The 56,129-nt window shown below is 61.9% G+C and carries 56 protein-coding genes, 1 tRNA gene and 1 pseudogene (1 of these 58 running past the window's edge); 19 read left to right on the forward strand and 39 right to left on the reverse strand.

The genetic code is table 11. The features are described 5' to 3' along the window. Window positions 1-130: 130 nt before the first annotated feature. Window positions 131-220, reverse strand: a tRNA-Ser gene (locus tag NKH04_RS25355). 460 nt (window positions 221-680) lie between these two features. Here NKH04_RS25355 and NKH04_RS25360 point away from each other — a divergent pair. The 9 genes from NKH04_RS25360 to NKH04_RS25400 all read left to right on the forward strand — a co-directional run bounded on the left by NKH04_RS25360 (window position 681) and on the right by NKH04_RS25400 (window position 10,079). After that, window positions 681-1,412, forward strand: a complete 732-nt coding sequence (locus NKH04_RS25360) for a hypothetical protein (RefSeq protein WP_353045161.1) — start codon at window positions 681-683, stop codon at window positions 1,410-1,412. Between the two features lie 274 nt (window positions 1,413-1,686). Continuing rightward, a complete protein-coding gene (locus tag NKH04_RS25365) occupies window positions 1,687-2,910 on the forward strand; it encodes a septal ring lytic transglycosylase RlpA family protein (RefSeq protein WP_353045162.1) in 1,224 nt (407 codons plus the stop codon). Window positions 2,911-3,011: 101 nt separating this feature from the next. Then, window positions 3,012-4,172: a D-alanyl-D-alanine carboxypeptidase family protein gene (locus NKH04_RS25370; protein WP_352471861.1), complete on the forward strand. Its 1,161-nt coding sequence runs from the start codon at window positions 3,012-3,014 to the stop codon at window positions 4,170-4,172. A 64-nt stretch (window positions 4,173-4,236) separates the two neighbouring features. Then, window positions 4,237-4,911, forward strand: a complete 675-nt coding sequence (tmk, locus tag NKH04_RS25375) for a dTMP kinase (RefSeq protein WP_352542016.1) — start codon at window positions 4,237-4,239, stop codon at window positions 4,909-4,911. Then, complete coding sequence (locus tag NKH04_RS25380) at window positions 4,908-5,963, forward strand: DNA polymerase III subunit delta' (RefSeq protein ID WP_353045163.1); 1,056 nt, start codon at window positions 4,908-4,910, stop codon at window positions 5,961-5,963. Before tmk ends, NKH04_RS25380 begins: the two co-directional genes overlap by 4 nt. A gap of 122 nt (window positions 5,964-6,085) precedes the next feature. Beyond that, window positions 6,086-7,669, forward strand: coding sequence for a methionine--tRNA ligase (gene metG / locus NKH04_RS25385; RefSeq protein WP_352772954.1), 1,584 nt, complete (start codon window positions 6,086-6,088; stop codon window positions 7,667-7,669). Further along, on the forward strand, window positions 7,669-8,463 hold the full coding sequence (locus NKH04_RS25390) for a TatD family hydrolase (protein WP_352919756.1): 795 nt from the start codon (window positions 7,669-7,671) through the stop codon (window positions 8,461-8,463). Before metG ends, NKH04_RS25390 begins: the two co-directional genes overlap by 1 nt. Before the next feature lie 3 nt (window positions 8,464-8,466). Beyond that, the gene (locus NKH04_RS25395) at window positions 8,467-9,285 is read left to right on the forward strand and encodes an MBL fold metallo-hydrolase (RefSeq protein WP_023675062.1); all 819 of its coding nucleotides are present in this window, start codon (window positions 8,467-8,469) and stop codon (window positions 9,283-9,285) included. A 203-nt stretch (window positions 9,286-9,488) separates the two neighbouring features. Further along, window positions 9,489-10,079: a hypothetical protein gene (locus NKH04_RS25400; RefSeq protein ID WP_352778284.1), complete on the forward strand. Its 591-nt coding sequence runs from the start codon at window positions 9,489-9,491 to the stop codon at window positions 10,077-10,079. A 102-nt stretch (window positions 10,080-10,181) separates the two neighbouring features. Here the strand turns inward: NKH04_RS25400 and NKH04_RS25405 are convergent, their stop codons facing one another. From NKH04_RS25405 to NKH04_RS25420, 4 genes are read right to left on the reverse strand one after another with little or no spacing between them, the layout of a single operon-like run. Continuing rightward, entirely contained in the window at window positions 10,182-10,736 is a 555-nt protein-coding gene (locus tag NKH04_RS25405; protein ID WP_352766624.1) for a DUF2076 domain-containing protein, read from the reverse strand. 32 nt (window positions 10,737-10,768) lie between these two features. Further along, a complete protein-coding gene (locus tag NKH04_RS25410; RefSeq protein ID WP_352448927.1) occupies window positions 10,769-11,476 on the reverse strand; it encodes a Bax inhibitor-1/YccA family protein in 708 nt (235 codons plus the stop codon). A 24-nt stretch (window positions 11,477-11,500) separates the two neighbouring features. Beyond that, window positions 11,501-12,274 carry an anti-sigma factor family protein gene (locus NKH04_RS25415; RefSeq protein WP_353045164.1) on the reverse strand — a complete coding sequence of 258 codons (774 nt, stop codon included), beginning with the start codon at window positions 12,272-12,274 and terminating at the stop codon, window positions 11,501-11,503. Continuing rightward, window positions 12,271-12,804 (reverse strand): sigma-70 family RNA polymerase sigma factor, encoded by a 534-nt coding sequence (locus NKH04_RS25420; RefSeq protein ID WP_502896504.1) that lies wholly within the window; start codon window positions 12,802-12,804, stop codon window positions 12,271-12,273. Before NKH04_RS25420 ends, NKH04_RS25415 begins: the two co-directional genes overlap by 4 nt. Window positions 12,805-13,022: 218 nt before the next feature. Here NKH04_RS25420 and NKH04_RS25425 point away from each other — a divergent pair, with 218 nt between their 5' ends. Together NKH04_RS25425 and mazG are read left to right on the forward strand one after the other, a co-directional pair. Continuing rightward, complete coding sequence (locus NKH04_RS25425) at window positions 13,023-14,207, forward strand: amino acid aminotransferase (protein WP_352973658.1); 1,185 nt, start codon at window positions 13,023-13,025, stop codon at window positions 14,205-14,207. 136 nt (window positions 14,208-14,343) lie between these two features. Then, a complete protein-coding gene (mazG, locus tag NKH04_RS25430; RefSeq protein ID WP_352973659.1) occupies window positions 14,344-15,168 on the forward strand; it encodes a nucleoside triphosphate pyrophosphohydrolase in 825 nt (274 codons plus the stop codon). 6 nt (window positions 15,169-15,174) lie between these two features. On the opposite strand, the gene hflX is transcribed toward mazG, so the two are convergent. The 8 genes from hflX to dusB form a co-directional block, all read right to left on the reverse strand. After that, a complete protein-coding gene (hflX, locus tag NKH04_RS25435; protein ID WP_352973660.1) occupies window positions 15,175-16,566 on the reverse strand; it encodes a GTPase HflX in 1,392 nt (463 codons plus the stop codon). Continuing rightward, the gene (gene hfq, locus NKH04_RS25440) at window positions 16,567-16,812 is read right to left on the reverse strand and encodes an RNA chaperone Hfq (protein WP_006202172.1); all 246 of its coding nucleotides are present in this window, start codon (window positions 16,810-16,812) and stop codon (window positions 16,567-16,569) included. A gap of 145 nt (window positions 16,813-16,957) precedes the next feature. Continuing rightward, window positions 16,958-17,821: a D-amino-acid transaminase gene (locus tag NKH04_RS25445; protein WP_352973661.1), complete on the reverse strand. Its 864-nt coding sequence runs from the start codon at window positions 17,819-17,821 to the stop codon at window positions 16,958-16,960. 88 nt (window positions 17,822-17,909) lie between these two features. Beyond that, on the reverse strand, window positions 17,910-19,271 hold the full coding sequence (gene ntrX / locus NKH04_RS25450) for a nitrogen assimilation response regulator NtrX (RefSeq protein WP_352471845.1): 1,362 nt from the start codon (window positions 19,269-19,271) through the stop codon (window positions 17,910-17,912). Then, complete coding sequence (locus NKH04_RS25455; RefSeq protein WP_352928681.1) at window positions 19,261-21,546, reverse strand: sensor histidine kinase NtrY-like; 2,286 nt, start codon at window positions 21,544-21,546, stop codon at window positions 19,261-19,263. Before NKH04_RS25455 ends, ntrX begins: the two co-directional genes overlap by 11 nt. 128 nt (window positions 21,547-21,674) lie before the next feature. Beyond that, window positions 21,675-23,135 (reverse strand): nitrogen regulation protein NR(I), encoded by a 1,461-nt coding sequence (gene ntrC, locus NKH04_RS25460; protein ID WP_254817199.1) that lies wholly within the window; start codon window positions 23,133-23,135, stop codon window positions 21,675-21,677. After that, a complete protein-coding gene (locus NKH04_RS25465) occupies window positions 23,132-24,274 on the reverse strand; it encodes a two-component system sensor histidine kinase NtrB (RefSeq protein ID WP_352747246.1) in 1,143 nt (380 codons plus the stop codon). Before NKH04_RS25465 ends, ntrC begins: the two co-directional genes overlap by 4 nt. Continuing rightward, complete coding sequence (gene dusB / locus NKH04_RS25470) at window positions 24,271-25,296, reverse strand: tRNA dihydrouridine synthase DusB (protein ID WP_352973662.1); 1,026 nt, start codon at window positions 25,294-25,296, stop codon at window positions 24,271-24,273. The genes NKH04_RS25465 and dusB overlap by 4 nt, the downstream gene beginning before the upstream one ends. Before the next feature lie 181 nt (window positions 25,297-25,477). Here dusB and NKH04_RS25475 point away from each other — a divergent pair, with 181 nt between their 5' ends. Continuing rightward, window positions 25,478-26,698, forward strand: coding sequence for a bifunctional 2-C-methyl-D-erythritol 4-phosphate cytidylyltransferase/2-C-methyl-D-erythritol 2,4-cyclodiphosphate synthase (locus tag NKH04_RS25475; protein ID WP_352502929.1), 1,221 nt, complete (start codon window positions 25,478-25,480; stop codon window positions 26,696-26,698). Next, window positions 26,695-27,204, forward strand: a complete 510-nt coding sequence (locus NKH04_RS25480; protein ID WP_352833569.1) for a CinA family protein — start codon at window positions 26,695-26,697, stop codon at window positions 27,202-27,204. The genes NKH04_RS25475 and NKH04_RS25480 overlap by 4 nt, the downstream gene beginning before the upstream one ends. Here NKH04_RS25480 and NKH04_RS25485 read toward each other — a convergent pair. The 11 genes from NKH04_RS25485 to eno form a co-directional block, all read right to left on the reverse strand. Then, the gene (locus tag NKH04_RS25485; RefSeq protein WP_352471840.1) at window positions 27,180-27,641 is read right to left on the reverse strand and encodes a type II toxin-antitoxin system RatA family toxin; all 462 of its coding nucleotides are present in this window, start codon (window positions 27,639-27,641) and stop codon (window positions 27,180-27,182) included. The two genes, NKH04_RS25480 and NKH04_RS25485, sit on opposite strands and share 25 nt — an antisense overlap. A 10-nt stretch (window positions 27,642-27,651) precedes the next feature. Beyond that, entirely contained in the window at window positions 27,652-28,617 is a 966-nt protein-coding gene (lipA, locus tag NKH04_RS25490) for a lipoyl synthase (RefSeq protein ID WP_352471839.1), read from the reverse strand. 137 nt (window positions 28,618-28,754) lie between these two features. Beyond that, a complete protein-coding gene (locus tag NKH04_RS25495) occupies window positions 28,755-29,012 on the reverse strand; it encodes a GlsB/YeaQ/YmgE family stress response membrane protein (protein WP_023675081.1) in 258 nt (85 codons plus the stop codon). Between the two features lie 98 nt (window positions 29,013-29,110). After that, window positions 29,111-30,556, reverse strand: a complete 1,446-nt coding sequence (gene lpdA / locus NKH04_RS25500) for a dihydrolipoyl dehydrogenase (RefSeq protein ID WP_352471838.1) — start codon at window positions 30,554-30,556, stop codon at window positions 29,111-29,113. 11 nt (window positions 30,557-30,567) lie between these two features. Next, on the reverse strand, window positions 30,568-31,206 hold the full coding sequence (locus NKH04_RS25505) for an SGNH/GDSL hydrolase family protein (protein WP_023675083.1): 639 nt from the start codon (window positions 31,204-31,206) through the stop codon (window positions 30,568-30,570). Further along, on the reverse strand, window positions 31,203-31,622 hold the full coding sequence (locus tag NKH04_RS25510) for a hypothetical protein (RefSeq protein WP_352973663.1): 420 nt from the start codon (window positions 31,620-31,622) through the stop codon (window positions 31,203-31,205). Before NKH04_RS25510 ends, NKH04_RS25505 begins: the two co-directional genes overlap by 4 nt. 17 nt (window positions 31,623-31,639) lie before the next feature. Beyond that, a complete protein-coding gene (locus tag NKH04_RS25515; protein WP_353045165.1) occupies window positions 31,640-33,058 on the reverse strand; it encodes a pyruvate dehydrogenase complex dihydrolipoamide acetyltransferase in 1,419 nt (472 codons plus the stop codon). A gap of 18 nt (window positions 33,059-33,076) precedes the next feature. Beyond that, window positions 33,077-34,480 carry a pyruvate dehydrogenase complex E1 component subunit beta gene (locus NKH04_RS25520; protein WP_352542001.1) on the reverse strand — a complete coding sequence of 468 codons (1,404 nt, stop codon included), beginning with the start codon at window positions 34,478-34,480 and terminating at the stop codon, window positions 33,077-33,079. Window positions 34,481-34,495: 15 nt separating this feature from the next. After that, entirely contained in the window at window positions 34,496-35,536 is a 1,041-nt protein-coding gene (gene pdhA, locus NKH04_RS25525; protein WP_352502934.1) for a pyruvate dehydrogenase (acetyl-transferring) E1 component subunit alpha, read from the reverse strand. Window positions 35,537-35,707: 171 nt separating this feature from the next. Beyond that, window positions 35,708-36,028, reverse strand: a complete 321-nt coding sequence (locus tag NKH04_RS25530; RefSeq protein WP_023675088.1) for an FtsB family cell division protein — start codon at window positions 36,026-36,028, stop codon at window positions 35,708-35,710. Window positions 36,029-36,162: 134 nt separating this feature from the next. Continuing rightward, a complete protein-coding gene (gene eno, locus NKH04_RS25535; RefSeq protein ID WP_352471834.1) occupies window positions 36,163-37,437 on the reverse strand; it encodes a phosphopyruvate hydratase in 1,275 nt (424 codons plus the stop codon). A gap of 202 nt (window positions 37,438-37,639) precedes the next feature. Here eno and NKH04_RS25540 point away from each other — a divergent pair, with 202 nt between their 5' ends. Continuing rightward, window positions 37,640-37,762, forward strand: a complete 123-nt coding sequence (locus tag NKH04_RS25540; protein ID WP_084642452.1) for a hypothetical protein — start codon at window positions 37,640-37,642, stop codon at window positions 37,760-37,762. A 77-nt stretch (window positions 37,763-37,839) separates the two neighbouring features. Here the strand turns inward: NKH04_RS25540 and NKH04_RS25545 are convergent, their stop codons facing one another. From NKH04_RS25545 to NKH04_RS25575, 7 genes are all read right to left on the reverse strand, one after another. Continuing rightward, on the reverse strand, window positions 37,840-38,205 hold the full coding sequence (locus tag NKH04_RS25545; RefSeq protein ID WP_023675091.1) for a PRC-barrel domain-containing protein: 366 nt from the start codon (window positions 38,203-38,205) through the stop codon (window positions 37,840-37,842). Window positions 38,206-38,326: 121 nt separating this feature from the next. Continuing rightward, window positions 38,327-39,178 carry a 3-deoxy-8-phosphooctulonate synthase gene (gene kdsA / locus NKH04_RS25550; RefSeq protein ID WP_352874370.1) on the reverse strand — a complete coding sequence of 284 codons (852 nt, stop codon included), beginning with the start codon at window positions 39,176-39,178 and terminating at the stop codon, window positions 38,327-38,329. Continuing rightward, window positions 39,175-40,062 carry a VOC family protein gene (locus tag NKH04_RS25555; protein ID WP_352973664.1) on the reverse strand — a complete coding sequence of 296 codons (888 nt, stop codon included), beginning with the start codon at window positions 40,060-40,062 and terminating at the stop codon, window positions 39,175-39,177. The genes kdsA and NKH04_RS25555 overlap by 4 nt, the downstream gene beginning before the upstream one ends. A gap of 306 nt (window positions 40,063-40,368) precedes the next feature. Beyond that, entirely contained in the window at window positions 40,369-40,656 is a 288-nt protein-coding gene (locus NKH04_RS25560) for a Dabb family protein (RefSeq protein ID WP_254817185.1), read from the reverse strand. Between the two features lie 103 nt (window positions 40,657-40,759). Next, window positions 40,760-40,894 carry a hypothetical protein gene (locus NKH04_RS25565; RefSeq protein WP_292655342.1) on the reverse strand — a complete coding sequence of 45 codons (135 nt, stop codon included), beginning with the start codon at window positions 40,892-40,894 and terminating at the stop codon, window positions 40,760-40,762. A 371-nt stretch (window positions 40,895-41,265) separates the two neighbouring features. Next, the gene (locus NKH04_RS25570; protein WP_352973665.1) at window positions 41,266-43,245 is read right to left on the reverse strand and encodes a bifunctional 2',3'-cyclic-nucleotide 2'-phosphodiesterase/3'-nucleotidase; all 1,980 of its coding nucleotides are present in this window, start codon (window positions 43,243-43,245) and stop codon (window positions 41,266-41,268) included. A 131-nt stretch (window positions 43,246-43,376) separates the two neighbouring features. Then, a complete protein-coding gene (locus NKH04_RS25575; RefSeq protein ID WP_352973666.1) occupies window positions 43,377-44,642 on the reverse strand; it encodes an NAD(P)/FAD-dependent oxidoreductase in 1,266 nt (421 codons plus the stop codon). Between the two features lie 180 nt (window positions 44,643-44,822). On the opposite strand from NKH04_RS25575, the gene NKH04_RS25580 reads away from it, so the two are divergent. Continuing rightward, window positions 44,823-45,479 (forward strand): 5-formyltetrahydrofolate cyclo-ligase, encoded by a 657-nt coding sequence (locus NKH04_RS25580; protein ID WP_352973667.1) that lies wholly within the window; start codon window positions 44,823-44,825, stop codon window positions 45,477-45,479. A gap of 13 nt (window positions 45,480-45,492) precedes the next feature. On the opposite strand, the gene NKH04_RS25585 is transcribed toward NKH04_RS25580, so the two are convergent. Next, a complete protein-coding gene (locus NKH04_RS25585) occupies window positions 45,493-45,966 on the reverse strand; it encodes an Lrp/AsnC family transcriptional regulator (protein WP_023675099.1) in 474 nt (157 codons plus the stop codon). A gap of 157 nt (window positions 45,967-46,123) precedes the next feature. On the opposite strand from NKH04_RS25585, the gene ald reads away from it, so the two are divergent. Then, window positions 46,124-47,239 carry an alanine dehydrogenase gene (gene ald / locus NKH04_RS25590; RefSeq protein ID WP_352973668.1) on the forward strand — a complete coding sequence of 372 codons (1,116 nt, stop codon included), beginning with the start codon at window positions 46,124-46,126 and terminating at the stop codon, window positions 47,237-47,239. Window positions 47,240-47,483: 244 nt separating this feature from the next. Here ald and NKH04_RS25595 read toward each other — a convergent pair whose 3' ends face one another. The 6 genes from NKH04_RS25595 to NKH04_RS25620 all read right to left on the reverse strand — a co-directional run bounded on the left by NKH04_RS25595 (window position 47,484) and on the right by NKH04_RS25620 (window position 52,220). Further along, window positions 47,484-47,951: a DUF1203 domain-containing protein gene (locus tag NKH04_RS25595; RefSeq protein ID WP_352471826.1), complete on the reverse strand. Its 468-nt coding sequence runs from the start codon at window positions 47,949-47,951 to the stop codon at window positions 47,484-47,486. A gap of 77 nt (window positions 47,952-48,028) precedes the next feature. Continuing rightward, a complete protein-coding gene (gene dapB / locus NKH04_RS25600; protein WP_352448952.1) occupies window positions 48,029-48,835 on the reverse strand; it encodes a 4-hydroxy-tetrahydrodipicolinate reductase in 807 nt (268 codons plus the stop codon). A 151-nt stretch (window positions 48,836-48,986) separates the two neighbouring features. Further along, complete coding sequence (locus NKH04_RS25605; protein ID WP_352448953.1) at window positions 48,987-49,550, reverse strand: GNAT family N-acetyltransferase; 564 nt, start codon at window positions 49,548-49,550, stop codon at window positions 48,987-48,989. Between the two features lie 5 nt (window positions 49,551-49,555). Beyond that, on the reverse strand, window positions 49,556-50,407 hold the full coding sequence (sseA, locus tag NKH04_RS25610; protein ID WP_023675104.1) for a 3-mercaptopyruvate sulfurtransferase: 852 nt from the start codon (window positions 50,405-50,407) through the stop codon (window positions 49,556-49,558). 35 nt (window positions 50,408-50,442) lie between these two features. Further along, window positions 50,443-51,186 (reverse strand): alanyl-tRNA editing protein, encoded by a 744-nt coding sequence (locus NKH04_RS25615; protein ID WP_023675105.1) that lies wholly within the window; start codon window positions 51,184-51,186, stop codon window positions 50,443-50,445. After that, a complete protein-coding gene (locus NKH04_RS25620; RefSeq protein ID WP_023675106.1) occupies window positions 51,186-52,220 on the reverse strand; it encodes a cysteine synthase A in 1,035 nt (344 codons plus the stop codon). Before NKH04_RS25620 ends, NKH04_RS25615 begins: the two co-directional genes overlap by 1 nt. A 215-nt stretch (window positions 52,221-52,435) precedes the next feature. On the opposite strand from NKH04_RS25620, the gene NKH04_RS25625 reads away from it, so the two are divergent. Beyond that, complete coding sequence (locus NKH04_RS25625) at window positions 52,436-53,257, forward strand: SDR family oxidoreductase (protein WP_352457508.1); 822 nt, start codon at window positions 52,436-52,438, stop codon at window positions 53,255-53,257. A gap of 28 nt (window positions 53,258-53,285) precedes the next feature. Beyond that, a pseudogene (locus NKH04_RS25630) lies at window positions 53,286-53,437 on the forward strand (alpha/beta hydrolase); the annotation flags it as partial. Between the two features lie 102 nt (window positions 53,438-53,539). Here NKH04_RS25630 and NKH04_RS25635 read toward each other — a convergent pair. Next, window positions 53,540-54,958, reverse strand: coding sequence for a DEAD/DEAH box helicase (locus NKH04_RS25635; RefSeq protein ID WP_352502945.1), 1,419 nt, complete (start codon window positions 54,956-54,958; stop codon window positions 53,540-53,542). A 387-nt stretch (window positions 54,959-55,345) separates the two neighbouring features. Between NKH04_RS25635 and NKH04_RS25640 the strand changes: the two genes are divergently transcribed. Beyond that, on the forward strand, window positions 55,346-56,129 hold part of the coding region annotated (locus tag NKH04_RS25640) for an acyl-CoA carboxylase subunit beta (RefSeq protein WP_353045166.1) (this coding region is incomplete at its 3' end). The annotated region continues 319 nt past the right edge of the window; 784 of 1,103 annotated nt are visible.

Here is a 56,129-nt window from a genome sequence, read left to right on the forward strand (position 1 = left end):
ACGATCTCGGGTATATCGACTTGGAACAGAGGACCTTGCAGACCATCGACAACCCGTTCGGCACGAGGTTGTCACCCATGTCTTAAGTACAATCTGTTACCCATGTCTCCGGGTTGGACATGGACGGATATGGCGGAGGGAGTGGGATTCGAACCCACGGTGGGCTTGCACCCACGCCGGTTTTCAAGACCGGTGCCTTAAACCGCTCGGCCATCCCTCCAAGGTGATTTTTCAATCACTTAGGATATCGCGAGAGGAGCGGGTTCGAGCTGTCGGTACCGGATAGGCACCAGGACGTTCCCCGACCGGTTCGCGCTCCATTCCTGTAAAGCCGCATTCAGCGCCAAGTCAACCGTGGCGGCCGCACCTTTCGGCGCGATCCAGGGCGGTGAGCAGCGTCATGGCGAGCTGTGTTTGTGCTGAGTGTGGAAAATCGTTTTTAAAACCCGCACGGACTATTAATCGTTGAGCGCTGATATGTGGAGCGCATTAGGCACATGTAAGTAAATCATATTCTGGAGTTGATTTTGGCCGTACTTGGCGCTCTCCCGCCCGGTCTTCGCTGTAGACCAGTCCGCGAAACCGACTGGGAGGGAGTGGTTGATTGCCTGTGCAGGGGCTTTCCGGCGCGTAATCGGAGTTACTGGATACACGCTCTGACCCGCTTGTCGCAGCGGCCTGTGGTTGCCGAGTTCCCACAATATGGCTTTGCTTTGGAGCATGCCGGTCGGATCGTCGGCGTCGTGCTCACCCTTTATGCTCGCTATCACGGGTCGGAGAGCGAGGAAATTCGCTGCAATCTTTCAAGCTGGTCAGTCGATGCAGATTTCCGTCCCTATGGCGCCATGTTGGTTGCGGCGGTTCTCAAGCGGAAGGACGTGACCTACACGAACATTTCGCCTGCACAAGCGACATTGAAAGCCAACCGGGCGCTCGGCTTTCGGCTCTTCTCCAGCGGACAATTTACCTTCTTGCCGGCTTTAAGTTCGGCGCAGCGGTCATGTCGCGTGGTCGAAGTGCGTCCCGATCTCCCGGAATTGGCGATGCTGCCCGAGAGTGAGAGATACATACTGTCGGAACACGCCGCGCTGGGCTGCCTGTCGTTGATCTGCATTTGCGACGGAGCAGCGTTCCCCCTGGTGTTGATGCCGCGCCGAATGTTGCACGGTGTTATCCGATGCCACCAAGTCATCTATTGCCGCTCGCTTGCGGATTTGAGCCGCTGCGCCGGCGCGATGGGGCGCTTTCTCTTGCGAAGCGGAATCCTGGTTTGCTTTGTCGACGCCAAGGAGCGGATTCCAGGCTTGGTGGGATGGTACCGCCCCAACAAGGGGCTGAAATACTTCAAAGGTCCCAGACCACCCGCACCTGGAGATCTGACGTTCACCGAACTTGTGATCTTCGGTCCCTGAATCTGCGCTCGCAGATACGCCAAGCCAGGGGCAAAGTGCGCCACCAACGAGCGTTTCTGATCGATAAGCGATGATTTTCATGCCGATCAGCGAAGCGGTCCATGCCACAATCTCGCCCGGTTCCGACCACAATCGGTTAATACGGTGATAAACAATTCCTGCGCACAAAAAGGATTGGGGTAGGGCGTCGCCGGCGTTTCTGGAGTGGGTGCTTTGGCATCGCTGACGTTCATGCTGCGGTGCCTTCGTCGATGCTATAGGGGACAATCAAAATATGCAGACCACGGCGCGCCCGCGTCTTCGTCGCGCTTCCGCTTTCGCGCTGTTTGCCTTGTCGGCAGCCTTTCTTGCAGCATGTGCCGGGCCGCAGCAAAGGGCGATGGTCAACAAGAAACCTCGCTCCAAGGAATATTTTTCCGAAGCCGAATACGGCGTGAAAGCCAGCCCGCGCGTCATGTTCAAGACGTCTCGCGGACGCGACCAGCTCGGCAAGCCCTATCAGGTGCGCGGCAAGTGGTATTATCCGAAGGAAGACAAACGTTACGCCAAGGTTGGCCTCGCATCCTGGTACGGTGAGGCCTTCCACGGCCGGTTGACGGCCAACGGCGAAGTCTACGACATGGCAGATCTGACGGCGGCGCATCCGACCATGCCGCTGCCGAGCTATGCGCGGGTCACCAACATGAAGACCGGCAGCTCGGTGATCGTGCGCGTCAACGACCGCGGGCCCTATCATGATGGACGCATCATCGATGTGTCGAAGCGCGCTGCTGAAATGCTCGATTATGCCAATGTCGGTACGGCCGAGGTGAAGGTTGAATATGTCGGCCGTGCGCCGCTCGAAGGCAATGACGGGCAGTATCTGGTGGCTTCGTATCGTCCAGGCAACAGGGCGCCGGATCCGTCGGACGGTCTGCCCAGCGGCGTCATGGTCGCGATGAATGGGCCGTCGCCAACCCTGCCGGTGAGCGCTGCTGCCGTGCCGTTCCCCGGTCAGCTGACGAATTCCGGGCAGGGATCCGATGCACGGCCTGTCATGGCGGTGCAAGCATCTGCTTCGGGAGACATTGTACTGCCCGATTTCGGCCCGATCGTGCCGGAGCGTCCGGAGATCAACCTGCCGGCGCAATCGCCGTTCACCATGGCGTCGCTGTCTTACGCCGACGAGCGCGTGCAGCGCGCCTCTAACGCGTTTGCCGGGCTGGATCGCACCGGCATGTCGTCCGCCGAGCTTCTTCACCCGTGGAAGCGGCAAGCCCCTCCGGCCGGGTCGCCCACCGCCTATGTCGCGGCGGGTTCATTCGAGAATGCCGCCGAAGCGGAGCGTGTGGCGGCCCAGCTTTCCAGCTTCGGCAAGACCGAAATCCAGCGCTCGGAACTTGAAGGCAAGGACTGGTACTCGGTCAACCTCTTTGCCGACGGTCGTGGCAGCCTGGACGAGATGCTGCAGGCAGCGTGGTCGCATGGTGCGCCGGATGCGCTTGCTGTACGCAACTGAGCTTGGGGCTGCCTGGTTTTTTCGCGCGCGATTGATCCGCCAGGCAAAAGCCTGATAGCTTCTGCCAACTTGCAAAAGCGCCGGCTCACTGGTCGAACCTGATGAAATCTTTTCACCCTTTCACCGGGCTTGTGGCGCTCGGCCTGCTGCTGCTCTCGCTTGCGCAGGCCTCAGCTCAGCTTTTCGAGACCAAGGCCGCCCAGGCCTTCATGATCGATGCCGAAACCGGAACCGTGCTGTTTTCCAAGGACGCCGACAGGTTGATCCCGCCGGCCTCGCTGGCCAAGCTGATGACGATGGAAGTGGCTTTCGACGCCATCAAATCAGGGCGCATGACGCTCGATGACACCTTCGTGGTGAGCGAGAACGCCTGGCGCAAAGGCGGCGCTCCTTCGGGGACATCGACCATGTTCGCCAAGCTCAAGTCGACGATCCGGCTGGAAGACCTGATCCAGGGCGTGACCGTGCAGGCGGCCAATGACGGCTGTATCGTCATCGCTGAAGGGATGGCCGGGTCCGAAGCAAACTTCGCGGCGCAGATGACCGGGCGTGCCCGCCAGATCGGCTTGCAGAAATCGACTTTCGTCAATTCCACCGGTCTGCCGGCCGATGGGCAGCAAACGAGCGTTCGCGAACTCGCGCTTCTGGCGCTGCATATCTGGCGCAACTACCCGGATCTCTACCGCTATTACGGCCAGAAGGATTTTACCTGGAACAAGATTTCCCAGAGGAACCGCAATCCGCTACTGGCCATGGACATAGGCGCCGACGGGCTCGCGGTCGGTGCCAGCGAGCAATCCGGGTTCGGCATTGTCGGCTCGGTCAGCCACAACGGCACAAGGGTGATCGCGGCGATGAGCGGCCTGGCTAACGACCGTGAGCGGGCTGAGGAAGCGCGAAAGCTGCTCGACTGGGGCGTTCGCTCCTTCGAGAAGACTGAAGTATTCGCCAAGGACGAAGTGGTTGGCGAAGCCCAGGTCTTTGGCGGTGCCAAGTCCGGTGTCGCGTTAAAGGCAAAAGGACCGGTGCAGATCTTCCTGCCGATCACCAACCGAGACAAGCTCACCGCCAGGATCGTCTATGACGGACCGGTGGCAGCGCCGGTGGAGGAGGGGCAGCCGGTGGGTACGCTGCGCGTCTGGATCGGCGATACGCTGAGCCAGGAGACGCCGCTGTTTGCCGCCGAGTCGATCGGTGTCGGTTCGCTGCCGCAGCGCGCGCTCGACGCCGCCAAGGAACTGGCCGTCGGCTGGCTGCGTTAGCACCGTCGCGGTGGACCTTTTTTCCCGCCGGGACTATACGGTCCCCGAAGTATGGACAAAGGCTTTGGCGCGCGGATTTTTCATCACTTTTGAAGGCGGCGAAGGAGCAGGCAAGTCGACGCAGATCGAGCGGCTGGCAAAGAAGATGCGCGCCAAGAAATACGATGTGCTGGTGACACGTGAGCCGGGTGGCTCGCCGGGCGCGGAGGCGGTCAGGCATGTCCTGCTTTCAGGCGCAGCCGAGCCGTTCGGCCCCAAGATGGAAGCTCTGCTTTTCGCCGCTGCGCGTTCCGACCATGTCGAACAGGTCATCCGGCCGGCAGTCGAGCGCGGTTCGGTCGTACTTTGCGATCGTTTCATGGATTCCTCGCGCGTCTACCAGGGCGTCACCGGCGGCCTCGACCCGGCATTCATGGACGCATTGGAGAAGGTCGCCATCAACGGCATGGTGCCGGACATGACACTGATCTTCGACATCGACCCCGCCGAGGGCCTGAGGCGCGCTACCGCCCGGCGGGGCAGCAGTGACGGACCGGACCGCTTCGAGAAAGAAACATTGGCCATCCACCAACGCCGGCGCGAGGCGTTTCTCGCGATCGCCTCAGCTGAACCCGAACGCTGCGTTGTCGTCGATGCCTCAGCCGACCTAGATGCGGTGGAGGATGTCGTTACCGCCGCGGTCTTCGCGGCTCTCGAGAGGATGATGCCGGCGCAAAGAAAGCAGGCGGCGCCAGCATGATTTTCGAACGCATCGCGCCCGAACAGCACGACACGCTGGACGGGGTGCCCGAGCCATCCGAGACGCCGCGTCTTGTCGGTCACCTGCAGGCGGCCAACATGCTCGCCACCGCTTACCGCTCGGGAAAGCTGCCGCACGCACTGATCTTTGCCGGACCGGTTGGCATCGGCAAGGCGACGCTGGCCTTTCACCTGGCGCATCATCTGTTGAAGCACCCGGCCTTCGAGCAGGCGCCGGAAAGCCTTGCCGTTCCAGATCCGGCTTCGTCGCTGTTTCGACAGATCGCCGCCGGCGCGCATCCTTCGGTGCTGCATCTTACACGCCCGGTGAACGACAAGACCAAGAGCTTCAAGACAGTGGTCACGGTCGACGAAATCCGCAAGGTCAGCCGTTTTCTGTCGCTGACCTCGCACGACGGCAGCTACCGGGTGGTTATCGTCGATCCCGCCGACGACATGAACACCAATGCTGCCAATGCCTTGCTGAAGAATCTTGAAGAGCCACCCGCGCGCACCTTGTTCATCCTCATCGTCCATGCGCCGGGCAGTCTGCTGCCGACGATCAGGTCGCGCTGCCAGATGGTGCGGTTGGCGCCGCTCGATGCCGAGAGCTTGATGACGGTTCTGGAGGGCATCGAGCCGCCGCCACCGGAGAATCCTGCGGCGCGCGCGGCGCTGGCGGAGCGGTCAGGGGGCAGCGCGCGCAATGCGATCCTGTTGACGCAGTATGGCGGGCTCGAAATCGCCGCCACCCTCGACGCTCTGGTGATGTCCAAGAAGTTAGATGTCGCGGCGGCCTACCGTCTTGCCGAGGCGGTCGCCGGCCGCGACCAGGCGATCCCGTTCGAGATATTCAATCGCCGTGCGCTTGATCTGCTGTCGGCCGGCGCCAGCCAGGCCGCGCTCGCCGGCGATCTCGCGCGAGCCAAAACGCTGTCGGATACTTGGCACGCGGCTTTGAACGCTATATCTGAAACCGAGACCTACAACCTCGACAAAAAGCAGCACGCCCTGACCATGATCGACCGCCTGAATTCTGCAATGCGAATGTGACGGCCGCTGGCGTGGCTTTTGAAGCCCCTGAGTATTGATTCCCAATCAATCGCAGGAACTTCGAAGCCACCACATTGGCGTCGGATGGCAATTGCCGTTTCGATGCGATATCTCACCGCGACATCTTTCATTCAGACATTCATGACGGCTCATCCATGGCACGCGAAAAATACTACGTCACGACGCCGATTTTCTATCCGAACGGCAAGCCGCATATCGGCCATGCCTACAATGTCATCGCCAGCGACACGCTGGCCCGCTTCCAGCGGCTCGATGGCAAGGACGTCTTCTTCGTCTCGGGAACCGACGAGCACGGTTTGAAGATGCAGCAGACGGCGGACGCCGAAGGCCTGACGCCGAAAGCGCTTGCCGATCGCAACTCGGCGATCTTCCGCTCGATGCTCGAAGCGACCGGTTGCTCGAACGACGTTTTCATCCGCACCACCGAAGAGCGTCATTACAAGGCCTGCCAGGCGATCTGGACGCGCATGGCTGAGAATGGCGACATCTACCTCGACCGCTACAGTGGCTGGTATTCGGTGCGGCAGGAAGCCTATTTCGACGAGGCCGAAACCAAGGTCGGTGACGACGGCGTGCGCCGCGAACCGCTCGGCTCGCCTGTCGAATGGACCGAGGAAGAGAGCTATTTCTTCCGCCTTTCCGCCTATCAGGACAGACTGCTCGCGCTCTATGAGAACAGCCCCGAGTTCGTCGGACCGGCGGAGCGGCGCAATGAAATCATCAGCTTTGTCAAATCCGGCCTGAAGGATCTGTCGATCTCGCGCACCACATTCAAATGGGGCGTGCCGGTGCCCGGCGATGAGAAGCATGTGATGTATGTCTGGGTCGATGCCCTAACCAATTACATCACCGCCGCCGGTTATCCGGATCCGACCAATGAGAGATGGTCTTTCTGGCCGGCGAACGTCCACGTCATCGGCAAGGATATCATCCGCTTCCACGCGGTCTACTGGCCGGCATTCCTGATGTCGGCCGGCATCGAATTGCCGAAGCGCGTGTTTGCGCATGGTTTTCTGTTCAACCGTGGCGAGAAGATGTCGAAGTCGGTCGGCAATGTCGTCGACCCGTTCGCGATGATCGAGCACTACGGCCTCGACCAAGTGCGCTATTTCTTCATGCGCGAAGTGCCGTTCGGCCAGGACGGCAGCTACAGCCATGATGCGATCGTCAACCGCACCAATGCCGACCTTGCCAATGGCCTCGGCAATCTGGCGCAGCGCTCGCTGAAGATGGTCGCCAAGAACTGCAGCGGCGCGGTGCCAAAGCGCGGCGAACTGACCGAAGCCGACAGCGCCATCCTCGACCAAGCGGTGGGGGCACTCGCCGTCGCGCGAAAGGCGATGGCGGATCAGGGCATCCATTTGGCGCTGGCGGCGATCTTCGGAGTGGTGGCCGAAGCTGACCGCTATTTCGCCTCTCAGCAACCCTGGGCGCTAAGCAAAAGCGATCCAGAGCGTATGAAGACAGTTCTGTGGACGACGATCGAAGTCGTCCGGCGCGTGACGCTGCTCTGCCAGCCCTTTGTTCCGGGGTCGGCTGCTAAGCTGCTCGACCTGCTGGCGGTGCCGGCAGACAACCGTGACTTTGCGCATGTCCACGCCGACTATGCGCTGGTGCCTGGCACGGCATTGCCCGCGCCGGAGGCGGTCTTTCCGCGTTACGAAAAGCAGGACGCGAACGCCTGATGCTGGTCGACAGTCACTGCCATCTCGACTTTCCGGATTTCGCCGAAGAGCGGGCGGCCATCGTCGCCCGCGCCCTAGCGGCCGGCATCGGCCGAATGGTGACGATCTCGACGAGGGTGAAGCGATTTAACCAAGTGCTTGAGATTGCAGAGACTTTCGATGATGTCTATTGCTCGGTCGGCACCCATCCGCATAATGCGGCCGAAGAGCTTGACGTCACTGTCGATGATCTGGTGCGGCTCTCTGCTCATCGCAAAGTGGTGGCGATCGGCGAGGCCGGGCTCGACTATTTCTACGATCATGCGCCGCGCGACGCACAGGCGCAGGGCTTTCGCACCCATATCGCCGCGGCGCGCGTGACCGGTCTGCCGCTGGTCATCCATTCGCGCGACGCCGACGACGACATGGCTGATATCCTCGAAGAAGAAACGGGGAAGGGCGCCTTCCCCTTCATCCTGCACTGTTTTTCGTCGGGGCGTCGGCTGGCCGAGATCGGCGTGGCGCTCGGCGGCTACGTCTCGTTTTCCGGTATCCTGACCTTCAAGAACTCCGCCGAGCTGCGCGCCGTCGCCGCCGATGTGCCGCGCGACCGTCTGCTGGTCGAAACCGACGCGCCATACCTTGCGCCGATCCCGTTTCGCGGCAAGCGTAATGAGCCCGCCTATGTCGCGTATGCAGCCAAGGTGCTGGCGGAGACGATCGGCTTCAGCGAGGCCGAGATCGCTAATATCACCACGGATAATTTCTTCCGGCTGTTCAGGAAAATGCCGCGCCCGAGCGCGCCGGGCGCCTGACGCATGAGCGACCGGCTACGTCTTACCGTCCTCGGCTGCGGCTCATCGCCGGGCACGCCACGCATCACCGGCGACTGGGGCAATTGCGATCCCGCGAACCCCCGGAACCGGCGCACGCGCACCGCAGCGCTCGTCGAGCGGATCGCGGCGAGTGGCGCCCGGACCACGGTCGTCATCGACACCGGCCCGGATTTCCGCGAGCAGATGCTGCTGGCATCGGTCAAGCGCATCGATGCGGTGGTCTATACACATCCGCATGCCGACCATATCCACGGCATCGACGATTTGCGCGGCTTCGTGCTCGAGCAGCGCCACCGGATCGACATCCATGCGGATCAGGCTACCATGCTGCGCCTACGCGAGGCGTTCCGCTACTGTTTCGAAACACCGAAAGGCAGTTCGTATCCGCCGATCGTCAACGCCCATATCATCGACCACCACAGGCCGGTGGTGATCGCAGGCGAGGGCGGCGCCCTCACCCTCGAACCGCTGCTGCAGCTCCATGGCGACATCACCTCGCTGGGTTTCCGCATCGGTGGGCTGGCCTATTGCCCTGACGTCAGCGACTTTCCGGAGGCGACCGCCAAGCGTTTGCGCGGGCTGGACATGCTGGTCATCGACGCGCTGCAATACACCGTCCATCCGAGCCATCTGTCGCTTGGCCAGGCGCTTGGCTGGATCGAAAGGCTGGCGCCGAAGAACGCGGTGCTGACGCATATGCATGTGCCACTCGACTACGCTACGGTAATGGCCGAGACGCCGGCCAACGTCGAGCCTGCTTATGACGGCATGACGATCGAAATCCCTTACGAATCAGCGTGAAAGACCAAGATTTTATGGCCTGGGTTCCCGAGTTGGATCTCGCGAGGTGCTAGCTTCACGTCACATCCAATCGGCCATGCCAGTTCCATAATCTATCTTATGCGACTACGCCTATAGCATCCGATGGCGGCGAGATCAGGCCGGTCACTCGTAGACGTTCGCAACAGCGCTGTGGGGCAACGGGCATGCTAGGATTGCGAATCATGAAGACGCTTCCGCTGCTTGCAGGTCTTGCCCTCACCCTCGCCTGCGCGCTCACCGATGCGCGAGCTCAGGATGTCAGTCGTACGCCAGGCGAGAACGACCTGGCTTTCGCCAAACGTGTTGTTGGGTTCGCCGACAATGCTGATCCGCACACCACAGCCGTGAGCTGGAACGGCCTCCAGACACTCTTCGTCGATTACCAGACCGCCGAGGACTATCCGGAACGCCCGCTCGTCGCGCTGCAACGGCTAGCTGACAACAGATATCGCGCAATCCAGGTCACGCTCGGTGAACAAGAGGGCGACACACCGGACATCGCGCTCGGCCTCGCCAACGCCGACCACGACCCGGCAAAGGAACTGATCGTGATACTTTCCTGGGCTCAGATGCACTACGATGTCGAAGGGACGCTCTACGAAGTTCGCATCTTCGATGGCCCCAAGCCAGGCCAGAAGGCGCTGACTCAATTGAAAGCGAGCCGGAAGTTCGACGCCACATGCGACTGCCATTGGCGCGACGGCACAACGAAGCACTTCCGCTTCAAGACGATCGCAGCGGTCAAGGCTGAACTGAAGCGCCTGGGTTATTAGCCGCCGGCGAGGGCTCGCTTCCCGGATGTTGCCCTCGCCATCTCGCCTATGCTTACCCGCAATCGTCCCCAGCGCCGGTACAGGCACAGTCTGGGTCGCTCATCAGAACTCCATATCACCGAAGTCACCGCCATTGTCGGAGCTGGCATCGCCTGCCTGATCGGCTTCGTCCGGCTGCGGCGTCGGCTGTTCAGCTGCCTTCGCTTCGCTGCCGCCAAACACGCCGGCGATCGCGTTGCCGAGCAGCACGCCGCCCGCCACGCCCATCGCGGTCTGCGCGGCGCCGGCAAGAAAACCGCCGCCTGCCCGCTGTGGCGTGTCCTGCGGCCCTTCAGTTGCAACGGAGGCGGTGCGCCCTACCCGCGGCACCGAGCCTGAGCGCCTGCCGCCGCTGCGGCCGAAGAAGCCGCTGAGCGGTCCACCGCCGGCCGGCTGCCGCGCCTGCTCCTCCAGTTCTTCTATGCGCGCCTGAGCTGCGTTCAGGGCCTGCTCCTGCACCACGATCGTCTGGGCCATGTAATATGGCGCCCCAGGCTGCTGGGTGATCTGGTCCTGGATGAAGCGCTCTGCTTCGGCATCGCGCCGGGGCGCCTGGCGCTCGGCGCTTGCCAACTTCTCGAAGAGCTGTCCGATCGCTTGCTGATCGTTTCTGTCCATGATGTCCAACTCCGGTCTTGGTTCAACGCCGGCTATTCGCGCTCGCCGGTGAAGTTCAACAGCAGTTGGAAGATGTTGATGAAGTTCAGATAGAGCGAGAATGCACCGAAGACAGCGAGTTTCTGCTGTGATTCCGCGCCGAAGTTTTCCGCATACTGCTCTTTGATCGTCTGGGTATCCCAGGCGGTGAGGCCGATGAAGACGGCGATGCCGATCACAGAGATCGCGAATTGGAGCGCGGTCGAGCCCAGGAAGATATTGACGATGCTGGCGATCACCACGCCTATCAGGCCCATGATCAGGAACGACGAAAACTGCGTCAGGTCGCGTTTGGTCGTGTACCCGTAAAGGCTGGTCGCGCCGAACATGGTGGCGGCGATGAAGAAGGTGCGTGCGATGCTGGTGCCGGTAAAGACCAGGAACACGGAAGCCAGCGACAGGCCCATGACCGCGCAGAATGCCCAGAACATCGCCTGGGCGCCGGCTGCCGACATCGCCTGCATCCGAAACGAGAACAAGAGCACAAAGGCCAGCGGGGCCAGCATCACCACCCATTTCAGCGGTGTGGAGAAGATCGGCACGTAAAGAGCGGGCGTGGAAGCCACCACGAACGCGATCACGCCCGTAACGACGAGGCCAAGGCCCATATAGTTATAGACGCGCAGCATGTGCCGGCGCAGGCCTTCATCGTAGACGGCTCCGGCTCGGGCTCCGGCCCCGATATATCCGAGATTGTTCATGTGGTTCTCCTTCTTGCAGGTCGATCAGTAAAGCGTTTTGGCGAGGGCTTCGGCCGTGCGATCGAGACCGCCGACATCGCTGCGTCCGACGACCGCGTAGGCGACCTCGCCGATCTGGAAATAAGCCGAGGAAACTTCGCCCGAGGGAACGACGGTCGGCTTGACGACGTCGAATGTTCCGGGCCTGATCGCGAACAACGAGACCAGCCCCATCTCTTTCGTCTCGACAGCCATCTCGACGCTCGGTCCGAATTGCGATGGATAGATCTGCACGTCACGGACCGTCCAGTCCGGTGGCAGCGATGGCATCACGATCGCCGTCGCGGCGCGGATTTCGTCGGCATTGTAGCCGGGTGCTTCGGGTTGCGACGACATCGCCTCGCGCACGAGCGTCGTGCGGTGCGCCCGGACCGCATCCTCCACATAGGCCGGCGGATGGGTCGAAGCGACGACTTCCGTCACCGATATCGGTCCGATGAGCCCGTTCGCAAGCCAGCCGGCAGCGACGAAGACAGCAACTGCCGCAGCTCGCTGCAAAGCACCAAGGACGCGGCCGCGCGCCAATCCCCGCTCCAGCCGCCGTGCAGCATCGGCCGTCGCGGGCCGCGCCATGCCTTTCGATCCGGCAAGCGCCACGCGCAATTCGTCACGCATCCGTAAGTCGGACATCACCCGCGCGGCCGCGTCCGGGCGGGCCGAAAGGAACGCCTCGACCTCGATGCGACGAGTCACGTCCAGCTGATCGTCGACATAGGCGTCGAGATCAGTGTCGGTGACGGGATCGCGCAGTTGGTTCATGATCCACCTCCGACGATCTTCAGATGGCCTTTCGCGCGTGCCGGCACCGCGTCCTCCATCTCGCGCAGGGCCGCACGCGCCCTGCCGATGCGCGACATCAGCGTGCCAAGCGGCACGCCACTCACCTCAGCGGCCTGGCTGTAGCTAAGCCCCTCGATGGCGACGAGATGCAACGCCGAACGCTGCTCCTCCGGCAATTCGAAAAACGCTTCGCGCACCTGCGCCAGACGGACCGAATGTTCCTGCGGCGCCGGGACATTCGCCTCGGCGAGATAGCCGGCCTGTTCGATGCGCATTGCTTCGGATTTGCGGGACCGCAGACCGTCGATGAATGCATTATGGACGATCGACAGCAGCCATACGCGAAGATTTCCGCCGGAGCGGAAGCTGCCGCGTCGCTCATAGGCACGCACCAGCGCATCATGCACCAGATCCTCTGCATCGGCGCTGTCGCGCGTCAGCGAGCGTGCATAGCGGCGCAGCGAACCGAGCTGTCCCAGAATATCGAAGCGTGGCATCGGCCGTTTCATGTCCTGTTTACGGAGCAGGTCGGGATGTTAATCCCGCTCTCCCCGAAATTTTCTTACGGCTCGCCGCGTTCTCGTCCTGGGAGATATCGGGCCCGCTCTCGCCCGCCAGATAGTATCGGCCGCCTTCGAGGCAAACCGGCGCCGAGTTGGCGCATATGAAACTGCTGGCAAAGCACGGCCGGTTTGCGTATCACTCCGCCGCCAACGGAACCTTATCGATGTTCGAAAATCTCCAGCCCGCGCCTGCCGACAAGATCCTGGCCTTGATCGGCCTCTATCGCGCCGACCCGCGTCCCGACAAGGTCGATCTTGGGGTCGGCGTCTATAAGGATCGCGACGGCAAGACGCCGGTGATGCGCGCGGTGCGCGAAGCCGAAAAGCGGCTGTTGCAGGGCCAGGATACCAAGACCTATCTCGGCCTTGCCGGCGATACCGCCTTCAACGCGGCGATGGCCAAGTTGGTGTTCGGCCCAGCCGCCGACATGACGCGCATTCGTGCGGCGCAGGCGCCAGGCGGCTCCGGCGCGCTGCGGCTGGTGGCAGAGCTGCTGAAAAGGACCCGCACCGACGCGATGGTCTGGCTGTCGGATCCGACATGGCCGAACCACATGCCGGTGATGCGCGCCGCTGGCCTGCAGATACGCGAATATCCCTATTTCGACGCTGCTTCTGGTGCGGTTCGCTTCGACGACATGCTGAATGCATTGAGAACCGCGAATCCTGGCGACGTCGTATTGTTGCATGGCTGCTGCCATAACCCGACAGGCGCCAATCTAGACATCTCGCAATGGGCTGCCATTGCCGATCTTGTCGTTGAGCGCGGCCTGCTGCCCTTTGTCGACATCGCCTATCAGGGCTTTGGCGAGGGACTTGATGCGGATGCCGCCGGCTTGCGCCTTCTGGCGGCAAAAGTTCCGGAAATGGTCGTTGCCTCCAGCTGCTCGAAGAACTTTGCCGTCTATCGCGACCGAGTCGGTGCAGCGCTGATCATGGCGAAAGGTGGCGCGCAGGCGGATTTGGCGATGGGCCAGATGCTGTCGGCGGCGCGCGCAATGTATTCGATGCCGCCGGACCACGGCGCGGCGGCGGTGCGCATCGTGCTTGAAGACCCCGCATTGCGTTCCGACTGGGAGGCAGAGCTTGAAGAGATGCGGCTGCGCATGCTGCGGCTGCGCGTCCAGTTCGCCGAGGCGCTGCGGCGGCAGTCCAACTCCGACCGTTTCGATTTCGTCGCCAGCCATCGCGGCATGTTTTCCCGGCTTGGCCTGTCGGAAGCGCAAGTCGAGCGGCTGCGCGCCGAGCATGCCATCTATATGGTCGGCGACAGCCGCATCAACGTTGCCGGCCTGCCCGAGGACGGCATGGATGCGCTCGCCAAGGCGATAGTCTCCGTGCTCGACTGATGCTTTTGCTAACTAGGATCTTCCGGAAACCGGCTTCCACTTTCGTATCATGGTCTGGCGGCCCGTCTGTGGACAAGGCGCCCTCACCGGCTGAAGCCGTTGGCCGCACAGCCGTGTACAGGATAGCGTTTCCCAGATGAAACCCTCGAAAGACATTTCCCGACTGATCGAGATCATGGCAGCGCTGCGGGCGCCGGAAACCGGCTGCCCGTGGGATATCGAGCAGGACTTTTCGACAATCGCGCCGTACACGATCGAGGAAGCCTACGAAGTGGCGGACGCCATTGCGCGTGGCGATCTGGACGATCTGCGGGATGAACTCGGCGATCTCCTGCTGCAAGTGGTCTACCACGCGCAAATGGCCGAGGAGGCCGGCGAATTTTCATTCGGCGATGTGGTCCTGGCCATCACCACAAAAATGATCCGCCGCCACCCCCATGTCTTCGGCGACGACAAGGCGCGCAGCGCCAGCATGGCCAAGGGCATGTGGGAAAAGATCAAGGCAGAGGAAAAGGCGGAGAAGCGCAGTGCGCGCCTCGCCCGTGGGCTCGACCCGGAAGACCATGGCAAGGGCTTTCTCGACAGCGTGCCGGTCGCCCTGCCCGCGCTGACCCGGGCGCTCAAGCTGCAGGAAAAGGCCGCCCGCGTCGGCTTCGACTGGAGCGAGGCGGCACCGATCCTCGATAAGATCGAGGAGGAGATTGGCGAATTGCGCGAAGCGCTGGCCAAAGGCGACAGCGCGCCGATCAAGGATGAGTTCGGCGACATGCTGTTTGCGGTCGTCAATCTCGGCCGGCACCTCAAAATTGATTCCGAAGCGGCACTCAGCGGCACCAACGAAAAATTTCGGTCGCGCTTCCACTATGTCGAGCGGACGCTGCAAGCGTCGGGAAACAGCCTTGAAGAGGCAACGCTGGACGAGATGGAAGCGCTCTGGCAGCAGGCAAAAAGCGCGAAGTAAACGCCCCTACCCATTGTTTTGACGGCGCAATCGGCTTTCGATCTCCTGCCGGGCGCTGTGCGTGGCCTTGAGCGCGATGGTCACGCTGCCATCCTCATTGTCATCACGCGAGACGATGTCGCCGTTGCGGTAAAGCCAGTCGACGACGCCGAGTTGGTCAGGCTTGAGTGTGACGGTGAACGTCTCCAGTTCGCCCGACATCATCGTCTCGATGATCGCCTTCAGCGCATCGATGCCCTCGCCGGTCACCGCCGATATGGCGATCGGCGGTGCCTTCTTGCCGGCAGCACCGTCGGCAAGCAGCCGCGCCCGGTTGCCCTCGTCGAGCCGGTCGATCTTGTTCCATACTTCGATGACGCGCTTGCTATCGCGGGCATCGACGCCGAGATCGGCAAGGATGCGCTCGACATCTTCGGCCTGCGCGGCCGTATCGGGATCGGAGATGTCGCGCAGATGAATGACGAGGTCTGCCTCGACCACTTCCTCCAGCGTCGCCCTGAAGGCCGCGACCAGATGCGTTGGCAGGTCGGAAATGAAGCCGACCGTATCGGAAAGGATGATCGGCGTGCCGTGCGGCAGACGCACGCGGCGCAGCGTCGGGTCGAGCGTGGCAAACAGCATGTCTTCGGCCAGCACCCCTGCTCCAGTCAGCCGGTTGAACAGAGTCGACTTGCCGGCATTGGTGTAGCCGACGATCGCCACCACCGGAAATGGCACCTTCTTGCGCTTGGCGCGGTGCAGGTCGCGGGTGCGGCGCACAGTTTCGAGCTCGTGCTTCAGCTTGGTGATCTTGTCCTGCAGCACACGCCGATCCGACTCGATCTGGGTCTCGCCAGGGCCGCCGAGAAAGCCGGCGCCGCCACGCTGGCGCTCGAGGTGGGTCCAGCTCCGCACAAGGCGGCCTTTCTGGTAGTTGAGATGGGCAAGATCGACCTGCAGCGTGCCTTCCTTGGTGCGGGCGCGCTCGCCGAAAATCTCCAGGATCAGCCCGGTGCGGTCGAGCACCTTGGCGTTCAACTCTTTTTCGAGGTTGCGCTGCTGTACCGGGGTCAGCGGATGATCGACAATGACCACTTCCGCGTGGCCCTCTTTGACGATCTCAGCGAACTCCGCCACCTTGCCGCTGCCGAGCAAGGTCGCCGGGCGTGGATCGTTGACGGTCACCACCGCCGTGTGGACCAGGTCGAGGTCGATGGCGCTGGCGAGGCCGACGGCCTCGTCGCGACGAGCCTCGGCGGAACGGGTCAGGCGGGGGCGGTTGGTGTCGTCGTCGCCACGCGGCTGCCGGGTAAGCACCGGCACGATTACCACCGCCCGGGTCGGGCCGTTGGCCTCTGTCCCGGTCTGATGTGCTGGTTTTCCGCGAACGCGGCGGTCCGCGTCTTTCTCACGTGCCAATCAGGCGCCCTGGCTTTCCTCACCATCGAACATCTGAACCGGCTGGCTCGGCATGATCGTGGAAATAGCGTGCTTGTAGACAAGCTGGGAATGGCCGTCGCGACGCAGCAGAACGCAGAAATTGTCGAACGAAGTGACCACGCCGGTCAGCTTCACGCCGTTGATGAGAAAGATGGTGAGTGGATTTTTGCTCTTGCGAACTGAATTCAGGAACAGGTCCTGAAGATTTTGCGATCGTTCCGCCATTGTTCTTGTCTTTCGCCGATCCCCTTCGGTTTGCAGGCCAATGCGCCAAATTAGCCGGCACATGTCAAGCACGCAAACACCATCTTGCCGTCAGTAACGACAAGCAGAACGAGATATATTGATGTTCATTCCATCTGTGCGGTTATCAGGCTGGACTTTTTTCCGCAACGTCAAAAAAGGCCTGCCGTAATGAAACTGTTATCGAGCCCGGGTGGCCGTTGGCGACGGGAGCGCCATCGATCGCCACCACCGGCATGGCAATCGTGGTCGCGGAGCTGATGAAAACCTCGCGCGCGGCCTTGGCTTCGGCCACCGAAAAACCGCGCTCCTCGATCTTCAGGCCGAGCTTGGCGGCCACGTCGAACAGCGTCGTACGGGTGATGCCGCGCAGGATGCCGTGCTCGGCCGGCCGCGTCACCAGCACGCCATCCCCGGTGATGATCCAGGCGTTCGACGATCCACCTTCCTTGATGGTGCCGTCGACATCGACGAACCAGGCCTCCTGAGCGCCGGCTTCCTTGGCTTTCTGCTTGGCCAGCACGTTCGGCAACAGGCCGACCGACTTGATATCGACCCGATCCCACCGGTTCTCCGGCACCGTGATGATCCGGATCCCGCTCTCGGCCCGCTTCGCGGCAGCTGCAGGATCGGCTTTTCTGGCGGTCACCACCAGCGACGGCTTCGTGCCCGCTGGCGGGAAGAAAAACTCGCGGCTGGCGACACCGCGTGTCACCTGGACATAGACCAGGCCGTCAACGACACGGTTGCGGCGCACCACCTCGCGCATGACGAGCGGCAGCACGCTGCGCGTGACCGGCCAATCGATCGAGAGTTCGGTGAGCGAGCGGTTCAATCGGGCGAGATGGCGCGGCATGTCGACGATGAAGCCTCGTGCCACCTCGCAGACCTCGTAGACGCCGTCGGCGAATTGATAACCACGGTCCTCGATATGCACGGAAGCTTCGGCGTGAGCGACGTAGCGCCCGTTCACATACGCAATGCGCGGCATGGCTAATCCCTGAGAGAAGTCCAGCCTTCTTATGCGATTCCAAGACCGCCGTAACCGATAATTGCGTGGGCCACGACTGGTTTGGCTGTCAGACGCCCAGCGACTTCAGCTTGCGGTGCAATGCAGAGCGTTCCATGCCGATAAACTCTGCCGTCTTCGAGATGTTGCCGCCAAAACGGTTGATCTGGGCGATCAGATAATCCTTTTCGAATTGTTCGCGCGCTTCCCGCAGCGGCAGCGCCATTATGTGCTGATCGGACTTGTTTGGAGTGCGAGGCATGACGTCGCCGATCTCGGCAGGCAAGAGGTCGGCGGTGATCGGCGCATCGACATCGTCGCCGCGCGCCAGGATCATCAACCGCTCGACATTGTTGCGCAACTGGCGAACGTTGCCCGGCCAGTTGTGCGCCTGCAGCACAGCCAGCGCGTCGTCGCCGATGCGGCGCGGCTTGATGCCGGCCTGGCGAGCGATCTGCTTCATGAAATTGTCGACCAGATAAGGAATGTCCTCGCGACGCTCGGCCAGTCCCGGCACCATGACCGGAACCACGGCCAGGCGATGATAAAGGTCCTCACGGAAACGGCCGTCGGCGATCATGGCTTCCAGGTTCTGCGAGGTCGACGAGACGATGCGCACGTCAACCTTGACCCGCTTGGTGCCCCCTACCCGCTCGAACTGCTGTTCGACCAGCACGCGTAGGATCTTGTTTTGCGTCTCGCGCGGCATGTCGGCCACTTCATCGATGTAGAGAATGCCGCGATGGGCCTCCTCCAGCGCACCGACCTTGCGTTCGACGCCGTTCGATTCGGTGCCGAACAGCTCGATCTCCATACGCTCTGGGGTGATGTTGGCGGCGCTCAGCGTCACAAACGGTGCACTCTTGCGCGCTGAGAGCGCGTGGATGGCGCGCGCCGCCAGTTCTTTGCCCGAGCCGGAGGGGCCAATGATCATGACGCGGCTGTTGGTCGGCGCGACGCGCTCGATGGTCTGGCGCAATTGGCTCATTGCCGACGACATGCCGATAAGGTCGAAAGTCTCGCCGCTGCGCAGCTTGAGATCCGAAACCTCGCGTCTCAATTTGGACGTTTCAAGCGCCCGTTCGGCAATAAGGATCAGCCTGTCGGCCTTGAACGGCTTTTCGATAAAATCATAGGCGCCGCGGCGGATGGCCGAGACCGCCGTTTCGATATTGCCGTGGCCCGAGATCATCACGACCGGCAGGTTCGGGTGCATCGTCTTGATCTCGTCCAGCAAAGCCAGGCCATCGAGCCGCGAGCCCTGCAGCCAAATGTCGAGGAAGATCAGCCTGGGTGCCCGGTCGGCAACTGCCGCCAGCGCGCTGTCGGCGTCAAACGCCGTGCGTGTTTCGTGACCTTCGTCGCTCAGGATACCGGCGACGAGTTCGCGGATGTCTTCCTCGTCATCGACGATGAGAATATCAGACGCCATTACCGACCTTTTCAGTTTCTTTTTCGTGTTCCGTCTTGCCCTCGCCGCGCATCGGAACGGTGGCGGCAACCGGCAGGATGATGCTGATCATTGCGCCCCGCCCATCGTGGAAGTCCGCTGGTGCATCGTGCAATTCGAGTCGCCCGCCATGGTCCTCCACGATCTTCTTGACGATAGCGAGGCCAAGCCCGGTGCCTTTCTCGCGTGTCGTCATATAAGGCTCGAGCAAGCGCTGCCGGTTTTCGCGCGGCAAGCCCCTGCCGTTGTCGATGACGTCGATTCGAATCGCGCCATTCTGACGCCCGGCTTGAATCCGGATTATGCCGTGCGGACGATCCTCTGCATCAAGTCCGTCGATGGCTTCGGCAGCATTCTTGATGACGTTGCCGAAAGCCTGCGCCATCAGCCGGCTGTCGAACGTGCCTTTGAGCGGCTCATTGCCGAAGACGCGCTCGAAGGTGATGTCGGCCCGGCTCACTTCGACCAGGAACGAGGCTTCGCGCAACGAATCGCGCAGATCGATGGCCTTCATTTCCGGTTTCGGCATGCGGGCGAACGCCGAGAACTCGTCGACCATGCGGCCGATGTCCTCCACTTGCCGGATGATGGTGTCGGTGCATTGATCGAAAACCTCACGGTCCTCGGTGATGACTTTGCCGTAACGCCGCTTGATACGCTCGGCCGAAAGCTGGATCGGCGTCAGTGGATTCTTGATCTCGTGGGCGATGCGTCGCGCCACGTCGGCCCATGCGGAGGAACGCTGTGCCTGGACCAGATCGGTAATGTCATCGACTGTAACGACGTAGGATTTATCCTCCGAACCGTCGTCGCCGGCTTCGATCGTGATCTGTACGTTGAAGGTCCGTTCAGTGCCGGCACGATAGAAGGTGACCTGTTCGCGATAGACCGGCTTGCCCGACTTGCGGCCGATCTCGAAGACGCGGCCGACATGCGGCAGCACGGCCGAAAGGTTCTGCCCAAGCGCTGCCGTGGCGGATATGGCCAGCATCGTTTCCGCCGAACGGTTGACGATGGTGACGATGCCATATGGATCGACGCCGATGACCCCGGCGGTGACGCCGGCAAGCACCGCCTCCGAAAAGCGCCGCCGCTCGTCGATCAAATCCTTGGCCGACAGGATCTCGTTGCGCTGCGATTTCAGCTCCATCAGCATCTTGTTGAAGGTGTCGCCGAGCGAGGCGACGTCACCGTCGGAGGGGCGGACAGGCACGGCTACGTCGAGATTGCCGGTGGCGACCTCATCGGCCGCGCCGATGAGCTGACGAATCGGCCGCACTAGGCGGTCGGCCACCGCAATGCCGGTCCAGATGGCAGACAGGATGATGATCAGCGTCAGCGACAGATAGGGAAGCGCGAAAGCCACTTGCGAGGTGCGGCGATTGTCTTCGAGACCGCGATATTCGGCGGTGTTGGATTTGACGATCTGCCGTGCCTTGATCACCTCGGGATCGACGAGGCGGATGGTGTAGAGATAGAGCCCGTCGATCTCGCGCAGCTTGACGATCGCACCCATGATGTTGCGGGTGCGCGGCTCTATCAGCACCGGCTTGCCGTCGGCAGCGCTTGCCACGGCGCCCTCAGGCGGCTCCGGCATGGCAAAGTCCGCGTCGGTCTTGGCGCTCATAACGAAGGAACCATCGGGCTTGATGAGTGCTGCGTGCGCCAGCGAGCGTCCCACCGCCTCCTTGTTCATGAGATCGAGGAACCCGGTGCGATCGAGACCGTAGAGCGTGCGCGAAGCGTCGAGGTCGTAAGCCATCGACAACGTCGTGCCCTGAAGATTTCGGGCGTTTTCCTGCACATAGGCGTCAGCGATCGACAATGACGAATTGACGATCGTCTTGGTGCGGATCTCGAACCAGCGGTCGAGGCCGATGTCGAGCGTGATCGACGCGATGATCGCCACCATGATCGCGGGGATGGCGGCGACTAGCGCAAACATCGCCACTATGCGCACATGCAGGCGCGACGCAGCCTTGCCATGCCGTCGTGCCATCAGGATGCGATGCACCTCGCGGCCGACCAGCAAGATCAGAAACAGGACGAACGCCGCATTAAGCGCAATCAGCGCCAGCGTCGTCCTCGCGTCGGGCGTGATCGGCGTCGCGCCGACCAGAATGGCGAATGAGATCGCCGCCGTCACCAGCGCACCGGCAACGGCGATCACGCCCGGCAGCGCAAGCAGCCGGCGACCGTCTCGCGCGCCCGTATTGCTGAAAAGCGATTTGCTCAGTGTCGGTGCGTGCAGGGCCATGTCGCCGTCTAGAGCCAGTGATTGCGTCGGATGTATGCAACGCATTGTGGCGATTATGCAACAAGTGTGGCCGAGACGGAAATCTTTCGGCAATCGATCCCCTGGAAAGCGCTCGTAAAGGGATTCGTCTAGACCTGCCTGGACGATTTGTAGACGTTGACGCCGAGTTCGCGAATCTTCTTGCGCAGTGTGTTGCGGTTGAGCCCCAGCAATTCCGCAGCCTTGATCTGGTTACCGCGCGTCGCGGTCATTGAGGCGAGGACCAGCGGATATTCGACCTCGGAGAGGATTCGCTGATAGAGCCCGGCAGGGGGCAAGTCGCCGGCAAACGAGGCAAAATAGCGTTGCAGGAAATGCTCCACCGCCTGGCCGATGGAAAGGTCGTCGGGAATGAGGTTGCCGCCACCTGGAACGACAGGCCTTTCGCCGGTCTTCAACTCCGCCTCGATGATCTCCGCGGAGATCTCGTCCTGCGAATACAGTGCGGCCAGCCTGCGGATGAGATTTTCGAGTTCGCGCACATTACCGGGCCATGGGTAGCGCTTCATCAGCTCGATGCCGCCGGTGGAAATGCGCTTGGTCTGCAAGCCTTCACTGACGCCGAGCTTGAAGAAGTGGCGGACGAGGTCCGGAATGTCCTCCGAGCGCTCGCGCAGCGCCGGCAGCCTGAGCGGCACAACGTTCAAACGGTAGAACAGGTCCTCACGGAAAAGCCCCTGATTGATCAGCGTGCGCAGGTCCTTGTTGGTGGCAGCCACGATGCGCACGTCGGTCTTGATCGGCGTGCGGCCGCCGACCGTGGTATATTCGCCCTGCTGCAGCACACGCAGCAGCCGCGTCTGCGCTTCCATCGGCATGTCGCCGATCTCGTCGAGGAAGAGCGTGCCGCCTTCGGCCTGCTCGAAACGGCCGGTGGAGCGGTTCTGTGCGCCGGTAAAGGCGCCCTTCTCGTGCCCGAATAGTTCCGATTCGATCAGGTCGCGTGGGATCGCCGCCATGTTGATGGCGACGAAGGGGCCACCACGACGACGGCCGTATTCATGCAGCGCGCGCGCCACCAGTTCCTTGCCGGTACCCGATTCGCCCGAGATCATCACCGTCAGGTCGGTCTGCATCATGCGCGCCAGCATGCGGTAGATGTCCTGCATGGCCGCCGAGCGGCCGACCAGCGGCATCGTTTCCGGCGGCTCGTCGGCCCGCGTATCGATCTTCGGCCGCCGCGGCTCGGAAAGAGCGCGGTTGACGATGTTGAGCAGCTCGGTCAGGTCGAACGGTTTCGGCAAATACTCGTAGGCCCCGGTTTCGGAGGCACGAATTGCTGTCATGAACGTGTTCTGCGCACTCATGACGATGACCGGCAGTTCCGGTCGCGCCTTCTTGATGCGCGGTAGCATGTCGAAGGCGTTCTCGTCGGGCATGACAACGTCGGTGATGACCAGATCGCCCTCGCCCGCCGCCACCCAGCGCCACAGCGTCGAAGCGTTGGAGGTGACACGCACGTCGTGGCCGACGCGCGAAAGCGCCTGGTTGAGGACTGTGCGGATGGCCGCATCGTCGTCAGCGACGAGAATATTGCCGCGAACGGTCATTTGCGGTCTCCTTCAACGTCGTCGTCGGTGCCAAACTGGGTTTCTTTCCACGCCGGCATCAGGATGCGGAAGGTGGTCCCGCGCGGCGTCGATTCGCATTCAATGATGCCGCCATGCTCGCCGACGATCTTTGCGACCAGCGCCAGACCGAGACCGGAGCCGTTCGGCTTAGTGGTGATGAAGGGATCGAACAGGATCGGCAGAATATCTTCGGAGACACCCGAACCGTTGTCGCGCACGCAGAATTCCAATGGCAGCGACACGCGGTCCTGCGTTCCGGGCACGGAAACACGGATGCCCGGGCGGAAGGCGGTCGACAGCATGATCTCGCCCTGCGGATCGCTGCCGATCGCCTCGGCGGCATTTTTTACCAGATTGAGAAACACCTGGATGAGCTGGTCGCGATTGGCAAAAACCGGAGGCAATGATGGATCATAATCCTCTAATATCTTGATCCTCTTGGCAAAACCGTTCTTGGCGATTGCCTTGACATGGTCGAGCACGACATGGATGTTGACGGGGTAGCGGTCGATCGGCCGCTCGTCCGAAAACACCTCCATGCGGTCGACCAGCGAGACAATGCGGTCGGTCTCGTCGGTGATCAGCCTGGTCAGTGCGCGATCCTCGTCGGACGCCGACAGTTCAAGCAGCTGCGCGGCACCACGAATGCCGGACAGCGGGTTCTTGATCTCATGGGCAAGCATCGCGGCAAGGCCGGTGACCGAGCGCGCCGCACCGCGATGCGTCATCTGCCGGTCGATCTTGTCGGCCATTGAGCGTTCCTGGAACATTACCACGACGGAGCCTGGAAATTCCGTCACAGGCGCGACGTAGAGATCGACCACCTTCTCGATGCCGAGCCGCGGCGACGACACGTCCACCCGGTATTCGTTGACTGGCGCCCGGCGCTCGCGCACCTGGTCGACAAGCGTCAGCAGCGGGCTGCCGAAAGGAATGAGCTTGTGCAGCGTGTTGCGGGCGAGCATCGTGGCGCTCGAACGGAAAAAATCCTCGGCATCGGCATTGGCGAAGGTGATGAAGCCTTGCGGATCGACCATGATCACCGGCCGACGAATGGTGTTGAGCACAATATGCGCGGCGTCCGCCATATCCGTGCTCTGTGTGACGGTGGCGTTCATGCCGCACTCCGCAGGTTCGCTGCTTCGGGAGCGCTCGAAAATACGTCGCGCAGCAAGGCAATGACGCGCCCAGGCTCGAAAGACGTGAGTATGGCCTTGCGCCGGTCGTCGCTTGTGGCGGCGTGGCGGTCGAGATACCAGCCGAGATGCTTGCGCGCCTGGCGCACTCCGCTTTCCTCGCCATAAAGCGCCAGCATGTCTTCGTAATGGGCAATGACGTAGTCGGACAGCGCTTGCGGGCTTTCCGGCATGCCGGATACCGGCTCGGCCAGCGCGGCCGCTACAATGCTGCCGGCCGTCCAAGGCGCGCCATAGTGCGCGCGGCCGACCATCACCGCGTCGGCGCCAGACTGCTCGAGGATCGACGCTGCCTCCGCCGGCGAGCCGACATCGCCATTGGCAACCACAGGGATCGAGACGGCCTGCTTGACGCGTGCGATGGCACGCCAGTCGGCCGTGCCCTGATAGAACTGGCAACGTGTGCGGCCATGCACCGTCACCATCATCACCCCGGCCTGCTCGGCGCGTCGCGCCAGCATCGGCGCGTTGAGCGCGCCTTCGTCCCAGCCGAGCCGCATTTTGACCGTGACCGGCACGTCGACCGCGCCGACTACCGCTTCGATCAGCGACAGCGCGTGGTCGAGATCTCGCATCAGTGCCGAACCGGCATAGCCGCCCGTCACCTTTTTGGCCGGACAGCCCATGTTGATGTCGACGATGTCGGCGCCTTCGCCGGCTGCGATTCGCGCGCCCTCGGCCATGTGCGCCGCCTCACGGCCGGCAAGCTGGACCATGTGGACAGGCAGCCCGGAATGACGGATGCGCAGGCCGGAACCAGCCCTGCCCTTTGCAAGCTCGCCGCTCGCCACCATTTCCGATACGACCAGCCCGGCGCCATGCGCATGGGCGCGTTGCCGGAACGGTTCGTCGGTGATGCCCGACATGGGCGCGAGAAATACGCGATTGCGGATTCTCACGCCACCCACATCCAGCGGCGAAGCCAATTTGGTCACATCAGGCATGCACAAAAACCAAGCACCTTCGGTTGCTGCACATTCTCTAGCCAGAACGGCGGCAATGTGCAACGCGCAATGTCGTGACATTAAGGCGCATTTGGGAAAAATACGGATCGCCGCACCGCATCAATCCTGGGTCTTCCAAAAGCGATACCACTTTTCGGGATCATGCGTTAAGCGTCTCGGCATGAGAGATGCGAGCGAAAAGCAAGCTGCGGACGACAAGGTCGCCGTGGTCATCGTTGCTGCCGGCCGCGGCGCGCGCGCCGGACAGGCCAAGGGGCCGAAGCAGTACCAGCAAATCGGCGGCGGCGCCGTTATCGCACGCACGCTCGGCGCCTTTCTGACGCATCCGAAGATTGGACCTGTCGTCGTTGCTATCCATGCCGACGACGGCGCGCTTTTCCGCCGTGCGGCCGGTGCGAACGCCGACCGTGTCGTCGCGGTGACCGGCGGTACGTCACGGCAGGAGTCCGTCCGCCTTGGACTGCTGGCGTTGAGAAGCAATGCGCCGGGCCGGGTCTTGATCCATGATGCGGCCCGGCCGTTTGTCGATGCGGAACTGATAGACCGCACGATCGCCGCCATTGGCGAGCGCCAGGGGGCACTGCCTGCCTTGCCGGTTGCCGATACGCTCAAGCGCGAAACGGCCGAAGGCATGATCGGCGAAACCGTGTCCAGGGCCGGGCTTCATGCCGCACAGACACCGCAAGGCTTTCCGTTCTGGCCGATCCTGGCTGCGCACGAAAAGGCTCATCATCTGGGCAAAGCGGATTTCACCGACGATGCGGCAATCGCCGAATGGGCGCATATTCCGGTGAAGATCGTTCCCGGCTCGCCGGACAACGTCAAACTGACCTGGGCACGGGATATTGCAATGGCGGATCAGCGGCTTTCCAGCGCCCCGCGTTTTCCCGACATCCGAACCGGCAATGGCTATGACGTCCATGCGTTCGTGCCCGGCGACCATGTCACCCTGTGCGGCGTCGCCATTCCACACGATAGGAAGTTGTCCGGCCATTCGGATGCCGATGTCGGTCTCCACGCCTTGACCGACGCCCTGCTCGCCACCTGCGGCGCCGGTGACATCGGCACGCATTTCCCGCCCTCCGACCCGCAGTGGAAAGGGGCCGCTTCACGCATCTTCGTCGAACACGCGGTGAAGCTGGTGCGCGCGCGCGGCGGACGCATCGCCAACGCCGATATCACCCTGATCTGCGAGGCGCCGCGCGTCGGCCCGCATCGCGAGGCCATGACCGAAGCGCTTTCGGCAATGCTGCGAATTTCGCGCGATCGCATCTCGATCAAGGCGACAACCAATGAGAAGCTCGGCTTCGTCGGCCGTGAGGAAGGCATAGCGGCCATCGCGACTGCCAGCGTTGTGTTTCCAGGGGATGTCCCTGAATGAGCAATAGCGGTCTCGCAGATGCCCTGCTTAAGGCCTGCCAGCAGCGCGGCATGATGCTGGCGACGGCGGAGAGCTGCACCGGCGGCATGATCATCGCCGCGCTGACCGACATCGCCGGCTCTTCCGCGGTGGTCGATCGCGGCTTCATCACCTATTCCAACCAGGCCAAGACCGAGATGCTCGGCGTCTCGGCCGCTACGCTCGAGGCGCACGGCGCGGTCTCGCGCGAGACTGCGGTGGAGATGGCGGCCGGAGCCTTGGCGCATTCGCCGGCCGGGCTCGCCCTGGCGGTGACCGGCATCGCCGGTCCGGACGGCGGCTCGGCGGAAAAACCTGTCGGCCTGGTCTGGTTCGGCGTTGCCGTGGCTGGCCGGCCGGTAGTCAGCGAATGCCAGCTGTTCGCCGACAAGGGCCGCGATTACATCCGCAGGGAGACGGTCCGTCATGCGCTTGAACTGGGTCTGCGCGCGCTCGCTGCGGATCAGGCCGTCGATGGCGCGCCGTAGATGATTTCGGCCCGTTTCTCGAACGCCTCGGAGAACATGCGGAAGGCGCGGTCGAACATGGTTCCCATCAACGCACCCAAAATGCGGCTCTTGAACTCGTAGTCGATAAAGAAGCAGACGTTGCAACCAGCGCCGTCCGCCGGGTCGAAGCGCCAGACATTGCTCAGATATTTGAAAGGGCCGTCGATGTATTTGACATCTATGGCGTTCTCGTCCGGCTTCAGCAGCACCTGCGTGGTAAAGGTCTCGCGGATCGCCTTGTAGCCGATGCTCATGTCGGCGATGAGCAAGGTGCGCCCGTCGCGTTCCTTGCGTGAGCGAACCGTCAGTGCCTCGCAAAGCGGCAGGAATTGCGGATAGGATTCGACATCGGCGACCAGAGCGAACATCTGCTCCGGCGTATGCGCAACGCGGCGATGGGCTTCGAATTGTGGCATAAAACCAGTGTTAGGCGGACTTTTTGAGAAACGCTTCGCGCGCCGCGCGCAACCTGGCAAAGTCGTCCCCGGCATGGTGCGACGAGCGCGTCAGCGGGCTCGACGCTACCAGCAGGAAGCCCTTGGTCCTGCCGATCGTCTCAAAGGACTTGAATTCCTCCGGCGTGACGAAGCGGATCACCGGATGGTGCTTCTTCGACGGCTGCAGATATTGGCCGATGGTCATGAAGTCGACATTGGCCGAACGCAAATCGTCCATCAGCTGCAGAATTTCGTTCCGCTCCTCGCCAAGGCCGACCATGATGCCGGACTTGGTGAAGATCGAGGGGTCAAGCTCCTTGACCCGCTGCAAGAGCCTGATCGAGTGGAAATAGCGCGCGCCCGGCCGAACCGTCAGATAGTTAGACGGCACGGTCTCGAGATTATGGTTGAAAACATCCGGCCTGGCCGCCACCACGATCTCCAGCGCACCGTCCTTGCGCAGGAAATCGGGCGTCAGGATTTCGATCGTCGTCGACGGGGTTGCTGCCCTGATCGCACGGATGACATCAGCAAAATGCTGGGCCCCGCCGTCGGCCAGATCGTCGCGATCGACGGAGGTGATGACGACATGGCTCAAGCCCATTTGCTTGACCGCATGCGCGACGCGCGCCGGCTCGTCGGGATCGAGTGCGGTCGGGATGCCGGTGGCGACATTGCAAAAGGCGCAGGCCCGCGTGCAGATCTCGCCCATGATCATGAAGGTGGCGTGCTTCTTCTCCCAGCACTCGCCGATATTGGGGCAGCCCGCCTCTTCGCAAACCGTCACCAGTTTGTGAGACTTCACGATTTCGCGCGTCTCGGCATAGCCTTTCGACATCGGCGCCTTGACGCGGATCCAGTCAGGCTTGCGCAGTACGTCCTGATCCGGCTTGTGCGCCTTTTCGGGATGCCGCAGGCGCGGCGCATTGGCAATCGTGTCGAGGACGGTGACCATGTGAAACCCGGCTCATTGGCAAGCGCTTGTCCAGCGCTCGCTCTACCCACGTCATCTAGGACTTTTCGGAGAAAAGAAAAAGGCCGCGATCACGCATGCCGCGGTGGCCTTTTTCGCATAGCAAGTGCCGACAGAGGTTAGCGGCGCACCAGTCGTCCGACCGCAATCAGAATGCAGGCACCGATGAAGCCGGTGATCAGATAGGCTATCCAGCCGACGCCGAAGATGCCGATGTTCAGGGCCTGCAAGATGGCATTCAACACTATTGCGCCGACAATGCCGAGAACGATGTTCATGAGGATGCCGGTATTGCTCTTCATGACCATCTCGGCGAGCCATCCCGCCAGGCCGCCGATGATGATGGCTGCAACCCAGCCCACGCCGTTCATTTCCATATGCCCTCTCCTTGTATGATGGATGATGCCTGCGAAACGAATTGCTCTGCCGTCGAGTTCCTCTGTGTCTTCCGTGTGAGACTCGCCCAACTAATTTATCATGCATTCAGTGCGCGGCCATAGGCGTCGAGTACACTCTCCTTCATCATCTCCGACAGCGTCGGGTGCGGGAAGATCGTGTGCATCAGCTCTTCCTCGGTGGTCTCCAGATTCATCGCCACGACGAAGCCCTGGATCAGTTCGGTTACTTCTGCGCCGACCATGTGGGCACCCAGCAACTGGCCGGTCTTCTTGTCGAAAATGGTCTTGACGAAGCCTTGGTCTTCGCCCAGCGCAATCGCCTTGCCGTTTGCGGCGAACTGGAAGCGGCCGACGCGGATGTCCTTGCCATCGGCTTTCGCTTTGGCTTCCGTCAGTCCGACCGAGGCGACTTGCGGATTGCAATAGGTGCAGCCCGGGATCTTCAGCTTGTCGATGGCATGCACGCCGGGGAAATTGGCGATCTTTTCCACACAGACCACGCCCTCATGCTCGGCCTTGTGGGCGAGCATCGGCGGTCCGGCAACGTCGCCGATGGCGTAGACGCCCGGCACATTTGTCTTGCCGTAGCCGTCGACGACGACGCAACCGCGGTCCGTCTTCACGCCGAGCGTCTCGAGGCCGAGGTTTTCGATGTTACCCTGTACGCCGACGGCCGAGATCATACGATCGGCGGTGATCTTCTCGACCTTGCCGTCCTTCATCTCGACATGCGCCGTGACCGAGTTAGTGCCCTGCTCGACCTTGGTCACCTTGGCTTCTAGAATGATCTTCATGCCCTGCTTCTCGAACTGCTTCTGCGCGAATTTCGAGACCTCGGCGTCCTCGACCGGCATCACAGCCGGCAGCAGTTCGACCACCGTCACCTCGGCGCCCATGGTGCGGTAGAACGAGGCGAACTCGATGCCGATGGCGCCCGAGCCCATCACCAGCAGCGATTTCGGCATCTCTTTCGGCACCATGGCCTCGAAATAGGTCCAGATCAACTTGCCGTCCGGCTCGATGCCGGGCAATGCGCGCGGCCTCGCTCCGGTCGCCAGAATGATGTGCTTGGCGCTGTAGGTGCCCTCGCCCTTGACGCCCTTGGGCGCCGGCGGCTGCGGCTCCATCGGCTTCTTCGACGATTTCGACACGACGATCTCGCCAGGTTTGGTCAGCTTGGCTTCGCCCCAGATGACGTCAACCTTGTTCTTTTTCATCAGGAAGCCGACGCCGCCGTTGAGCCGCAGCGAGACCTTTCGCGAGCGATCGACGACGGCGGCTGTGTCGACGCTGACCTTGCCATCGATCTTCAGGCCGTAGTCCTTCAGATGATCCGAATAGTGCATGATCTCGGCGGAGCGCAGCAGCGCTTTGGTCGGAATGCAGCCCCAGTTGAGGCAGATGCCGCCCAAGTGCTCGCGCTCGACGATCGCCGTCTTGAAGCCAAGCTGGGCCGAACGCACTGCAGTGACATAGCCGCCGGGGCCGGAGCCGATGATGATGACGTCGTAGTTCTCAGCCACGGCTTTCTCCTTCACAATTCCAACATGAGGCGCACGAGCGGCGCCAGCGCTTGCCCGACGTTCCGCGTGTTTTCTGCGTCCAGGTGGACGCCGTCGAGCGGCGTGGTTTTGGCTACCGTGCCGGCATCGAAGAAGCCGCAGCCGGCCTCGTCGGCAAGGGCGGAATATTGCGGCGCCAGCCGCTTTGACGCGTCATCGCCGCCGGCGAACATTTCCTTGAACTCGGCGTTTTCCGTGCGGCTGACTACGGGCGGCGCGACGATCAGGATCTGCGGCGCCGGCCAATCGAACGGGTAATCGTGACCGCGCACGATATCGATCAGGCGTTGCATGCCTTGCTTGGCCGCGACCGGATTACCATGAATCCACGGCTTCATATCGTTGGCGCCGAGCATGATGACGATCAAGTCGATCGGTGCGTGCGTCGTCAGGATGGTTGGCAACAGCCTTGCGCCATTGCGGTCCGCTCCGGCCAAGTGATCGTCAAAGGCGGTGGTTCGGCCATTCAGGCCTTCGGCGATGACCTCGACGCCGCTGCCCAATGCCGCCTGCAGCACGCTCGGCCAGCGATCTTCCAGCGGATGCCGGCCGAGGTTTGCCGCGTCATAGCCCCAGGTAAGCGAATCGCCGTAGCAGAGGACCGTCTTCATGTGCCTGCCCCGCCGAAACCCGGTTGCGAGCGCGCCAATCGCCAGCGCACGAAAAGCCACTGGACCAGCACCGTAGCGATGCCTGGCAGGACGAGACCTGCGACTACGGGAAGATCGCCCGACCACTGGCTCTTGCCTGGGGGCTGGGAGAAAGTCCAGCCGATCAGGGCAACTCCAACGAGCACAAAAAACGCTACCCCTATGATCGCCGTCAGCTTTGTTGCCCGTCGTGGGTCCGACATGAATTGTGCGATGAAGAACGCGACCGTCACGAGGACGGTGACGAGAGCCGAGATCATGAACACAAGGATGTACTCTACGTCGGCATTGGTAGCGACGGCGAGCCACTGCGCCACCAATCCGCCCGCCAAACCGGAAAGAAAGAAGGCAAAAAGGCTGGTGAAGAATTTCCGCACCGCCCTGTTCCCCTCTCTTAAACCAGCATGCCCATCGGGTTTTCGACCATGCGTTTGAAGGCGACGAGCAACTCGGCGCCGAGCGCACCGTCGACGGCGCGGTGATCGGTCGACAACGTCACCGACATGATCGTGGCGATCTTGATCTCGCCGTTCTTCACCACTGCGCGTTGCTCGCCGGCGCCGACCGCCAGGATCGTCGCATGCGGCGGGTTGATGACGGCAGAAAAATCCTTGACGCCGAACATACCGAGATTGGACACCGCCGTGGTGCCGCCCTGATATTCTTCCGGTTTCAGCTTGCGACTACGGGCGCGGCCGGCAAGATCCTTCATCTCGTTGGAGATGACGGACAGCGTCTTTTCATCGGCACGCCGGATGATCGGGGTGATCAGGCCGCCGGGGATCGACACGGCAACGCCGACATCGGCATGCTTGTGCTTGACCATGGCGTTTTCTGTCCACGACACATTGGCATCCGGCACCGCCATCAGCGCCATGGCCAGAGCCTTGATAACCATGTCGTTGACCGAAAGCTTGTAGGCCGGCGTTTCGCCCTTCTCGGTCTTCTTCGCCGGGGCGGCCGCATTGATCTGCGTGCGCAGGGCCAGAAGCGCGTCGAGCTCGCAGTCGAGCGTCAGATAGAAATGCGGGATGGTGGTTTTGGCCTCGACCAGCCGCCGCGCAATGGTCTTGCGCATATTGTCGTGGGGGACCAGCTCGTAGGAGCCTTCGGCAAACAGTTTGAGCACCTGCTCGTCGGACATTGGTTTGGGTGCTGCGGCCGCAGGCGCCGGAGCGCCGGCGGGCGCCGCTTTTGCTGCTGGTGCCGCCTTGGCGCCGCCACTGGAAATTGCGGCATCGACATCGGCCTTTACCACGCGGCCGCGGGGGCCGGAGCCTGTCAGCGCCGCGACATCTATACCAGCTTCGCTGGCGATGCGCCGGGCCAGCGGCGAGGCGAAGATGCGCTCACCGTTTGCGGATTGGCTGATCTCCCCCCGTGTGGGGGAGATGGCCGGCAGGCCAGAGGGGCGCGCCTCGCTCCCTGCGGCAGGAGGGACAGCGCCCCCCTCTGTCGACTTCGTCGACATCTCCCCCACGGGTGGGGAGATTGGTGCTTTGTCCTGCTTCGCCTCAGCCTTTGCCGGCGCGGCGCCGTCACCGCTTTTCGCGGCGGCCGCCGCATCCTCGCCCTCAGCCGCCAACACCGCGATCAGCGCATTGACCTTGACGCCTTCAGTGCCGGCCGGAACCACCAGCTTGGCAACCGTGCCTTCGTCGACGGCTTCGACTTCCATCGTTGCCTTGTCGGTCTCGATCTCGGCAATCACGTCGCCGGGCGAAACCTTGTCGCCCTCCTTGACCAGCCACTTGGAAAGGTTGCCCTCTTCCATTGTGGGCGACAGCGCCGGCATGGTGATGTTGATAGGCATTTTGTCCTCCCGCCCTGCTCAGCGATACGTGACGGCTTTGACCGCCTCGACGACCTCGCCGACATTGGGCAGCGCCAGCTTTTCGAGGTTCGCCGCATAGGGCATCGGCACGTCCTTGCCGGCAATTGTAATGACCGGTGCATCGAGGAAATCGAAGGCGCGCTGCGAGACCTGATTGGCGACATGGTCGCCGACCGAGTTCTGCGGAAAGCCTTCCTCGACCACCACGAGGCGATTGGTCTTTTTGACCGAGGCGATGATCGTGTCGAAGTCGAGCGGGCGGATGGTGCGCAAGTCGATTATCTCGGCATCGATGCCCATGCCGCGCAACTCCGCCTCGGCCTTGATCACGTAGGTCATACCGATGCCGAACGAGACGATGGTCACGTCCTTGCCGGATTTGTGAATGCGCGCCTTGCCGATCGGCAGCACGAAATCGTCCATCTTCGGCACGTCGAAGGAGTGGCCGTAAAGGATTTCGTTCTCGAGGAAGATGACCGGGTTCGGGTCACGGATCGCCGCCTTGAGCAGACCCTTGGCGTCGGCGGCGGTATAGGGCATCACCACCTTCAACCCGGGAACATGGCTGTACCAGGCGGCATAGCATTGCGAATGCTGCGCGGCGACGCGGGCAGCCGCGCCGTTCGGGCCGCGAAAGACGATCGGGGCGCCCATCTGGCCGCCGGACATGTAGAGCGTCTTGGCGGCTGAATTGATGATCTGGTCGATCGCCTGCATGGCGAAGTTGAAGGTCATGAATTCGACGATCGGCTTCAGGCCGGCCATCGCCGCGCCAACACCAACGCCGGCAAAGCCGTGCTCGGTGATCGGCGTGTCGACTACGCGCCGCGGACCGAATTCCTGCAACAGGCCTTGTGTGATCTTGTAGGCGCCCTGGTACTCGGCGACTTCCTCGCCCATGACGAAGACGTCGCCGTCGCGGCGCATTTCCTCAGCCATTGCGTCGCGCAACGCTTCACGCACCGTGGTCGAGACCATTTCGGTGCCGGCCGGGATGTCCGGATCGGCGGCAATTTCCAGCCTGGGTGCGGCGGCAACAGGTGCTGCCGCTTCGCTCTTGGCCGGAGCAGCAACGGGGGGCGGAGCAGCCGCGGGCGCTGCCGCTTGCGACACGACAGCCTCCTCGCCAATGCCTTCGCCCGCCTCGTCGATGTCTTCGCCATCGACGGCCAGCACAGCGATCAGTGTGTTGACCTTGACGCCTTCGGTGCCGGCAGGAACCACGATCTTGGCAAGCGTGCCGTCGTCGACGGCTTCGACTTCCATCGTTGCCTTGTCGGTCTCGATTTCGGCAATGGCGTCACCGGCCGCGACCTTGTCGCCTTCTTTCTTCAACCACTTCGAAACATTACCCTCTTCCATGGTCGGCGAGAGGGCGGGCATGAGAATTTCGATCGGCATGTCCTTGCCCTCTCGTTAAAGTACGATGTCGGTCCAGAGCTCGGACGGATCTGGCTCCGCGTCGTTCTGGGCAAATTCTGCGGCGTCGGCGACAACGTCGCGGACTTCCTTGTCGATGGCCTTGAGTTCGTCCTCGCTTGCCCATTTCTTATCGAGCAGCCGCGCCTTAACCTGCTCGATCGGGTCACGTTCGGAGCGCATTTTCTGCACTTCTTCCTTGGAGCGGTATTTAGCCGGATCCGACATCGAATGGCCGCGGTAACGATAGGTCTGCATTTCGAGAATGAGCGGCCCGTTGCCGGCGCGGCACCATTCGGCGGCGAGGTCGCCGGCTGCCTTTACAGCGCGCACATCCATGCCGTCGACCTGGATGCCTGGAATCTTGAAGGACGCGCCGCGGTGCGAGAAATCCGTCTCGGCCGACGAGCGCGAGACCGAGGTGCCCATGGCGTAGCGGTTGTTCTCGATGATGTAGATCACCGGAAGCTTCCACAGCGAGGCCATGTTGAAGCTTTCGTAGACTTGGCCTTGATTCGCCGCGCCATCGCCGAAATAGGTCAGCGTCACATTGTTGTTGCCGCGATAGCGGTTGGCGAACGCAATGCCGGTGCCGAGCGACACTTGCGCGCCGACGATGCCGTGGCCGCCGTAAAAATGCTTCTCCTTGGAGAACATGTGCATCGAGCCGCCCTTGCCTCTGGACAGGCCGCTACGGCGCCCGGTCAGTTCGGCCATGACGCCGCGCGGCGACAACTCCATGGCCAGCATATGACCATGGTCGCGATAGGCGGTGATCATCTGGTCGCCATCGATCAGCGCCATCTTCATGCCGGTAACGACCGCTTCCTGCCCGATGTAGAGGTGGCAGAAACCGCCGATGAAGCCCATGCCGTAAAGCTGGCCGGCCTTTTCCTCGAAGCGGCGGATGAGCAGCATGCGCCGGTAGGCGGCAAGCTCCTGGTCTTTGGTGAATTCAACAGGCTTTGGGGTGGAAAGGCCCGGCGTTTTGCCGTCCGATTTGGATTTGGCAGGCGCTTTTCTGGTGGCGGTGGCCATGCATCACTCCCTGTTGGCGTCTCTTGGCGGACAGCGAGGGAGATCAGTTCTCCCACCGATTTGAGGCAGGCTAACATGCAGGGAAGGCTTTCGCCATGCCGAAAACGCATGGCTGTCATGCATCTAAGCAATTAAAATCATTGCAAATATCACCGATTAACTGAAATCCGGTTATCTTGCAACCGGCAGCATGATGGTGATCTCGTCCGCGTGGGACAGATTAAGCGCCTTGCGCGCCTGCTCGTCCAGCATGTCCTTCTCCAGGGTGCCCTCATGCATCAGCTGAACGCGGCGCTCGAGATCGATCCGGCGCGCCCTGACGGCATCGAGCCTGCCCTGCAATTCGGCAGTCTCAGCTTCGAGCTGATACTTGGAATAGATGCCGAACTCGCCATGATAGGCATGGAAGCCGAAATAAGTCAGGAACACCACGCAGAGCGAGGGGATGATCAGCCGGCCGGTGTTTCTTTGCTTGTGCTGGCGTGTCCACATGGTCCGAATCCTCTACGCCGCCTTTGTCGCCCGATTGTGCTTAATGGACGGTTACAGCCTGTTGGATTCAGAGCCAGGAAGCAAAAAAGGGCGGGAATGTCCCCGCCCTCGCCGCCACGGATTTTCTCTCGAAATCAGCTTTTCACGATCGACTTGCCGGCATATCGCGCCTGCTTGCCGAGCTCCTCCTCAATGCGGATGAGCTGGTTGTACTTGGCCATGCGATCCGAGCGTGACAGCGAGCCCGTCTTGATCTGCCCGCAATTGGTGGCAACGGCGAGGTCGGCGATGGTCGAATCCTCGGTCTCGCCCGAGCGGTGCGACATCACCGCGGTATAGCCGGCCTTGTGCGCGGTCTCGACGGCGTCGAGCGTTTCGGTAAGCGAGCCGATCTGGTTGACCTTGACCAGGATCGAATTGGCGACACCCATGCGGATGCCGTCGCGCAGCCGCGCCGTGTTGGTGACGAACAGATCGTCGCCAACCAGCTGCGTTTGCTTGCCGATGAGATCGGTCAGTATTTTCCAACCGTCCCAGTCATCCTCCGCCAGGCCGTCCTCAATGGTGATGATCGGGTAGTCGGCAGCAAGTTTGGCCAGATATCTGGCCTGCACCTTCGGGTCGCGGGTTTTCCTCTCGCCTTCATAGACGTAGTTGCCATCCTTGAAGAATTCGGTCGCCGCGCAGTCGAGGCCCAGCGCAACCTCCTCGCCGGGCTTGAAGCCAGCCTGCTCGATCGATTCCATGATGAAGTCGAGCGCGGCCGGCGCGCTCTTCAGGTTGGGGGCAAAGCCGCCCTCGTCGCCGACATTGGTGTTATGGCCGGCGTCCTTCAGCTTCTTTCGCAGCGTATGAAAGATCTCCGAGCCCCAGCGCACGCCGTCGCGCAGCGTCGGCGCGCCGATCGGCAGGATCATGAATTCCTGGAAATCGATCGGGTTGTCGGCATGCGCGCCGCCATTGATGATGTTCATCATAGGCACCGGCAGCACATGGGCCTTGGTGCCGCCGACATAACGATAGAGCGGCAGGTCGGCCGCTTCGGCCGCAGCCTTGGCCACAGCCAGCGACACGCCGAGGATGGCATTGGCGCCGAGCCGGCTCTTATTGGGCGTACCATCGAGCTCGATCATGGTCTGGTCGATATGGATCTGATTCTCTGCCTCCATGCCGCCGATCGCCTCGAACAGCTCGCCGTTCACCGCCTCGACCGCCGTGAGCACGCCCTTGCCGAGATAGCGGGGGCCGCCATCGCGCAGTTCGACCGCCTCATGCGCGCCGGTCGAGGCGCCGGAAGGCACCGCGGCGCGACCCATCGAACCGTCTTCGAGCACGACGTCGACCTCGACGGTCGGATTTCCGCGGCTGTCCAGGATTTCACGCCCGACAATGTCGATGATGGCCGTCATTGCGATGTCCCCGATTGATCGATTGAAGCGTCGCGCACCTCTTAGCCAAAGCGCCGCAAAACGCAATCGGGGCACTTGCAAATATTGCCCGCGCGCTACGGATTCACGAAGCACGAAGCGCTGTCATCATTTGTCATACGCGGCATGCCGGTTTCTGGTTTATGGCTGTTGTCGCGCGGGGCGAAACAGGAGGAGTTTCGCCATGTCCCAGTTGAGCGGTATTGTGAGTTTGTTCCTGATCGCGGCTGCGTTCCTGACGTCGTGCGACAATCAGCAACCCCCGCAGGGATCGTCGCCTTTGCCGGCCCTGCAGATTGCGCAGTAGCATCCCGCCACATCGAAAGGCCCCCGATTTCCCGGGGGCCTTTTTGATTCCAGGAGACTTAGTCAGTGCCAGTAAGGTCAGTGCCAGTAAGGCTCGACCTTGTAGTAGTTATATGAGGCATCACGCGCGGCCTCGCCGTCGGCGCCGGTCAACTCGTTGATCGAATAGGAAGGAGCGGCCATCAGCTGGTCTTTGGTGAACGGCACGACATAGCCGCCCTTGTTCTCGTCATAGTCAAGGCTCGCCCACGGAATGGCGTGGTATTTCTCGCCGATGCCGAGAAATCCACCAAAACCGATCACGGCAAACATGATTCCGTTCGACAGCTTGTCGAGCATGACGTCCTCGATGTCGCCGATATGAGTGCCTTCCGTATTGTAGACCGATGTGCCGATAACCCGCGAAGCGGCGATGGCTTCGGTGTGTCCCGTCTGGGTCGTCATGGTGTGCTCCTCGTCGTCGTTGACATTAGATTTTGACAATGAGGGCCGCGGGCTAAGGTTCCAGGCAGGTTCGAAATTCTTCAAAGTTTCCTGGCGGCGCTGCTGTGGCGCAACTGCTGGTTCAACCCACGCTTTTGGCAATGCGATCGAACGCCATCAGCCGTTCAAGCAATGCGGGAAGATCCTTTAGCGGCACCATGTTGGGACCGTCGGAAGGCGCGTTGTCGGGGTCCTGGTGCGTCTCGATGAAGACGCCGGCGACGCCAACCGCGACGGCCGCGCGCGCCAGCGTCTCGACAAAGCGCCGGTCGCCGCCAGACGAACCGCCCTGCCCACCCGGCTGCTGCACGGAATGGGTGGCATCGAAAATCACCGGCGCGCCGATCTCGGCCATGATCGGCAGCGCCCGCATGTCGGACACCAGGGTGTTGTAACCAAAGGATGCGCCGCGCTCGGTGACCAAGACATTGGCGTTGCCGGAGCCGATGATCTTGGCGACGACGTTCTTCATGTCCCACGGCGCGAGGAATTGCCCCTTCTTCACATTGACCACCTTGCCGGTTCTTGCCGCAGCAATCAGCAAATCGGTCTGGCGGCTGAGGAAGGCAGGAATCTGCAGGATATCGGCATGCGGAGCGACGATCGCGCATTGTTCCTCAGTGTGGACGTCGGTCAGGATCGGCAGCGCAAAATTCCTGCGCAAGTCGTCGAAGATCGGCATTGCCGCTTCAAGTCCCGCGCCGCGCGTGCCGCCAAGCGAGGTGCGATTGGCCTTGTCGTAGCTGGTCTTGTAGACGAGCCCAATGCCGAGCCTGTCGGTCAATTCCTTTAGCGCACCGGCCATGTCGAAAGCGTGCTGCCGCGATTCCAGCTGGCATGGACCAGCGATCAGCGATAGGGGCGCGCTGTTGCCGAAAATGACTTTGCCGACCGCAACGGAAGAGTTCGGCATCAGTGGATTGAGCTTGTTCATGCGATCTCCCGGAAAATGAAGGCTGCGCCCTGCCCTGGCGCCGGCGGCACGATGGTATCACCGCCGCGCATGTGGTGTTCGACAGAATTGGCTGCAAGCAGCTTGGCGACGGCATCGCCGTGCCTAATCGAAAAGACGATCCCGGCAAAGCGGAGTTCAGATGGTGCGCCGGCAGGAATGCCGAAGCGTGCCGAATAGGCTGCAGGATCCAGAACGGTCACGACGGCATTCGGCAGCTCATAGACAGTGCCGCCGCCCTGCGCCTCGATTCCGGCTGCGATCGAAATCAAACGGCCTTGTTCGAAAGGTTCGCCAGTGACTGCCACGACTTCGACAATGCCGGTTGCGCCATTAGCGTGGGCCTGCAACGCAGTGCGGTCGACGTTCGGCGCATTGATCCGCTCGCAGGCGAAGAGAAAAGCGTCCGCTGTCTTGCCTGTAGCCGCGAAGGCCAGTTTGAACGATGCGGTATCGCTCTTTCCCGCCGCATCGGTGAAGGCGCGCGAAAAGCTTAGCGCGTTTCCCGCCGACAGACCGGCTTCCATGTAGCGCGCGTGGTCCGCGGCGGCGCTTTCGGTGCCCAGCGCCACGGCAGAAAATCCTTCATCGCCGTTTTCTTCGCGATACGTGCGATCACGCACGACAAAGACATTGCGGTTCGCGATCGCCGTTGCCACGGCCTGCCGGTCAGCGACCGCGAGCGGCTCGAGATAGGTGCCGTCGGTGAGAAAGACACAGCAGTTTTGCGTTCCGAAAGGGTGGATACCTGTCGGCGCAACGGTAAAGCCGAGCAGGGCCAAGCGCGCCCGCGCAACATCGAGGCTTGCTGTCGGCAGCACCAGGTGATCGAGCGGATGAGGCCTTGCGGGGGTGTTTTCGGTCATGTCCCGCGCGATGTGCCTCATTCCTGAAAATGGTTCAAGGGCTTAGCCGGTGCCTCAGCGGCGATCGCAGGCCTCGGCCGCGAGGAGCCGACTTGCCGCCCGCAAAAATCATCCTAGCTCATTGCTATGGGAAGAGACCTTTTCATCGCCCTAGCCGTTATTGCGATAGCAGTTATCGCCGTGCTGATCTGGAACGCGCCAAAGCGGCCGGGCGTCGATCCGACCGAAACCTCCGCGGCTCAGACGGAGTGAAGCGGGCTACGGCGCGGAGCCCCTCCGCGACGTCAAATCTGCCTTGGGAGGCGGTCAACTTGCAACGATGTCGGCCGAATAGCGTAATTCGCGCAGAGGTTTGACCCGGCTGGTCGTCTCTGCATAGAGCGGATGCGCCTTGTAGGCGGCGAGCGCCGCTTCGTCCTCGAACTCGGCGTAGACGACCACATCGATCTCATCCGAGAGCGGGTCGACCTTGGTGTTGAGCGTTACCTCGAAATGACGCGAATGAGGTATCTTGCCAAGCGCCAGGAGGCCCGTGCGCACTGCCTCGACATCCGCTTTATGCCGTGCGCTGAAGAAAACGATATGCCGGATCAACCCAGCCTCCTCGACCGTTGGACCGGCGTTCTTTTGTGTCAGCGGCAGCGTGCCGTCAATCGGCAGGTTTGTCGCGTCTGCGAACCGTAGGTGCGAAGAGAAACTACACCATGCTCGTTACATAGTGCACGATGCGGGTCACCTCCCTGACCGTCCTGTCGAGGTAGCGGCCTTGGTTGTAAATGCCGTCCCAGATCAGGAAAAAGGTGACAGTCGTGATGACGATGACATAACGCATGACTAAAACTAGCGCATATGGACGGTTGCAACCATAGCGATTCCAACGCTGCTGGGGACCCTTCCCCGAATTTAATGGCCTTTGTGGTCTGTCTGCTGCGATGCTTGCTGGCCAGAATGGCGCTACCGCCACAGGGCGCCTTGGAAAGATAACCCCGCTCGGCTTCGACGACCGCTTCCCGCCTCGATCGACCGACTGCCACACGATTATTCCGGCGGGATTTCGACGGACGCGCTGGATCCGGTCATGCCGCCGTCAAGCGGCGTTTCGCACCACCTGCTTGAAGAGGCCCCCTGTCTCAAACGGATTGGCCGTATCGGGGCAGTATCTTAACGCTGAGACAGTTTCGAGCCGACGTTCAAATCCTCGCCTCAAAGAGTGATGCGGTATTTTGCAAAGCCCGCTTCGCCCTCGCCCGCCGGCTCGATCTTCAGCGACTTCACTTGCGCAATAAACTCCTTCGCCTTGGCGCCGGTCTCGAATACGACGCTGGTTCCCGGCAGTGGCGCAAACGACCAGTTGGCGTCCGCCGACGGGTTGATGGTGCCTTTGCTGACGATATAGCGCACGATCACATCGCGGTTGGTGTCGGGCGCTTCGTAGATAATCTTCGAGGCATTGATCTCCGGGAAATTGCCCCCGCCGCCGGCTCGGTAGTTGTTGGTGGCGACGACGAATTTCCGCTTGGGGTCAATCGGTTTGCCGTCGAACATCAAGTCAATGATGCGGGTCGAGCCAGCATTCACCAGCCCGCCCTTCGAATCATATTTCGGTGGCTGCGACAGATCGATCTTGTATGTGACGCCGTCGATCACGTCGAAATTATAGGATGGGAAGTCAGTGTTGATGAGCGCCTGGTCGGCTTTGCCCGGTTCGATCCGGTTGAAGATGCCGGCCGACATTTCCAGCCATTCCTTCACCTCTGCCCCGGTGATTTCAACGGCGCGCACCGTGTTTGGATAGAGGTAGAGATCGGCGACGTTCTTGATGGCGATATCGCCCACCGCCACGTCGGTGTAATAGTCGGCGCCGTTGCGCCCGCCGGCCTTGAACGGTGCCGCCGCCGACAACAGCGGCATATCCTTCCACTCTGTGTTCTTCAGGATGTCCTTCAAATACCAGGTCTGCGCCTGGCTGACGATCTGCACCGATGGATCATCGGCGACCAGCGCAAAATAGGAATAGAGCGGCGCCGAGGTTTTGCCGACCGGCCGGCGCACATAGGCAAGCGTCGCCTCGTGGTCCTGTTTGAGCGCGTCGATGATGCGCTGGTCGTCCGCGACGGTCGGCTTGTTCGTCTTGTCGACCCGCTCAAAGATCGGCCTGGCCTCAGAGGTCGTCGAAACGATTTTCCATGTCGATCCGTCGCGCTCCAGCAACAGATCGATCAGCCCCATGTGCGAGCCCCAGAAGCCGGCCATGACGGCGGGCTTGCCTTGCAACGTGCCTTTCGCCGTATCGACGGCGTCCAGCGACTGAAAGTCCTTCTTGCCGGGGAAGACCAGATGCTGGTGGCCGGTGAACACCGCATCGATACCTTCGACACCGGCAACGAAGAAGGAGGCGTTCTCCATCATGTCGCTTTGCTTCACGTCGATGCCGGAATGGGAGAGCGCAATGACGATGTCGGCGCCTTCTTCCTTCATTTGCGGCACCCACGCCTTGGCCGCCTCGACGATGTCGCGCGTCTTGACACTGCCCTCGAGATTTTTCAGGTCCCAGACCATGATCTGCGGCGGCACGAAGCCGATGATGCCGATCCTGATCGGTTGCTCGGCGCCCGACCCGTCTTTGATCTTCCTGTCGAGGATGACGTAAGGCTTGAGATAAAGCTTGTCGTCGCGCGGGTTCGCGGCGAGCTCCGTGCCGCGGGTCAAATTCGCGCAGACAAACGGGAAATTGGCACCGGCCAGCACCTTGTCCATGAACGACAGGCCGTAGTTGAACTCGTGGTTGCCGAGCGTCGAGCATTCGTAGCCGAGCAGGTTCATGCCCTTCATGACCGGATGCAGATCGCCATCCTTCATCCCCCTCTCGTAGGCGATGTAGTCGCCCATCGGGTTGCCTTGCAGAAGGTCGCCATTATCGATCAGCATCGCGTTGGTTGCTTCCTTGCGCACGGCTTCAATCAACGATGCCGTTCGCGACAGCCCCATCGTGTCGTTAGCTTTGTCGGCGTAGTAGTCGTAAGGCAGCACATTCACGTGGATGTCGGTCGTCTCCATAATCCTCAGATGCGCCTGATTGGCTTGAGCCCGGGCGGAGAACGGGTGCAGCATGATCAGCGCTCCGCTGGCGGCAACGCCGGCGAGGAAATCGCGGCGTGAGACGAGGTGGCGCAATTGGGACATTCGTTTTCTCTTTCTTCCACGACGTGACAAGTCCTGCCCGAAGCAAAGCTTCGCGCCGAAATCCAGCCGAGTCCAGAAGCCGATTCCATCAAGAGGAGGTGACGCGCCGATGAATGTCCGGCAGCGAACAATCAGCCCTTATCGTCGTCGCCCTGCGTGATCAGCCGCGCGCTGCGCTGACCGGTGAAGTAGATCCATAGCCAACTCAGGGAAACCGCAAGCCGGTTACGAAAGCCGATCAGGAAGTAAATATGCGCCAAGCCCCATAGCCACCAGGCAAGCCGGCCGGTAAGCTTGATCCAGCCGAAATCGATGGCCGCCGCGCGCTTGCCTATCGTCGCCAGGTCGCCGTCATGCCTGTAGCTGAAAGGACGCGGTGTCGCGTCACCGGCAAGCCTTGCCTTGATCGCCGTGGCGACGTGCCGTCCCTGCTGCTTGGCGGCGGGCGCGACGCCCGGCACCAACCGGCGATCCGGCCGCAGGACGTGCGCTGCGTCACCGATGACGAAAATCTCCGGGTTTCCCGGTACAGTGAGGTCGGGCTCGACAAGCACCCTGCCCGCGCGGTCCGCTGCCGCGCCGAGCCATTCGGCGGCCGGCGAAGCGGCGACGCCCGCCGCCCACAGGATTGTCCTGGCCGGCAAATGTGTGTCGCCGAAGACGACACCCTCGGCATCGCAGCGCGTAACCGCCCGGCCGAGTTCGACGGTCACGCCGAGCCGTTCGAGCGCCTTCGTTGCATAATCGGAGAGTTCCGGCGCGAAATTGGCAAGAACGCGGTCGCCGGCCTCAATCAGCACCACACGCGTCTGCCGCGTGTCGATGTTGCGGAACTCGCCGCGCAGCGTGTCGTGCGCCAGTTCGGCAATGGTGCCGGCCAATTCCACGCCGGTCGGCCCGCCGCCGACGATCGCCAGCGTCAGCAGTGCCTGGCGCTGGGCGGCATCGGTTTCCCGCTCGGCCTGCTCGAAAGCCAAAAGAATACGCCGTCGAATGGTCGTGGCGTCCTCCAGCGTCTTCAGGCCCGGGGCGAATGGCTCCCATTCGTCATGGCCGAAATAGGCGTGCCGCGCGCCGGTGGCCAGCACCAGCGTGTCGTAACCGACGGTGCCGCCGTCCTGCAGCAGCACCCGCTTGCCGGTGCGGTCGATGCCAGTCACAGTGGCAAGCAGCGTCGTCACGTCCTTGCGTTTGCGCAGGAGATGGCGGATCGGCCAGGCGACTTCGGAGGTTGCCAGCGCCGTCGTCGCCACCTGGTAGAGCAGCGGCTGAAAGAGGTGATGATTGCGCCTGTCGATCATGGTGATGCGCACCGGCGCGCCGGCAAGTGCGCGGGTGAATTCGAGGCCGCCGAAACCGGCGCCTACGACGACGACGTGATGGTTGGCTGTGTTCATCTCACTCATCCCTCTCGCCAAGGCTGATGTAAGTATCGTTGTGCAGTGCAGCAATGCCTGCGCTGCAACTGCCTGGGAGTCGTCGCTTGATGTCGTGAATACGCATGCTGCGGACTCGTTCCCGGATATAGCCTGCGTCCAGGATACTACTTGGTTGGAACTGTATATTGCAGGTGAAGCATGGCTAGCGATGAAGACGAAGGCTCAGCGCAGTACGCCTCGCCTCCTTGTTTTATGCACGAGCTCGATCCGGAGTTCCAAGCGCCGCTATCCGACTGGACCGACGTAAGGCGCTGGCGCAAGGCCGAGCGCGAGCGGTTGATCGCATCCCGCCTTGCCGTTTCAGGCGACACGCGCGCAGCTATGTCGCAGCGCATTGCCGAAGGGCTCGACGCGGTGATCGGCGACATCGCCGGCCGTTTGGTCAGCCTCTACTGGCCGTTTCGCGGCGAGCCGGACCTGCGCCCGTGGATGGAAACCGTTAACGCGCGGGGCGGGCGCACGGCGTTGCCCGTCGTCGTCGAGAAAGACCGGCCGCTTGTCTTTCGCGCCTATGCCCACGGAGACCGGCTGGAGAAGGGCGTCTGGAATATCCCGATACCGGCTGACGGTGATCCGGTGTTGCCCGACGTCGTCATTTCGCCGATCGTCGGCATCGATCCCGGGCAGTTCCGCTTGGGTTATGGCGGCGGCTTCTTCGATCGCACGCTTGCCGCGATGTCGTTCAAGCCGCTGGTCATCGGCGTCGGCTACGAGTTGCAGCGCATCGTCACCATCTACCCGCAGCCGCACGATATTCCGATGGACCGTGTGGTGACTGAGGCATCCAAGGCCTAGGCGAGTTCGGGGCCTAGGCGAGTTCAGGCTTCATTCCCACGGCTGTGCGATCGACGATTTCGCGCAGGGCAAAGGACGAATTGATCTTCGTCACATGCGGCATTGCCGACAGCCACTCCTTGTGGATACGTTCGTAGTCGACGAGATCCTTTGCCGCTATGCGAAGGATGTAGTCATATTCGCCCGACATCAAATGGCAGGACAAGACGTTCGGGCAGCGCTTTATCGCTGCCTCAAAATCCGACAACGTCTTCTCGAATTGCCCGGACAGCGATATATGCACGATCGCCGTCATCTGATGCCCAAGTGCGGCGTTGGACAGCCGGGCGTGATAGCCGCGGATGGTTCCGGATTTCTCCAGATTGTCCAGCCGCCGCGAGCAGGCCGACTGGGACAGGCCGACCTTCTCGGCGAGCGCTGCGTTGGGTATCCGCCCATCCTTCTGCAACGTCTCGAGAATGGCGATATCAATCCTGTCGAGCGGCATTTTTGCGGGTTCCTGCGACAATTCTAATGTTTTGCGCAACGATTATCGAACAGTGGCCTCTCGGGCAAGCGCATTCGCAAACACTTACCGAACGATTCGTGGTTCACTATCTCTAGACAGGGAACGAGCCCCAAAGGGCCGGATCAGGAGAAGAACGATGCGCATCGGCTGCCCCCGGGAAATCAAGAATCACGAATATCGCGTCGGCCTGACGCCGGGTTCGGTCCGCGAATATGTCGCGCATGGCCATGAAGTGCTGATCGAGACCGGCGCCGGCGCCGGCATCGGCGCCGACGACAACGCGTATCGTGCCGCCGGCGCCACGATCGCCAAGACGGCAGCCGACGTTTTTGCCAAGTCCGACATGATCGTGAAGGTCAAGGAGCCGCAGCCCAACGAATGGGTTCAGCTCCGCGACGGCCAGATCCTCTATACCTATCTGCATCTTGCCCCGGATCCGGAGCAGACCAAGGGCCTGCTGGCCTCCGGCGTGACCGCGATAGCCTACGAGACCGTCACCGACGAGCGCGGCGGTCTGCCGCTCTTGGCGCCGATGTCGGAAGTTGCCGGCCGCCTGTCGATCCAGGCGGGTGCAACGGCGCTGCAAAAGGCCAATGGCGGCCGCGGCGTGCTGCTTGGCGGCGTGCCCGGCGTGCTCCCCGGCAAGGTAACCGTGCTCGGCGGCGGCGTCGTCGGCCTGCATGCTGCACGGATGGCCGCCGGCCTTGGCGCCGACGTCACCATCATTGACCGCTCGATCCCGCGCCTGCGTCAGCTCGACGACATCTTTGGCGGCCGCGTCCACACCCGCTACTCGACCGTCGAGGCGCTGGAAGAAGAATGTTTTTCGGCTGACATCGTCGTCGGCGCCGTGCTGATCCCGGGGGCAGCAGCGCCCAAGCTGGTGACGCGCGAGATGCTGTCGGGCATGAAGAAAGGCGCCGTGCTGGTCGACGTCGCCATCGACCAGGGCGGCTGCTTCGAGACCTCGCAGGCCACCACCCATGCCGAGCCGACCTATGAGGTCGACGGCGTCATCCACTATTGCGTCGCCAACATGCCGGGTGCGGTGCCGGTCACCTCGGCCCACGCGCTCAATAATGCGACGCTGCATTATGGCCTGCAGCTCGCCGACAAGGGCCTCAAGGCGCTGGTAGACGACCACCATCTGCGCAACGGGCTGAACGTCCACAAGGGCAAGATCACGAATCGCGCGGTGGCCGAAGCGCTCGGTTACGAGCTGGTCGAGCCGAAGGCCGTTCTCGCAGCCTGAGCTTCCGAATCTGCCCCTCCAGTGCCCGTCGGATTCGTCCGACGGGTTTTTCTTATGTCGAAAGACTGAAAAGTGTCGGGCGCGCAGAATAACCGGACAACAAAAAAGCGGAGCCAAAGCCCCGCTTCCTCGGTTGTCGAAAATTCCCGCCGGTTCATCCGCGGTCGGCAAATCCATCGACAGTGTCTTTCTACCGCTGGTATGCGACGGGAGTACGACAGCCAAGCCGGTGCAGCCTGTCCGGTTACGCGCGGTCGATCCGGCACTGATAGCAATTGTTGCGCGCCGAGCGGATGTGGACGTAAGCGATGTCGTCGCGTTCGAACAACGTCTCTGCCCGTGCGGCAATGGCGTCGGTCGGAATGACGCCGCCGCTGCCGTAAACGATGCGGTCGTCCTTGCCATAACCGCGCACAATGTAATCGCTGCTTTCGAGCATTTCGGGAAGCATTTTCCCCTCGGCGGCGCGTTCGCATTCTTTCGCATGCAGAAAGATCGGCCCCGTTTCGGCATAAGGCTGCAGCTCCGGAAAAGGTCGATAGGCCAAAACAAGATAGGCCTCTCCCAAAGCAATATTTTTCAAGCAATGACGGCAAGGCACGCCGTCGCCATCCGAAATTTGCCGCTCTGGCTTCAAGCCATAAGCATCCGGCCCGCCGCGCTGAAGTGCCCGGACAGCATTGGTTGGCAAGGCTTTGAATTTTAGCGTCATGACAAAATCTCCGGTGTCGTCGACCGGAAATTATGCTCGCAAGACAGCGTTTCCCACCCGATTCCTGCCGAAATGGATCAATCCATCAGCGCGTCGAGACCACGAACCAGACCTTTGATCTGCTGTACCCGTCTGATGGCCAGCAGCGTGCCCGCCACGTAAGGCGCTGCGGACGAGCCGGCGTCGTGGCGTATGGTCAGCCGCTCGTCTGGCAAACCGAACAGCGCCTCGCAGGACAGGATGTAGGACGGCAGGCGAAGCGCGTGCACTTGCACCCCCTCGCCTGCGCCGACCGCACCACCGCGTGTGGCCGGCACGCCGGAGACCTCGGAGACCGGCTTTGCCGTTGAGGCCTTGCGGATGTCGGCCAGCGCTTCAGCAAGCTCTCGTGCGGTTCCGGAGGGCGCGTCGGGCTTCTTTGCACTAGCATAATCGATGACCTCGACATCCGGCACGTATTTTGCCGCCATAAGTGCAAACCGCTTCATCAGCGTGGCGGTGATGGAAAAGTTGCCAGCGGCAACAACGCCGACGCCATTGGCGCGCGCCGCGGCGTCGATCTCGGCATAGTCGGCAGCTCCCAGTCCCGACGTGCCGATCACCGTGTGCCGTCCGTTGTCGATGGCGAGCAGCACATGGTCTTTCACGACATGCGGCTTGGTAAAGTCGACTAGCACGTCCGACGGCGCCTCCAGCGCCTCGGCCAGCGAGGCCGAAACGGCAATACCATTAGCCGGCATACCAACCAGCAGACCGGAATCCTGCCCCGCGCCGCTGCGTGATACAGCCCCGGCCAGCGCCATGTCGCCTTGCGCCCCGATCGCCGGAACCAGCGCTTTGCCGACCCAGCCGGTCGCGCCGGCCATTACCACGCGTATTGCCATCGTGCGATCCTCCATCACCCATCGGGTTTTTAGACGATAGCGATATGGAAAGAGCCAAGCTCATTCAAGTCGAGCTCGCCTTTGAGTGTTGATCCAGAGACTCTGGGACATTGCAAAGACAAGCTGAAGCGCGGATGAACGGGCCTGAAAATCAGGGCCGCATGACGCTGGCCGCGCGCTCGGCAAAAGACATCGGATGTACGACCTCCTTTTTTTGCGCCACTGGCGTAAAGCCGAGTTTTTGATAGAGCGGCAGTGCTGCTGGGTGATCGAGGGTGCAGGTCTGCACCGTCACCCGCTTTGGCCCGTGCGACCATGCCGCGGCGATTGCCGCACCGAGGAACCAGCGGCCGATGCCTTGCCCGGTCGCGTGCTCCATCATTCCGAAATAAGCGAGTTCCACTTCCTCCGGCAAATGCGGCTTGAGGTCGAAGAAGCCGGCCGGCGCACCATCCAGATAAAGCACCCTGATGTCGCGGTCCTCCCGGTGGATGCCCGCCGCAAGCTCCTCGTCGCTCAGCCTCAGCACATTGACCCAGTGCCATTTGCGGCCCACCCGATCCATCAAATAGCGGTAGAAATGCAGCGGAATGTCTTTGGTCTTGAGCAGCGCGATCTGGCGGTTGTACGGCAGCGGCGGCGAATACGCAGGCGGCACATGCATTTCGAGAAACGTCACGGTGACGTCGATGTCTTCCAGCGATCCGTCTTCCATCCCCGTCAGTCCTTGCCCGTCACGACGGGCGTGTCGGAAAGCCCGCCCCATTCGGTCCATGAACCGTCATAAAGCCTGTTGTCGGCATGGCCAAGCGTCTCCAAAGCCAGCGTGACAGCTGCCGCGGTGACGCCCGACCCGCAGGAGGTGACGACCGGCTTCGACAGGTCGATGCCGGCTCCTTCGATCACTTTTCGCAGCCTGTCCTTCGGCAACAATTCGCCGTTTTCCGAAAGCGCCGAAAATGGCACGTTGTGCGCGCCCGGCATATGGCCGGAGCGTATGCCGGGGCGCGGCTCCGGCTCGGTGCCGGCAAAACGGCCAGGCGAGCGCGCGTCGGCGATCTGGCTCTCCCCCGTCTCGACGATCCGGCGCATGTCGGCAAGGCTGGCGACGCGGGCGGCATCGAAGTTGGCATAAAACACGCAAGGCGCGATCTTCGTCGGCTCCGCCGTCACCGGCCGTCCGGCGGCTTTCCAACGATCGAACCCGCCGTCGAGTATATAGACCTGGAACACGCCCATGACGCGAAACAACCACCAGGCGCGCGGTGCAGAAAAGAACCCTGGCCCGTCATAGACAACAATCGTGTCATCGGCCGAAATACCCATCGCGCCGACATATTGCGCGAAATGCTGCGGCGACGGCAGCGTGTGCGGCAGAGCCGCGTCGGGGTCCGAAACCGCATCCTGGTCGAGGAAGCGGGCGCCTGGAATATGCGCTACGTCGTACTCGGCGCGCGCGTCACGCTTTTGCGCCGGCAGATACCAGGACGCGTCGACAATCGTCAGGCCGGGTTCGCCGAGCCGCTTCTGTAACCAATCGGCATCGATGGTGAAAGGACTGTCGTCGGCCATCTTTTCTCTCCTGTCCCGCCCGTCGCAGTCCTATATCAGGCTGGCGGCATAGGACCAAAGCGAATGCGGAAGCGCCGGTTCTCGCGGCCCTTCTTCTCGATCTTGCCGATATGGATCTCGCCGATTTCGCTGGTGCTCTTTACATGGGTGCCGCCGCAAGGCTGGCTGTCGATCGAAGCGTTCTCGCCGATGCAGACCAATCGGATCCTTCCCGTGCCGGCCGGGGGCCGCACATTCTTGGATTTCACCAAGCCCGGATTGGATGCCAGTTCCTCGTCGGAAATGAGCCGGGTGAAGATCGGGTGGTCGGCTCGCACCAGTTCCATCAGTCTGGCCGTCACGTCTTCCTTGGTAAAGCCGGCATCCGGGATGTCGAAATCGATACGGCTGTCGTCCTCGGAAACCGCGGCGCCGGTGATCGGGAACGGACAGACGACGGTAAGCAGGTGGCAGGCAGAATGCATGCGCATCAGCAACTGCCGCCGCGGCCAGTCGATGGCGAGCCTCATGCGCTCGCCCACCTTTGGAACTGCCTGCTCCGGCGCCGGCACATGGATGATCTCGTCCTTGGTTTCGCCGGTGATCGTAGCGGCAATCGCTATGCCGGTGCCGTCGGCGCGTTCGAGGCTGCCGGTGTCGCCCGGCTGCCCGCCCGATGTGGCGTAAAACACCGTCCGGTCCAGAATGATGCCGCCGCGATCATTGACTGCGACGACGGTGGCGTCGGCCGTCCCCAGATAGGCGTCGTCACGAAACAGCGCTTCGGTCTTGTGCGCCATCACGCAACCCTTTCGAACGGTACTGAAATCGTGCTCTGTTGCTCCATCCACCCCGGCACCGGCAGCTTCTTTTCGCGCAGGAATTCAGGATTGAACAGCTTCGACTGGTAGCGCGTGCCGTAGTCGCAAAGCATGGTCACGATAGTGTGGCCGGGGCCTAGCTCGCGCGCCAGGCGAATGGCGCCGGCAATGTTGATGCCCGTCGAACCGCCAACGCAAAGCCCCTCCTCCTGGATCAGGTCGAATACGATCGGCAGCGCGTCCTCGTCGGGGATCTGGAAGGCAAAATCGGGCGTAAAGCCTTGGAGGTTGGCGGTGATCCGCCCCTGCCCGATGCCTTCGGTGATCGAACTGCCCTCGGATTTCAGCTCGCCGCTGGTGTAGAAGGAATAGAGCGCTGCCCCCAGCGGATCGGCCAGCGCGATCTTGACCTGGTTGTTTTTGGCCTTCAGCCCGAAACCGACGCCTGCCAGAGTGCCGCCGGAACCGACCGCCGACACGAAACCATCCACCTTGCCGTCGGTCTGGTTCCAGATTTCTTCGGCCGTGGTGCGGATATGGCCGTCACGGTTGGCGACATTGTCGAACTGGTTGGCCCAGATCGCGCCGTTCGGCTCGCTCTTGGCCATCTGCTCGGCCAGCCGGCCCGACAGCTTCACGTAGTTGTTCGGGTTCTTGTAAGGCACGGCGGGCACTTCGATCAACTCGGCGCCGAGCAGTTTGATCGTATCCTTCTTCTCCTGGCTCTGGGTATCGGGAATGACGATCACCGTGCGGTAGCCGAGCGCCTTGGCAACCAGTGTCAATCCGATGCCGGTGTTGCCAGCCGTCCCCTCGACGATGACGCCGCCGGGCCGCAGCAGCCCGCGCTGTTCCGCATCGCGGATGATAAACAGGCCGGCGCGGTCCTTTACCGACTGCCCGGGATTCATGAATTCGGCCTTGCCCAGGATCTCGCAGCCGGTTGCTTCCGAGGCCTTGTTGAGGCGGATCAGGGGCGTGTTGCCGATCACGTCGATCACAGAACGGGGCATGGAGATTCCTTTGTGGGTGCGGCGAAACCCTAGAAACCCGAAGCTTCGGTTTCAAGGCAAGAATTTGCCTGGTCCAGTCGCATTTCGCACACTGCAATTCCTGCAGCCAGGAGCGCCCGACCGGTATTCATTTCAACCATGTACCGAAAAGCACTCTTTTCATTCGATTTCTTCACCGGTAGAGCACAGGCTAAGAAGAGCCGGCGGGGCGCAACATGACACTCTATCGGGCCAATCCGAAGCATGGCGTCGCCTGGATTACGGGCGGCAGCAGCGGTATCGGCCGTTCGCTGGCCAAGGATCTTGCCGCTCGGGGCTATGTCGTCGCGGTGACTGCGCCAGATGACCATCCGATCGATACGCTCATCGTCGAAACGGCGCAGATGGCGGGCCGTGTCGCAGCCTATCCTTGCGACGTGACCGACGAAAAACGCATGGCGAAGACGGTTGCAGCGATCGAGAAAGATCTCGGTCCGATCGTGTTGGCAGTGTTCAACGCTGGAAGCTATATCGCAACGCCGGGCGAGGATCTTGTGGCGCGCAATTTCCGTCGGTCTTTCGAAGTCAATTATTTTGGCATCATCAATGGCCTGCTGCCGGTCATCGAACGCATGCGCGTGCGCTCGCGCGGCCATGTCGTGCTGATCGGTTCGGTCACCGCCTATTTCGGCTGGCCCACCACCGCCGCCTATGGCGGCACCAAGGCGGCGGTCAATATCCTGGCCGAGTCGCTGAAATACGATTTCGACAAGATGAACGTCCGCATCCAGGTGATTAATCCGGGCTTTGTCGACACGCGGCTGACCGAAAAGAACTTCCTGCCGATGCCGGGCTTGATGCCGGTCAATCTGGCCTCGCGCCGCATCGCGCAAGGCATCGAATACGGCGGCTTCGAAGTCACTTTCCCACGCCGCCTGAGTTGGACGCTGAAGTTGCTCAGGATGCTGCCGAGGCCGTTCTGCCGATGGGTGATCAGCACGGTCACCCGCTGGAATGCGCGGCCATTGAATTTCGACCGCAAGCCGCCAGTCGAGTAGGATCGGTGATGGGCGAGCGATCGTGTTTGCGGGTCGCTGGGGCGCCGCACATGAATTGGTGCCGGTCGACGATACCGGAGACCCGGACAACCACGTCATTGCCGGCGACGCGCTGTCGCATCGACCACGGCTTTCCTCGCGCAGCGGATCGTCGTGTCGATCGAGGCGGTGGTAAGGTGACCCAAAGGCCCCCAAGCAAGAGGGCGACCGAAGCATCGCTCCGGTCGCCCTCTTCAATCGTGTGTGACCAAGCCAGGCTTGGCCGACCGCAACACGGTCAGATTATGCGGCCCGCGCTGCTGGCCGCTTGCCGCCGAAGCGGCGCTTGTTATTGCCCTTGAAGGGCTTGGCGCCTTCCGGCTTGCGCTCGCCCGCAAAGGCCGGCTTGTCGCCGAACCGCTTCTTGCCGAAGCCGTTGTTTGCGCCGCCGGGCCGCCTGCCGTCGCGACGGCCATTGTGGTCGTTGCGATCGTTGGCCGGTTCGAAGCTGCGCTCGTTCTTCTCGGCGGGATTGCGCTGCGGATCGGGGCTGCCGAGATGGTCGGCAACGATCGGCAGCTTGGTGCGGATGATGCGCTCGACCTGACGCAGCTTGCTGTTTTCAGACGGGTCGCAGAGTGTGATGGCGATGCCGTCCATGCCGTTGCGGCCGGTGCGGCCGATGCGGTGGACATAGCTCTCCGCCTCGTCCGGCAGGTCGAAATTCACCACATGGCTGATGCCGGGCACGTCGATGCCGCGTGCCGCAATGTCGGTCGCCACGAGAATGCGCACCGAACCCTCACGGAAATCGTTGAGTGCCTTCTGACGGGCATTCTGCGACTTGTTGCCGTGGATGACGGCGGCCTTGAAGCCGTCGCGCTCGAGATCCTTGGTCACCCTGTCGGCGCCATGCTTGGTGCGCGAGAAGATGATGACGGACTTCATCGCCTCATCGGCAAGCATGTTGGCCAGCACCTGGCGCTTCTGCTTGGTGCGGGCAAAGACGACGCCCTGCACGATCTCGGCGGCCGCGGTGCTGTGAGGAGCGACTTCGACGCGAATCGGGTTCTTCAGCAGGCCTTTCGCCAGTTCGGCGATTTCGGCCGGCATGGTCGCCGAGAACAGCACCGTCTGACGGTCCGGCGCCGTCGCCTTGGCGATGCGCTTCACGTCGTTGATGAAGCCCATGTCGAGCATGCGGTCGCCTTCGTCGAGCACCAGCCATTTGGTGTCGGCAAGCATCAGGTCGCCTTCACGCACAAGGTCGGTCAGCCGACCGGGCGTTGCGATCAGGATGTCGACGCCGGGCGCAACCTTCTTCACCTGGCTGAAGCGCGAGACGCCGCCCAGCACGAGCGCGGTCGAGACATGCGCGCCCTTGGCGAGCAGCTTGATCATCTCCTCGATCTGCACCGCGAGTTCACGTGTCGGCGCCAGGATCAGCGCTCGGGCCGTCTTCGGCCGGCGCTTGGTACCAAGTGCGATGATCTTCGACAGGATCGGCAGCGCGAACGCCGCCGTCTTGCCCGAGCCGGTCTGGGCGATGCCGAAAATGTCGCGGCCTTCGAGCTGCGGCGGGATCGCCTGGGCCTGGATCGGCTTCGGATCGGTAAAGCCGGCGGCATTGGTGGCCTTGAGCAGTGCGCCGGTGATTCCAAGTGCGGCGAAACCGTTCGGTTCCGCAGTGTCCTTACCGGTCAAAGTGTTTTCATTGGTCAAAATATTCTTCTTTCATGCGGCTCCTGGCCGCAAACATCGATGGCGGCAGGGCGCAACCTGCCGTCGAAAATTGTCATGAAACGACAAGGCGGGCGGACGTCATCGTCCGCACGGCTGCGCTGTCGTGCCCGCAGGCTTCATGCCACGGGGCTTTTTCGCCACCTTGCCGATATGTCGGGAAGAGGGAAAACAGACGCAACCAGTCTCATTCATCGAGAAGGCCGGAGTGTCCCGGCCCAAGCGCCTATGCCGCCGCATATGGCCCAGTTCGCATCGAAATGCAAGGGGCCTGATGTTGCAGCGCAGCAAAAGCCATGAGGAAGCGGCGCTTGCGCTCTCTCGCGGGCATGATTACCACAATGCAGCTTTCCGTTTCGGGGACCGGTCATGAAGGACGTGCTGAAGGAACTCGAGCGCCGCCGCGAGATCGCCCGCATGGGCGGCGGCCAGGCCCGCATCGACGCCCAGCACAAGAAGGGCAAGTTGACTGCCCGCGAACGCATCGACGTCTTCCTCGACGAGGGCTCGTTCGAGGAGTTCGACATGTATGTCGAGCACCGCTCGACCGATTTCGGCATGGAGAAAACCAAGATCGCCGGCGACGGCGTCGTTACCGGCTGGGGCACCGTCAACGGTCGCCCGGTCTATCTTTTCGCCAAGGATTTCACCGTGTTCGGCGGCTCGCTGTCCGAGGCCCATGCCGAAAAGGTGGTCAAGGTCCAGGAGATGGCGCTGCGCAATCGCGCGCCGATCATCGGCCTTTACGACGCCGGCGGCGCCCGTATCCAGGAAGGCGTGGCGGCGCTCGGTGGCTATGCCGAGATCTTCCAGCGCAATGTGCTGGCCTCCGGCGTCATCCCGCAGATCTCGGTGATCATGGGGCCCTGCGCCGGCGGCGACGTCTATTCGCCGGCGATGACTGACTTCATCTTCATGGTTCGCGAAACCTCCTACATGTTCGTCACCGGGCCGGATGTGGTGAAGACCGTAACCAACGAGACGGTCACCGCCGAAAGCCTCGGCGGCGCTTCTATCCACACGACGAAGTCCTCGATCGCCGACGGAGCCTACGACAATGACGTCGAGGCGCTGCTGCAGATGCGCCGGCTGGTCGATCTGCTGCCCGCTTCCAACACGGCGGAAATTCCCGAGATCGAATGTTACCAATCGG

Source organism: Mesorhizobium sp. M1365, assembly GCF_040317865.1.
In the GTDB taxonomy this organism is placed as follows: domain Bacteria; phylum Pseudomonadota; class Alphaproteobacteria; order Rhizobiales; family Rhizobiaceae; genus Mesorhizobium.

Bases quoted from the DNA above. Each gene is read 5' to 3' on its own strand.
- NKH04_RS25495 (WP_023675081.1), bottom strand. From the start codon at position 29,012: ATGGAAATGAACGGCGTGGGCTGGGTTGCAGCCATCATCATCGGCGGC.
- NKH04_RS25420 (WP_502896504.1), bottom strand. From the start codon at position 12,804: ATGAAACGGCCGATGCCACGCTTCGATATTCTGGGACAGCTCGGTTCG.
- kdsA (WP_352874370.1), bottom strand. From the start codon at position 39,178: ATGAACAAGCTCAATCCACTGATGCCGAACTCTTCCGTTGCGGTCGGC.
- sseA (WP_023675104.1), bottom strand. From the start codon at position 50,407: ATGGCCGACGACAGTCCTTTCACCATCGATGCCGATTGGTTACAGAAG.
- NKH04_RS25455 (WP_352928681.1), bottom strand. From the start codon at position 21,546: ATGGCCCTGCACGCACCGACACTGAGCAAATCGCTTTTCAGCAATACG.
- NKH04_RS25520 (WP_352542001.1), bottom strand. From the start codon at position 34,480: ATGCCGATCGAAATTCTCATGCCCGCCCTCTCGCCGACCATGGAAGAG.
- NKH04_RS25565 (WP_292655342.1), bottom strand. From the start codon at position 40,894: ATGCGTTATGTCATCGTCATCACGACTGTCACCTTTTTCCTGATCTGG.
- NKH04_RS25370 (WP_352471861.1), top strand. From the start codon at position 3,012: ATGAAATCTTTTCACCCTTTCACCGGGCTTGTGGCGCTCGGCCTGCTG.
- ntrC (WP_254817199.1), bottom strand. From the start codon at position 23,135: ATGACCGTTCGCGGCAATATTCTCGTCGCTGACGACGATGCGGCCATC.
- NKH04_RS25545 (WP_023675091.1), bottom strand. From the start codon at position 38,205: ATGACGACCCAGACGGGACACACCGAAGCCATCGCCGCTTCGCGGGTT.
- NKH04_RS25530 (WP_023675088.1), bottom strand. From the start codon at position 36,028: ATGTGGACACGCCAGCACAAGCAAAGAAACACCGGCCGGCTGATCATC.
- NKH04_RS25575 (WP_352973666.1), bottom strand. From the start codon at position 44,642: ATGAACACAGCCAACCATCACGTCGTCGTCGTAGGCGCCGGTTTCGGC.
- NKH04_RS25580 (WP_352973667.1), top strand. From the start codon at position 44,823: ATGGCTAGCGATGAAGACGAAGGCTCAGCGCAGTACGCCTCGCCTCCT.
- NKH04_RS25480 (WP_352833569.1), top strand. From the start codon at position 26,695: ATGAGCAATAGCGGTCTCGCAGATGCCCTGCTTAAGGCCTGCCAGCAG.
- NKH04_RS25625 (WP_352457508.1), top strand. From the start codon at position 52,436: ATGACACTCTATCGGGCCAATCCGAAGCATGGCGTCGCCTGGATTACG.
- NKH04_RS25390 (WP_352919756.1), top strand. From the start codon at position 7,669: ATGCTGGTCGACAGTCACTGCCATCTCGACTTTCCGGATTTCGCCGAA.
- dapB (WP_352448952.1), bottom strand. From the start codon at position 48,835: ATGGCAATACGCGTGGTAATGGCCGGCGCGACCGGCTGGGTCGGCAAA.
- NKH04_RS25445 (WP_352973661.1), bottom strand. From the start codon at position 17,821: ATGCCGCGCATTGCGTATGTGAACGGGCGCTACGTCGCTCACGCCGAA.
- NKH04_RS25515 (WP_353045165.1), bottom strand. From the start codon at position 33,058: ATGCCTATCAACATCACCATGCCGGCGCTGTCGCCCACAATGGAAGAG.
- dusB (WP_352973662.1), bottom strand. From the start codon at position 25,296: ATGCCTGATGTGACCAAATTGGCTTCGCCGCTGGATGTGGGTGGCGTG.
- NKH04_RS25475 (WP_352502929.1), top strand. From the start codon at position 25,478: ATGAGAGATGCGAGCGAAAAGCAAGCTGCGGACGACAAGGTCGCCGTG.
- NKH04_RS25570 (WP_352973665.1), bottom strand. From the start codon at position 43,245: ATGTCCCAATTGCGCCACCTCGTCTCACGCCGCGATTTCCTCGCCGGC.
- NKH04_RS25410 (WP_352448927.1), bottom strand. From the start codon at position 11,476: ATGAACAATCTCGGATATATCGGGGCCGGAGCCCGAGCCGGAGCCGTC.
- ntrX (WP_352471845.1), bottom strand. From the start codon at position 19,271: ATGGCGTCTGATATTCTCATCGTCGATGACGAGGAAGACATCCGCGAA.
- NKH04_RS25585 (WP_023675099.1), bottom strand. From the start codon at position 45,966: ATGCCGCTCGACAGGATTGATATCGCCATTCTCGAGACGTTGCAGAAG.
- pdhA (WP_352502934.1), bottom strand. From the start codon at position 35,536: ATGGCCACCGCCACCAGAAAAGCGCCTGCCAAATCCAAATCGGACGGC.
- ald (WP_352973668.1), top strand. From the start codon at position 46,124: ATGCGCATCGGCTGCCCCCGGGAAATCAAGAATCACGAATATCGCGTC.
- lipA (WP_352471839.1), bottom strand. From the start codon at position 28,617: ATGGTCACCGTCCTCGACACGATTGCCAATGCGCCGCGCCTGCGGCAT.
- NKH04_RS25615 (WP_023675105.1), bottom strand. From the start codon at position 51,186: ATGGCGCACAAGACCGAAGCGCTGTTTCGTGACGACGCCTATCTGGGG.
- NKH04_RS25485 (WP_352471840.1), bottom strand. From the start codon at position 27,641: ATGCCACAATTCGAAGCCCATCGCCGCGTTGCGCATACGCCGGAGCAG.
- NKH04_RS25555 (WP_352973664.1), bottom strand. From the start codon at position 40,062: ATGACCGAAAACACCCCCGCAAGGCCTCATCCGCTCGATCACCTGGTG.
- NKH04_RS25595 (WP_352471826.1), bottom strand. From the start codon at position 47,951: ATGACGCTAAAATTCAAAGCCTTGCCAACCAATGCTGTCCGGGCACTT.
- NKH04_RS25395 (WP_023675062.1), top strand. From the start codon at position 8,467: ATGAGCGACCGGCTACGTCTTACCGTCCTCGGCTGCGGCTCATCGCCG.
- NKH04_RS25365 (WP_353045162.1), top strand. From the start codon at position 1,687: ATGCAGACCACGGCGCGCCCGCGTCTTCGTCGCGCTTCCGCTTTCGCG.
- hfq (WP_006202172.1), bottom strand. From the start codon at position 16,812: ATGGCGGAACGATCGCAAAATCTTCAGGACCTGTTCCTGAATTCAGTT.
- mazG (WP_352973659.1), top strand. From the start codon at position 14,344: ATGAAACCCTCGAAAGACATTTCCCGACTGATCGAGATCATGGCAGCG.
- NKH04_RS25405 (WP_352766624.1), bottom strand. From the start codon at position 10,736: ATGGACAGAAACGATCAGCAAGCGATCGGACAGCTCTTCGAGAAGTTG.
- NKH04_RS25505 (WP_023675083.1), bottom strand. From the start codon at position 31,206: ATGAAGACGGTCCTCTGCTACGGCGATTCGCTTACCTGGGGCTATGAC.
- NKH04_RS25620 (WP_023675106.1), bottom strand. From the start codon at position 52,220: ATGCCCCGTTCTGTGATCGACGTGATCGGCAACACGCCCCTGATCCGC.
- NKH04_RS25465 (WP_352747246.1), bottom strand. From the start codon at position 24,274: ATGAACGCCACCGTCACACAGAGCACGGATATGGCGGACGCCGCGCAT.
- NKH04_RS25400 (WP_352778284.1), top strand. From the start codon at position 9,489: ATGAAGACGCTTCCGCTGCTTGCAGGTCTTGCCCTCACCCTCGCCTGC.
- NKH04_RS25540 (WP_084642452.1), top strand. From the start codon at position 37,640: ATGTCCCAGTTGAGCGGTATTGTGAGTTTGTTCCTGATCGCGGCTGCG.
- NKH04_RS25425 (WP_352973658.1), top strand. From the start codon at position 13,023: ATGTTCGAAAATCTCCAGCCCGCGCCTGCCGACAAGATCCTGGCCTTG.
- eno (WP_352471834.1), bottom strand. From the start codon at position 37,437: ATGACGGCCATCATCGACATTGTCGGGCGTGAAATCCTGGACAGCCGC.
- NKH04_RS25380 (WP_353045163.1), top strand. From the start codon at position 4,908: ATGATTTTCGAACGCATCGCGCCCGAACAGCACGACACGCTGGACGGG.
- NKH04_RS25415 (WP_353045164.1), bottom strand. From the start codon at position 12,274: ATGAACCAACTGCGCGATCCCGTCACCGACACTGATCTCGACGCCTAT.
- NKH04_RS25605 (WP_352448953.1), bottom strand. From the start codon at position 49,550: ATGGAAGACGGATCGCTGGAAGACATCGACGTCACCGTGACGTTTCTC.